Consider the following 57,530-nt stretch of genomic DNA (forward strand, 5'->3'; position numbering starts at 1 on the left):
CCCTGTGGGCCCACGGGGCGGCCGCGGGCCTACCGGTGGCTCACGGCCAGAGCAGGGTGCGCGACCAGTCCGGGGAGCTGACCGGGCCGGTGCGGGTGTAGCGCAGCCGGACGTGCCGGCGCTCGGAGTCGCCCTGCCAGAACTCCACCTCGTGCGCCCACAGGGTGTAGACCGCGTGGCCGGGCGGGACGACGTCCGGGTGCGCCTCCAGCCGGCGGCGGGCGACGGCCACCGCCTCGTCGTACTCGGTCAGCTCGGCCAGCGGCTCGCTCTGCCGTCCGACCAGCGAGGACGCCCGGGCGGCGGGCGAGCGGGTGGCGAACTCGGCGGCCGCGACCAGGTCGGCCGCCCGCTCGACGGTGCCGCGCACCCGCACCTGGCGGCCCAGCTGCGGCCAGTAGACGGTCAGCGCGGCGGCCGGGTGGTCGGCGAGCTGACGGCCCTTCGGACTGTCGGCGGCGGCGGAGAAGTTCCAGCCGGTGCCGGCCGCGTCGACATCGCGCAGCACCAGCACCCGGGCGTCCGGCATGCCGTCCGCGTCGACGGTGGAGAGGGTGAACGCCTGCGGGTCCAGCACCCCGGCGTCCAGCGCGGTCGCGAGCCAGTCCACGAACAGCGGGCCCGGCGCGGCGGGCGCGGCGTCCTGGTCGAAGGACGGCAGCGGACGGGCCATCGGCGGGCGGCCGAGCAGCAGCTCGGGGACGGACCTGGGCTCGGGCCTGGGCTCGGGCCGGCGCTCGCGGGGCGGCTCGACGGTCGGCTCCGGGCGCGCTCCCGCCTCCGGCTCCGGTGCAGGCCTGGCCTCGTCCGGGCCCGTCAGGCCCTCCTCGTCCGCCGCCATCGCGCGCCCTTCCTTCCGAGTGCCGCGGTCGCCACCCCCCGCCGGGCCGTCCCATTCGGGCCCTGGCACGAGATGCGCTGTCGGAGCGCAACCGTACCGCCGTGGACCGACGGCCCCGGGCGCGGGCCCGTCGGTGGACGGATCACGGCCGGTCCGCGGGAGGGCGCCCGGACGCACTCGTGGGCGGTGCCGATGGCGGCACCGCCCACGAGGCCGGTCTGACGGTGACCCTTTCCGCCGGCCGGTCATGCGCTGTTCCCTCGGTGATGCGCGGTTCCCTCTGGTTGTCGCGGCTGGTGCGGTTGCCGCTGTCGTCGCGGCTGGTGCGGTTGTCGCGTCCGGTGCTGTTGCCGCCGTTGCCGCCGTTGTCGCGGCCGGCGCGGTCGTCGCCGTGCGGTCCGAGTCCGGGCGCGGGTGCTCAGCTCACCCGCGGCCCCCACCTCCGGCGCCCCCGCCCTCGGTGGTTCTCGGTGGTACTCCACGGCACTCGACGGAACCCGACGGCACTCGGTGCGGCCGTCCGGCCGCTCGGTCAGGGGAAGACCGGGGCGAAGATGACGTTGACGTTCTTGTTGCCCTGACCGGCCAGCACGGCGCCGGCGTTGTCCTTCACCGCGAGGGTGTTGCTCTGGTTCGAGGCACCGGAGCCGGTGGCCGTCTGCTGGGTGGAGACGTAGTTGCCGTCGACCCCGCCGAACACGTTGCCGGTGCCCACGTTGGACACCACGCCGGCGTTGGAGCCGGCCGCGGCACCCGCGCCGTTGTCGGCGACGGCGGCACCGGCGCCCACCAGCAGCAGACCGGCCGCGAGCGGGCCGGCGAGCAGGAGTCCGGCCACCCGACGGGTGTGGATGCGAGCCATGAGAGCCTCCAGAAATCTGTTAATCGTGCAATGGTCGATCATGAGGTGCGGGGTTCGCCGGCCAGACGAACACCTGCGGGCTGCGACGCCGGGAGACAGACTTCCGCAACAAATCGACAAAGCACTAGCTCACCCCGCAGTTTTCGCCCGTTCGCGTGATATCCACCGAGGCCGCGCATAACGGGTCGGAATCCGGAAAGCGCGCCGACGCACCACCCATGAGCTGGGACTTCACCCGGATGGACGACGGTTCGCGGACAACGGGGAGCGGCGCGTCGACACCCTTGCGGACTACTGGTCGCACCACCCCGGCGCAGGCGAACCGTGAATGCGCCCCAGAAAAGTTCGACCACCCTTCCATGTCGACTTTTCCAGCCATTCGCAGACCATCGGAAAGTCACACTGAAATGGGGCGCAGAAGCGAGCGGAAACCGTGTCGAGAGGGCTCGGAGAAAATCAGACCATCTTGCCCGGGTTCAGGATGCCCAAGGGGTCGAAGACCCCCTTCAGCTGCCGCTGCAGCTCCAGCGCCACCGGGCCCAGCTCACGGGCCAGCCAGTCCCGCTTGAGCAGCCCCACGCCGTGCTCGCCGGTGATCGTGCCGCCCAGCTCCAGGCCGAGCGCCATGATGTCGTCGAAGGACCGCTGGGCGCGTACCGCCTGGTCCTCGTCCTCGGCGTCGAAGATCACGATCGGGTGGGTGTTGCCGTCCCCGGCATGACTCACCACCCCGATGGTCAGCCCGTGCCGCTCGGCGATCGCCGCGACCCCGTTCAGCATCTCCGCCAGCCGGGAACGCGGCACCGCCACGTCGTCGATCATGGTGGTGCCCAGCCGGTCCAGCGCGGGCAACGCCAACCGCCGTGCGGCCAGCAGCAGATCGGACTCCGCTTGGTCCTCGGCCGGCACCACCTCGGTCGCCCCGGCCGCCCGGCACAACTCCGCCACCCGCGCCAACTCGCCCACCCGGTCCGGCCCGTCGAACGCCACCAGCAGCAGCGCCTGGGTGGACTCCGGCTGCCCCATCTGCCCCAGCTCGTTCACGGCCCGCACCGAGACCGCGTCCATCAGCTCCATCAGCGACGGGGTCAGACCGCGCGCCATCACCTCGCACACCGCCGCCCCCGCCGCGTCCGCGCTCGGGAACTCCGCCGCCAGGGCCAACTGCGGAGCCGGCGCGGGCCGCAACGCCAGTACGGCCCGGACCACCACCCCGAGCGTCCCCTCCGAACCGACGAACAGCCGGGTCAGGTCGTACCCGGCCACGCCCTTGGCCGTCCGGCGGCCGGTCGACAACAGCCGCCCGTCCGCCAGCACCACGTCCAGGCCGAGCACGTACTCGCTGGTGACCCCGTACTTCACGCAGCACAGCCCGCCCGCGCCGGTGCCGATGTTGCCGCCGATCGTGCAGGACTCCCAACTGGACGGGTCCGGCGGGTACGACAGGCCCAACTGCTCCACCGCGCGCGAGAGTTCGGCGTTCACCACACCGGGCTCGACGACCGCGATCCGGTTCACCGGATCGATCTCCAGGATCCGGTTCAGCTTCACCAGCGACAGCACGACGCACCCGTCCACCGCGTTCGCCGCCCCCGACAACCCGGTCCGGGCACCCTGCGGCACCACGGGCACCCGCAGCTCGGTCGCCACCCGCATCACGTGTTGCACCTGCTCGACCGTCTCCGGGAACACCACCACGGCAGGCACCCCGGCCGCACAGAACCCCGCCATGTCGCGGCTGTACGCGGCCGTCACATCGGGGTCCACCACCACGGCCCCGGCCGGCAGGCCCTGCGCCAGTCGATCCGTCAGATCACCCATCGCCGCCTCCGCTCACCGCCGACCAGCTCCACCACCGCACTCTGCCCGCGTGCCGGATGTGGGGCAAGTGGGCCCCGGGGGCGGGACGGGCGGTGGGGCCGGGCCGCCAGGGCGGGGGTGGGTGAGGCGGGAGGGGCGGTGGGCCCGCGTGCCGGATGTGGGGCAAGTGGGCCCCGGGGGCGGGACGGGCGGTGGGGCCGGGCCGCCAGAGCGGGGGTGGGTGAGACGGGAGGGGCGGTGGGCCCGCGTGCCGGATGTGGGGCAAGTGGGCCCCGGGGGCGGGACGGGCGGTGGGGCCGGGCCGCCAGAGCGGGGGTGGGTGAGACGGGAGGGGCGGTGGGCTGCCGGGCCCGTGCGCCGACTGCGGGGGTCAGGCTCGGCGGAGGGTCGGGGTCGCGAGGGCGGTGAGGCCGGCGGCGGCGGTGGCGAGGGCGCAGAGGAGGGTGGGCAGGGCGGCGCCGGCCGTGTCCGCGAGCAGGCCCAGCAGGGCGTTCGAGAGCACCAGCGCGAGGCTCTGCACGAGCGTCAACAGCGCCTGTACGCGCGAGAGGTGGGAGGAGGGCGTGCCGGTCAGCACCAGCGGTCCGAGGTGGCACGCGAAGAGGCCCGAACCGATGCCCGCCACCACGCTGCCGGCCACCGCCGTCACCGGCCCCGCGGCGAGCGCCAGCACCGCCGTCCCCGCCGACGCCGTGCAGAGCCCGGCCGCCGCCCCCGCGCCGGCCCTGGGCAGTGCGCCCCGCCAGGCGACCAGGCCGGCCACCGCGAGCACCCCGGCCGCCTGGCCGCCGCTCACCAGCCCGGCCGTGCCCGCCGTCCAGCCGTGCGCCCGGGCGAGCAGCGGGCCGAGCAGCGACACCACCGGGAGCAGGGCCCCGGCGGCCGCGCCGGTGAGCAGCAGCGCGGCCCGCAGCAGCGGGTCGCCGAGGGCGAGCCGGACGCCGGACGCCGCCTCGCGCAGCAGGCCGGCCGGCCCGGCGGACGGCGCGACGACCGGCCCGGCGGACGGCGCGCCCCCGCCGGGCCGGACCCGCAGCAGGACCAGCAGGACGACCCCGAAGCTCGCCGCGTCCGCCGCCGCCGCGCCGGACAGCCCGCCGGCGGCGACCAGCAGGCCGCCCAGCGGCGCCCCGAGCAGGACGGCGCCCTGCCCGCCGGCCTGGCGCAGGGCGAGCGCCCGGGGCAGCCGGTCGGCGGGCACCAGCCGGCTGGGCATCGAGCCGCTCGCCGGGAGGTAGAAGGCGTCGACGGTCCCGATCACGGCCGCCGCCGCGACCAGCAGCCACAGCGGCGGTGTGCCCGGGCCGCCGGCCGCGAGCGCCAGGGCGACGGTCGCGGCCAGCATCACCGCGTCCCCGGCGAGCATCACCCGGCGGGCCCCGAACCGGTCCGCGACCGCGCCGCCCAGCAGGACCAGCACCGTCCGCGGCACGGTGATCGCGGTCAGGACGAGCCCGGCCGCCCCGCCGCCGTGCGCGGAGGCGGCCCAGCCGAGGGCGAAGTACAGCGCGGCGTCGCCCAGCAGTCCGGCCTGGGTGCCGGCCAGCCAGAGCAGGTACGGCCGGGGCAGCGGCGCCCGCGCGGCACCCGCGGCGGTGTCGGAGCGGGCGCCGGTGGCGGCGTCGGAGGTGGCGGCGTCGGAGGTGGCGGTGGTCATGCCGGGCGACGCTAGGGCCCTCGACCTGGTCGAGGGCAAGCGCGCCCCGAGGGGCAGCCCTACCGGCGGACGACCGGCTCCTGGAGTTCGGTGACCCACCCGGCCTCGTCCTCCGGGCACTCCAGGTACAGCTCCCGGGCGTAGCCGGCCGAGCGGTAGCCGTTCTCCTCGATGAAGCGGGCCAGGTGCTGGACGGTCCCCAGCACTCCGTTCATCGGGCCGCGGTGCACGATCGTCGCCGCCTCCTCGATCGGCGGGAGGTCGACCACCTCGAAGTCGTGCGCGCCGGGCCGCACCGACGGTCCGACCGGGACGGCGACCAGGATCAGCACCGAGCCGTCTCCCTCCGGCCCGTCCTCGTACCGGGCGACGGACGGGCCGGTCCCCTCGACCCCGGCCTCGGCGAGCCGCCGGCACAGTTCGGTGAACAGCGGGCCGATCACCGGGGTGATGTCCTCGGGCGCGTAACTGGCGGCCACACCGGTCAGTTGGGCCGCCCGGACGGACGGCACCGGCTTCACCACGACATCGTGTGCGGACATGGTCCCCTCACTCTCGATCGTCCGGAGCCTCGCCTCCACCCGGGCCAGCCGCAGCTCGTCCGCCGCGATCGCCTCGGCGAGCTGGGCCCGTCGCAGCCGCAGCATGCCGCGCAGTTCGGCCGGGTCCACCTCGTCGTCGAGGACGGCCCGTACCTGTTGCAGCGTGAAGCCGAGCTCCTTGAGCGCGATCACCCGGTTGAGCCGGGCGAGTTGGGCCGCCTCGTAGGAGCGGTAGCCGCTGACCGGGTCCACCCGGGCGGGCCGCAGCAGGCCGATCGCGTCGTAGTGCCGCAGCATCCGTACCGACACCCGGCCGTGGCTGGCGAAGTCTCCGATGTTCAACATGGTGCCTCCACTCCACCGCCTCCCACGGTGTCAGGGTCAACCCCGGCCGCCGGACCGCCCCGCAAAAACACCGAGGGCGGGTGCCGAGTGGTCTCGGCACCCGCCCTGAGCAGGTGGTTCTCCTACCGGCGGAGAGCGTGGGATTCGAACCCACGGTGACGGGTCACGCCACGACAGTTTTCAAGACTGTTCCCTTAGGCCGCTCGGGCAGCTCTCCAGGCGGAGGTCAGCCTAACGGGTCCGGCGGGGTTCGGTGCACACCGTTTCGCGGTGCCGCCGGTCGGTGGGCGGGGTCACGGCTGGTCGCCCTCGCGCTGGCCGAGGGTGACCTTGGTGGTGAGCTGCTGGCCACCGCGGGTGTACTCGACGTCGACGGTCTCGCCGGGCTTGTGCGTCCAGATCCGGCTGACCAGGGCGGGGCCGTTGTCGATCGGCACGCCGCCGAGCTTGGTGATGACGTCGCCGGGCTTGAGGCCGGCCTTGTCGGCCGCGCCGCCGGGGGTGACGGCCGGCTGGCCCTGGACGTCGCGGGTCTGGATCTGCGCGCCGTCGCCCTTGTAGTCGTCGTTGCGCAGCACGTCGAGCTTGGCGTAGACCGGCTTGCCGGTCTTGATCAGGGTGTCCGCGACCCACCGGGCCTGGTTGATCGGGATGGCGAAGCCCAGGCCGATGCTGCCGGCCCGGCCGTTGGCGGAGGCGTTGGACTGGATCGCCGAGTTGATGCCGACCACCGCGCCGCCGGAGTCGAGCAGCGGGCCGCCGGAGTTGCCGGGGTTGATCGAGGCGTCGGTCTGCAGGGCGTTCATGTAGGAGGCCTGCGAGCCGGTCTCGTCGCCGGAGGCGACCGGGCGGTCCTTGGCGCTGATGATGCCGCTGGTGACGGTCGACTCCAGGCCGTAGGGCGCGCCGATCGCGACGGTGGCGTCGCCGACGTTGACCTTGTCGGAGTCGGCCAGCGGCAGCGGGGTCAGCTTGCCCTTCGGCGGGTTGTCGATCTTGACCACGGCGACGTCGTAGCCCTCGGCGTGGCCGAGCACCGAGGCGTTGTACGAGGTGCCGTCGGCGAACTTGACGGTCAGTTTGCCGCCGTTGAGGGTCGGCGCGACCACGTGGTTGTTGGTGAGGATGTGGCCCTCGGTGTCGAAGACGAAGCCGGTGCCGGTGCCCGACTCGCCGTTGCCCTGCGCCTTGATGGTGACGACGCTGGGCAGCGCCTTCTGCGCGATGGCGGCGATCGAACCGGGGGAGGGCTCGTTCTTCTGGGTGTCGCTGGCCTGGACGGTGGTGCTGCGGTGGTCGTCGGCGGAGCTCCTGCTGTCGCCGCGGTCGGCGACGCTCACGCCGACCGCGCCGCCGGCGATCCCGGCGACCAGCGCGACGGCCGCGATCAGGGCGAGCAGTGCGCCGCGCTTCTTGCGCGGGCCGCCGCCGTGCGGGCCGCCGGAGTGGTCGGCCGGGTAGCCGAGCGGGCCCGCGGGGCCGCCGGGGAAGCCCGCTCCGGAGCCGGCGTCGTGGTTCGGGCCCCAGCCGCCGAGCGGCTGGCCGGCGCCGAACGGGTGGTGGGCGTGCGCGGCGGGCACGCCGGGGGTGATCGGGGTGCCGGGGGCGGGCGTGGCGGCGCCGTACGGGTCGTGCGCGCCCGCGGCGGGGACGCCGTGGGTCGGGGTGGCGTACGGGTTGCCGGCCGGCGGCAGCGCCGGGGCCGCGGGCGCGGCCGGGGCGGGCGGCAGGACCGGCGGCGGCGCGTCGATGTACCCGGTGACCGGGTCGACGGCGGGCTCCCCGGTGACGGGCGCCACGGGCGCGACCGGAGCGGCGTCCGCGGCGGGCGCCTGGGGCGCGGCCGCCGGGGCCTCCGGCGCGGTGACCTTGGTGAAGGCGACGGTGGGCTTGTGGCCGCCCTCGGGCGCCGCACCCTCCGGCGCCGTACCCTCCGCCGCGACGCCGGCGGCGGGCGCCGGCTCGGGCGCGGGCACCCGGCTGAACGCCATGGTCGGCTGGTGCCCGCCGTCCGCCGGAGCGGCGTCGACGGGGGCGGCCTCGACCGCGCCCGCCTCAGCGGCGCCGGCCTCGACCGCGCCGGCCTCGACCGCACCGGCCTCCGGCTCGGGGACCCGGCGGAAGGCCATGGTCGGCTTGTGCCCGCCCTGAGCGGGGCCCTCGGAGACGGACTCGGCCGCCCCCTGGCCTGCGGGCTGCTCCCCCTGCGGCCCGGTGGGCCCAACCTCGCGCTCGGTGCTCACGGACGACCTCCATAGCTGGCAGAACCAAGGACCATAGTTTTTCGCATTGTCGATTCGATTGCCGTAAGGACCCCTCTGAAGAACTCATAAGAATCCTTAGCCGGCACCGACACCCGGGGGTTCCCCTCCCCCGTCGGGCGTCCCGCGATGCGGACCGCACACGCCCTGGCCTTGGGTGTTCGCCCCTGTGCCGGTTAGCCTGTCGCTCCAAACTGACACGCGGGAGCTTGGACCGACCAGGCTGAGAGTGCGCATGTCGACCGTACGCCACACGAGCGAGGCGAACGGCCGAGGGGGCGCTGACCGCCGGAACCTGTCCGGGTAATGCCGGCGTAGGGAGTATCGGCCATGCCGCCTGCTTCGTCATCCTCTTCTTCGGGCGCCCCCGCGTCCAAGGGTTTCCCCGCCACCGAGGGCCCCGCCGCCACCGCGGACCCCGCCGGGTCAGCGGCCGCCGGAACCGCCGTCCTGGACCCCGCCGAGCGCCCCGAGCGGGCCGAGGCGCCGCTGGTCCTGGACACCGAGCCGCCGCGCACGCTGCGCTTCCGGGACCACTTCGCGCTCTGGATGAACCTGGGCGTCAGCCTGATCGGCTTCTCCACCGCCGCCACCGTGCTGGGCGCCCCCGGCAGCGAGCTCTCGCTGGCCGCCGCGGTGACCGCGATCGTGGTCGGTACGGCGGTCGGCACCGCGATGCTCGGCGTGGCCGCGCTGATCGGCGCCCGGACCGGCGCCCCCGCGATGGCCAGCCTGCGCGGGCTGTTCGGCACCCGGCTGTCGTACCTGCCGACGGTGCTGAACATCGTGCAGTGCGTCGGCTGGGGCGTGTTCGAGCTGCTGACGATCTCGGCGGGCGCCCAGACCGTCGCCCACACCACCGGCTACCGCTGGCTGTTCGTGCTGCTCGCGGGTGCGCTGACCACCGCGCTGACCATCTGGCCGCTGGGCTCGATCGCGGTGCTGCGCCGCTTCGTGGCCGGGGCGGTCGCCGTCGCGATGGTGTACCTCACCGTCCAGCTGGGCCGCCAGGGCGTGCCGGACCCGGGGGCCGGCAACTGGCACGGCTTCCTGGGCGCGACCGACGCGATGATCGCGGTGTCGATCTCCTTCGTGCCGCTGGCCGCCGACTACACCCGGCACTCGCGCACCCCGCGCTCGGCGTTCTGGGGCAGCTTCTCCGGCTACACGATCGCCCAGGTCTGGTGCTACGTGCTCGGCCTGATGGCGCTGCTGCAGTCCGGCGGCGACCCGAACAAGATCTTCGACTCCTTCCTCGGCGTCTGGGCCGGCTGGCTGTTCCTGCTGGTGCTGGTGGTGCGCGAGACCGACCAGTCCTTCGCCAACGTGTACTCGACCGCGATGTCGGTGCAGAACCTGCTGCCGAAGGTGGACCGCCGGGTGCTGAGCGGCGCGATCGGCCTGCTGACCACCGTGCTGGCGCTGCAGATCGACGAGTTCACCGACAGCTACTACAGCTTCCTCGGCCTGATCGGCTCGGTGTTCGTGCCGCTGCTGGCGGTGCTGGCCGTGGACTTCTTCCTCGGCGCCGGGCGCCGTGGCTGGGACCTCTCCGAGGACGCGCCGTCCCGCTGGACGATGCTGCTGCCGTGGGTGCTGGGCTTCGCCGTCTACCAGTTCATCGCGCCGACCAAGGTGGCCGGCTGGTGGACGGACTTCTGGACCTCCGCCCAGGAGACCCTGCACTTCACCCCGCAGGAGTGGACCTCGGCCTCGCTGTTCGCCTTCCTGGTGCCGGCCCTGGCCACCTGGGCGCTCACCCCGCTCACCCGCCGCACCGCCCGCTGACGGCACCGGACGGCCGTCCGCCGACACCGGACGGCCGCCCGGAGGGCCGCAGACGGCGCCGCAGGTTGGGACCGTCGTCGCCCCCGCTTCACCTGCGCCGCCTATCGTTGGCCCCGTGACCAGCCCAGACCTGTCCTCGGCGGTGGCGCGCACCGCGCCGCCCGTCCAGGTGATCGCCCACCGCGGTTCCTCCCACGCCCTGCCCGAACACACCCTCGCGGCCTACCGGCGCGCGCTCGACGAGGGCGCCGACGCGGTGGAGTGCGACGTCCGGGTGACCGCCGACGGCCACCTGGTCTGCGTGCACGACCGGCGGATCGGCCGGGTCTCCAACGGCCGCGGCACCGTCTCGGCGATGACGCTCGCCGAGCTGGAGGCGTACGACTTCGGCGCCTGGAAGACCGGCCGCCCCAGCACCGACCCGGAGCTGCGCGGCGTGCTGCGGCTGGAGCGCCTGCTGGAGCTGGTGGTGGACTGCGGCCGCCCGGTGGACCTGGCGATCGAGACCAAGCACCCGGTGCGCTTCCGCGGCCTGGTGGAGTCCGAGCTGCTCCGGATGCTGGAGCGCTTCAAGATCGGCGCGGCCCGGCAGGGCGACCGCCCGTCCGCCCGGATCATGAGCTTCTCCTCGATCGCGCTGAACCGGGTGGCCGCCGCCGCGCCGGAGTACCGGCGGGTGTTCCTGTTCGAGCGGACGCTGCCGCTGCTCGGCAAGCTGCGCGAGGGCGCGCCGCTGCCGGGCGGGGCGCGGATCGCCGGGCCGGGCATCGACCTGGTGCGGGCCCGTCCGCAGCTGGTGACCCGGCTGCGCGAGCTGGGTCACGAGGTGCACGTGTGGACCGTGGACGAACCGGCCGACGTCGAGCTCTGCCTGGAACTCGGCGTTTCCGCGATCATCACCAACCGGCCCGCCGAGGTCCTGGCACAGCTCGGACGGTGATCCGCCGACGCACCGGCGGCCGGGCCGGTGCGGACCGGCCGCCCTGGTCGGCGGTCAAACCTTCCGCGCTCGATATTGCCGGAATTCCTCTTCCCCCGGGCGACGGAGGGTGAGCACGGAATGACCTCGTGTCGACCTTCCGTAGCCACGCTCGAAATGGGCTCGCGGGATCGTCCGGTGTTCGTTTCCGACGCATTACCAAGGGGCATCTCTCCCTCGGCATACGCTGAAGGAGGTCCGGGGGTGGCGTTGATGGTGGCGCGTGAAGTGCCGACTTCATCGACCATGGCAGTGCCGCACGGCCCAGCGAGTGTCGGGGTCGCACGGCGCCGACTGCGTCGAGATCTGGGTGACCGGCAGATACCCGAACCGGTCATCGACGATGCTGTACTGATCCTGTCCGAACTGTTGAGCAACGCCTGTCGGTACGCCCGTCCGCTCGGCCCGCTGCCGGCGCTCGGCCGCAGTGCCCGGGCCGAGGTGCTCGGTCAGGTGCTGGTCGGCGTCCCGTCCGGGGCGCAGCCCGCGCCGGAGGGCCGGGAGCACGGCGAGGACACCGGGCCGCCGGACGACGGCGTGCTGGTCCGCTGGCAGATGCACGCCGACGGCGTGCTCACCCTGGAGGTCACCGACGGCGGAGCGACCACCCGGCCGCTGCCCGCCAGTCCCTCGCTGACCTCGGGCGGTGGCCGCGGCCTGAGCATCGTCGACCAGCTGGCCAGCGACTGGGGCGTGCGCGACGCGCCCGGCGAGGTGACGGTCTGGGCGGCGCTGCCCGCCCGCGCCCGCCACGCCCGGCGCACCGGGGGCGACGCCCGCAGCGCGTAGGACGACACCCGCGGCGCCCAGGACGGCGTCCGCAACGCGCAGGACGGCGTCCGCAACGCGCAGGACGGCGTCCGCAACGCCCAGGACGGCGGCGGCGGCGCCCAGGACGGCGGCGGCGGCGCTGCCCCCGGCGCGCGACACCCGCCCCGGCGCGTCGGCGCGCGCCGGGGGAAGCGCGGGTGCCTCGAGAACGTCAGTAGGCTTCCCGGGACACAGGACCACCGTTCCCGGGAGAGCCGCACCATGGGCAAGAAGGCCGCCAAGAAGGCGCCGCAGCGTCAGTCCACCACCGCCGTCACGGGCGAGATCCCCGTGGTCGGGGCCCGCGAGGACTGCCCCTGCGGCTCGGGCCGCCGCTACAAGGCCTGCCACGGCCGCGAGGCCTCGCACGCGGTGCAGGAGCTGGTGCACCGCCCGTTCGAGGGCCTGCCGGGCGAGGCCGACTGGGTCGCGCTGCGCGAGCTGGTGCCGGCCGCCACGGTGCCGCTGACGCTGGCCGCCGGCGTGGTCGAGGGTGCCGAGGGCGAGGTCCCGTCGGTGACGCTGGCCACCGTGCTGCCGCTGGCCTGGCCGGCCCTGCGCCGCCAGGACGGCTCGATCCTGCTCGGCCTGCAGACCCAGTCCTCCTCCGGCGACCTCAGCCGCGACCTCGCGGACGCCCTGGAGCTGGCCCTGGCCACCGAGCCGGGCACCCCGGTGCCGGCCCGCCGGACCGTCCCGGGCGGGCGCCGCCTGCAGGACCTGCTGGACACCACCGCCGCGTTCACGCCGGACGTGCACACCGGCTTCGAGTTCTGGCTGGAGGACGCCGAGACCGCCACCGGCGAGGTCGCCGCCTCCCTGGAGCGCGCCAACGCCTCGGCCATCCCGACCGAGAAGCTGGGCAGCGTCGACGCCGCCTACTGGTGCGGCACCCCGGACAAGAACCACCTGCGCTGGGTGATGACCGTGCCCGAGGAGCAGCTGCTGGACGCGCTGGCCCGGCTGAACGCCGCCGGCGAGGCCTCGCTCGGCGCGGACACCCGCCTGGTCGGCTCGTTCCGCGCGCACGGCCTGACCGTCCCGGTGTGGGACCTGCCGCTCTCGATGACCGCCGCCGACTGCGAGAAGCCGGCCGCCGAGTTCGGCGAGCGGCTCGCCGCGGTGCTCGCCGAGCCGGCCCCGCTGACCGCCGAGGAGCGGCGCGCCCGCGCGAACCTGGTGAACCGTCAGGTCACCTTGAACTAAAGCGCGCAGGATCCACGTGATACGCGTCACATTGTCGCGGTGAACGCGCAATTTCCGGGCGTGGAGGGCGTCTTGGAAATTGGCGCGGGCGCGGATCCTTGTTACTGTCTAAAGAGTCCGGCCGCTGGTGCATCCCCCGTCGCCAGCGGCCGGATCTTTTCTTTTTCCGGAGCGCCCCGGTGGTAGCCGTCCCGCGGGCCCCGGGAAGACCACTCGCTCCCAGGGCCCGCAGCCGCCCTCAGTACGCCGAGCGGCCGCTGTCCAGCCGGACCGTCGCCTCCACCAACTCGCCCAGCAGCGGCCCCACCTGCGGCAGCCAGACCCCGCCGCCCGCACCCGGTCGCGGCGCGAGCACCCAGCGCACCCGGCCGGCCGACCCGCCGGGCGGCAGCGGCAGGAAGCCGCCCGGCCCGTGGTAGCGCAACGAGCCAGGGACCCAAGGGAGTTGGGCGAGCATCTCGCCGAGCGCGTCCAGCGAGTAGGGCGCCACCAGCAGCGCGTAGCGGCCGGGCATCGCCAGCACCGGGCCGAGCGGCAGCCGCAGCGCGCCGAGGTAGACCAGCGCCCGCGCCCCGGCCGCCGCGGGCAGGCTGACCGCCGAGACGGTGGAACCGGTGGCGGCCAGCACCGTCGCGTCCGGGCTCTGCCGCTCCCACCACCAGCGCACCATCCGGGCGTCCGTGGTGGCGGCCAGCAGCGAGGGGTCGTGCGGGTGCGCGCCGGGGACGCTGCAGTCCCGGTCGCCGCAGGAGCAGCGTCCGCCGCGCAGCACGGCGCTCGGCACCACGGGCCAGCGGTGGTCGACGGCGGCCCCCAGGGCCGCGGCCAGTCGGGCGGCACGCTCTTCGGACCGGTCCTTCGGGTTCTCACGCATGGCGCTCGTTCCTTTCCCTGACCGCTCGGTTCGCTCCACTCCGTCGGCGTCCGCCGGGACGATCCGCGCGGGTCCGCCGCGGCACGGCCCCGGAACGAACGGGGCGGGCGGCAAGGCGGACGGCGCGGCTACGGCGTGGAGCACGGTGCGGAGCACGACATGAGAAGGGCCGCGCAGTGGAACAGCCCTTGGAACGAGAATCCCGTATGCGACCGGATGGACGCCGCCCGGGCGCGCTTGGTTCCACCGTACGAGTGAGAGACGTCAGGCCGACCCGGCTCGCGGGCGGCAGGGGCATACGATCCGGACGGCCGCCCGGTCCGTCCCCACGGTTCTGCCCGCTCGCGGCTCGCTCCATGCCTCCCGGCCCTACCGGCGCGCGCACCGACCACGCACGCCCCCCGACCGGGTCGGGAGGGCCGTGGAACCGACCAGCGCGTCGTCCTGGATCTGGACATGCCCCGAATGGCCTGTGTAGAAGTGGTGGCATTGCTGTCGATCAATGACGAGTAGTAGCGAATCGAGGCGAAACACGCCCTTTGGCCGTGCTCGCTCCACATCGGCCGTACCTGGGGGTTCCGCATGGCACAGAGCACCGCGTCAGGAGTGGCGGCATGACCGAGTCCCACCAGTCGACGGCTCTCCCGTCGACGACGACCGCCGAGCCGGGCGAACCCGGCTGCGCAGGCGGGCTCACCGTCCTCGACCCGCCGGGGCTCACCGGCCCCGCCGACACCCCGACCGGCCCGGCGGACGACCTCACGGCCCCCTCCACCGCCGTGCAGGACCGTTTGGCCGGACGCCTGTCCGATATCACCAGCCTGCACGAGCACACCGAACGGCTCGCCCGGGCCCGCGGCCTCGACGCCACCCTCGACGCCGTCCTCGCCTCCGGCGCCGCCCTGCTCGGCGCCCGCCGCGGCGTCCTGGTCACCCGGCTGCCCGGCGGCGGCCCCGGCCAGCCGGTCGGCCTCGGCCTCGACCGCTCCAGCCTCGGCGCCCTGGAGACCGTCCCCACCGAGCAGAGCCTGCTCGCCCGGCTGCTCCGCGAACGCGACCGGCCCCGGCAACTGCACTCCCCCGACCTCGCCACCGACCCCGCCATCGGCGCCCGGCTGCGCGAACTCGCCGTCCACCTCGGCCTCGGCGGCGCCTTCGGCCTCCCCCTCGCCACCCCCGAGGAGGGCCCGCTCGCCGCCGCCGTCTGGTTCTACGACGAGCCCGCCGAACCCGCCGAATGCCGGCGCGAACTCGCCCGCCACTACAGCGAGATCGCCGCCCCCCTGCTCGCCAAGCAGCTGGAGGCGGACCGGACCCGGCGCACCACCGAGGCGCTGCGCCGCGGCCTGCTGCCCGACCGCCTCCCCCAGACCCCCGGCGTCCGGCTGGCCGCCCGGCTCGTCCCCGCCGGCCTCGACCGCTCCAGCGGCAGCGACTGGTACGACGCCATCCCGCTGCCCGACGGCACCGTCGGCATCACCGTCGGCTCCGTCTCCGGCGACGGCCCCGGCGCCGGCCCCGGCTCCGCCCCCGGCGCGGCCGCCGCGATGGGCCGGATCCGGGCCGCCCTGCGGGCCTACGCGGTACTGGAGGGCGAGGACCCGGTCTCCGTCCTCGGCGACCTGGAACTGCTGCTCAAGACCACCGAGCCGACCCGCAGCGCCACCGCCGTCTACGCCTGGCTCGAACCCGAGGAGCGCCGGGTCACCCTCGCCGGAGCCGGACACTGCCCGCCCGTCCTGGTCGGCCGCAACGGCGCCGAGTTCGTGGAGACCTCGCTCTCCGCCCCGCTCGGCATGCTCGCCTGCTGGGAAGCGCCCGGGGTCGAGTTCACCGCCGGACGCGGCGACACCCTGCTGCTCTACACCGAAGGCCTCGCCCGCCGCTGCGGCCCCACCCTGCACGCCGGACAGGCCAACCTCCGCCGGGCCGCCGCCGACGCCCCCCGCGACGTGCGGATCGACCCCGACCGGCTCTGCGCCCACCTGCTGGCCGTCTGCCCCGCCCCCGAGACCGCGGCGACCGCCACCGACGACCTGATGCTGCTCGCGGCCCGCTTCGAGTAGGCATACGAACCCCGCACCGGCGGGCGGCACGGCGTCCGTACCATGGGACGCACGGCCGCCCGCGCGTTGTCGCGATCCGACACTCCCCCGAGGGGCGGCGGTACCACCCCCAAGGAGGCGTTGAACGTGACCGAGGACCGCACCCCCGCGGTGGCCGAGAACCCCGAGGCCGAGGGCGGCGAGGAGCCGCAGAAGTTCAAGGGCCGCAAGAACGGTCTCTACGGCGAGATCTCCGACGAGCTGGCCGCCTCGATGAAGACCGGCTGGGCCGACACCGAGCTGCACGGCCTCGTCCCCGTCGCCCAGGCCCCCTACGCGGCCGAGCGCCGCGCCCGGCTGTCCGCCGCCTACCCCGGCGAGCGCCTCGTCGTCCCGGCCGGCAACCTGCGGGTGCGCGCCAACGACACCGACTACGCCTTCCGCGCCTCCAGCGAGTACGTGCACCTCACCGGCGACCAGACCGAGGACGCCGTCCTCGTCGCCGAGCCGACCGGCGACGCCGGCCACGAGTTCACCCTCTACCTGCTGCCCCGCTCCGACCGCGAGAACGGCGAGTTCTGGCTGGACGGCCACGGCGAGCTGTGGGTCGGCCGCCGGCACAGCCTGAGCGAGCAGGAGCAGCTGCTCGGCCTGCCCGCCCGCGACGTCCGCAAGGCCGCCGAGGAACTGGCCGCCGCGGCCGCCGACACCGCCGTGCCCACCCGCATCGTCCGCGGCTACGACGCCGGCCTGGAAGCCGCCCTCGCCGAGGTCCTCGACGCCGACCAGGACGCCGGGCTCAAGGAGTTCCTGAGCGGCCTGCGACTGGTCAAGGACGAGTGGGAGATCGGCGAACTGCGCGCCGCCTGCGACGCCACCGTCAAGGGCTTCACCGACGTGGTCCGCGAGCTCGGCCAGGCCGTCGCCACCTCGGAGCGCTGGATCGAGGGCACCTTCTGGCGCCGCGCCCGGGTCGAGGGCAACGACGTCGGCTACGGCACCATCGCCGCCGCCGGCCCGCACGCCACCACCCTCCACTGGGTCCGCAACGACGGCGACGTGCGCCCCGGCGAACTGCTGCTGCTCGACGCCGGCGTCGAGACCCACACCCTCTACACCGCCGACGTCACCCGCAGCCTGCCGATCGACGGCCGCTTCACCGACCTGCAGCGCAAGATCTACGACGCGGTGTACGACGCCCAGGAGGCCGGCATCGCCGCGGTCAAGCCCGGCGCCCGATTCCGCGACTTCCACGAGGCCTCCCAGCGGGTGCTCGCCGAGCGCCTGCTCGCCTGGGGCCTGCTGGACGCCTCCGCGTACGACGTCGAGAAGGTCCTGGAACTCGGCCTGCAGCGCCGCTGGACCCTGCACGGCACCGGCCACATGCTCGGCCTGGACGTCCACGACTGCGCCCACTCGCGCCGCGAGGAGCACGTCGACGCCCTGCTCGTCCCCGGCATGGTGCTCACCGTCGAGCCCGGCCTGTACTTCCAGCAGGACGACCTGACCGTGCCGGAGGAGTACCGCGGCATCGGCGTCCGCATCGAGGACGACATCCTGGTCACCGCCGACGGCAACGAGAACCTCTCGGCCGGCCTGCCCCGCCGCTCCGAGGACGTCGAGGCCTGGATGGCCTCCCTGGCCTGAGCCGCACCCGCACCACGGTGAAGGGCCCGGCCCCCCGGCGACGGGAGGCCGGGCCTCGCGCGTAGGGGGCTACTTCGCAACCACCTGGAGCTGGTAACCGGTGGTGGCGAGATCCGTGGAGTTCCCCGTGGTGCCGTTCGGCACCGCCAGCTTCACGGACAGCGGCAGGGTGCCCGGGCCGTCCACGGCGTTGAGGATCAGCCGGTAGTTCACCGTGGCGCTCTGCCCGGGATCCAGGTCGACCGGCACACCGGCCTCCAGAGGCGCGGAAACTCCGGCGAAGCGCAGAGACATCGACCTCCAGGCTCCGCCCTCCTGGATCTCCAGGGTTCCCCCCATCGGTCCGTCCGTCGGCGTTCCCGGGTAACTGCCCAGGGAGACCAGCGCCTTGGCCCCGGCGATCTTCGCAGTGCCGGTGTTCTTGAAGGTGACCGAGAAGGGAACCGCGGTCTCGTTGTTCGGCACCTGCAGGCCGTTCTTGAGACCGGTCACGGAAACGGTGGCGTCGGTCGACGCGGGCGCCTTGTGACCACTCACGTCCAGACTGTTGAGGATCGACTGCAGGCCGGCCTGGTAGTCGTCCTTGATGCCGTTCGCCACCACGTACACCTGGTCCGGAGCCAACCCCCACATCTGGGCCGTGAAGGTGTCGCCGGGCTTGCAGGTGACCTTCCACTGGGTCTTGTCCGCTGTCTTCCCGGCCAGGGACGGCCTGGTCCGTACGGGCGCGCCGACCGACGAGTAGCCGTCGGCCGGGAAGTACGGCCGGCCCCAGATCGGGCAGTTCGGCTGGTGGCCCCAACCGGACTCCGAGGCCAGGTCGTTCATCGTGGGCCAGGCGCCGCCCTCCAGCTCGTCCGGGCCGTTGTAGACCGCCACCAGGACGCCGTACGGCTCACACTTGCTCTGTGACCAGCCCTGCTGCGACTCCGTCGGCGCGCCCGGGCTCAGGACGCAGACCTGGCTCGACGAGGCCGGCACCGCCTTCCAGCCCGCCGGGATCCTGAACTTGACGCCACGGAAGGTGTACGGGGTCGACGGGGCCGCCGGGGGTGTGGTGTTGGTGGTGGTCGCGACGGAGGAGGGGGTGGAGTCGGCGAGGGGGAGTTCGGGTTCGGGGTCGGCCGTCGGGCTGCCGGTGCCGGTGTCGGTGGGGGTGGCCGACGGGGTGGGGGTGGCGGTCGGTTCGGCGGTCGGGCTCGGGGAGGTCGTCAGGGTGGCGGCCGGGGGCGGGACCTGGTCGTGGGCGACCGGTTCGCCGTGGAAGGTGAGCACGCCGAGCGCCATCGCGGCGGCCAGGCCGAGCGGTACGGCGACGGTGTACACGGGGCGCAGGCGGCGGATCCGGCTCTTCGGTGGCGCGGCCGGGCGCAGGGAGTGCGCCGTGACCTGGGCGGCGCGCGCGCCCATCGCCTCGCGGAGCAGCCGTTCCGTGGGGGTTTCGGCCGGCTCGTCGCCGTCGCCGCCGCTTCGGCGGGGGAGCTTGTCGGTCATCGAACCTTCTCCAGGTGCTTTTCCAAGGCGTCCAGGGCGCGACTGGCCGTGGACTTCACGGCACCCCGGGAGAGTCCCAGGGTCTCGGCTATCTGCGCTTCCGACATGTCGGACCAGTAGCGCAGCACCAGCACCTCTCGCTGGCGGGGGGTCAGTTCCTGCAGGGCGACCAGCACCCGGCGGTGCTCGTCGTTGAGGACCGCGTGGTCCTCGGCGGACGGGGCGTCGGCCTCGTGCGGCGGCACGTACTCGCGGGCGGTCCTGCGGCGGCGCAGCATCGAGCGGGCCCCGTTGACGACGGAGGTCCGCAGGTAGCCGAGCGCGTTGTCGAGGTCGTCCAGTTCCTCGCCGTGGCGCTGGTAGAGCTGGGTGAAGGCGTCCTGGACGACGTCCTCGGCCAGGTCCTGGTGGTCGACCAGCAGGACGGCCATCCGGACCAGACCGAGCCGGTGGGCGTGGTACAGGTCGGTCAGGGTGGGCCGGTCCTCGGCGGGCTTGCGGCCGCCGCGCAGCAGCCGGAACCCGGACCGGCGCTGCTTCGCCTCCTGCTCGGTGACGGCGGCGGCGAGCGGCTCGCCCGCCTCCTGCGCGCCGAACAGGGCGGCGACCACCCCGCGGACGGTGAATCCGCGCGCGCCTGCCGGCGCGACGGTCGGCCCGATGGCCATGGACATGTGCGCTTCCGCTTTCCCCCGGGACGGTGACGGCGTTCGCCGGACCGTCAGGTCCACCTGATCAAGATCGTGATCGGGAGGGATCCTCCCAGCCGCCCTCGGCCCGGTTCCCTCCGCCCCCGTACCAATGGACGTGTGGCGGGGACGGAGGTTGCAGGTGGGTTCGGGGAAAGTTCCGGGGTGGCCGGGACGGCTACACTCACCGGCATTCCGCCACCCGTGAGCAGGGGGTTTCGCATGGCCGAGCAGAACGTCGAGGGCCCGGTCGGCACCGGTACGGCGACCGCGCCGCGGCCGCGACCGGTGGCCGTCGCCATCGGTCGCCGGCCGGAGCCCGTGCACGATGTCGCGGTGTACGCCTTCGAGGGCATGGCACCGTTCGAACTCGGCGTCGTGGTCGAGGTGTTCGGGCTGGCCCGGCCCGAGCTGGCCGGGCTGCTGGCCACGCCCTGGTACGGGCTGAAGGTGTGCGCCGACCGGCCGGGCACGGCGCTGGACGCGGTGGGCGGCTTCAGTCTGACGGCCCGGCACGGACTGGACGAGCTGGCGGCGGCCGACACCGTGGTGGTCCCCGGGGTGCCGAACGCGTTCGGCGGCGTGGTGTCGCCCGGGCTGGTGCGGGCGCTGCGCACCGCGCACGAGCGCGGCGCCCGGATCGTGTCGATCTGCTCGGGCGCCTTCGCGCTGGCCGCGGCCGGGCTGCTGGACGGCCGGGACGCGACCACCCACTGGCGGTACGCCGAGCTGCTCCAGCGGCGCCACCCGGCGGTCCGGGTCAACCCGGACGTGCTGTACGTGGACAACGGGGACGTGCTCACCAGCGCGGGCAGCGCGGCCGGGATCGACCTCTGCCTGCACCTGGTCCGCCGGGACCACGGCGCCAAGGTGGCCAACGCCGTGGCCCGCCGGTTCGTGGTGGCGCCGCACCGGGACGGCGGGCAGGCCCAGTTCATCGAGGCGGCGGTCCGCCCGGTCGAGGAGGAGGACGACGGGATCGCCCGCAGCATGCAGTGGGCGTTGGACCACCTGTCCGTCCCGCTGACCGTCCCGGTGCTGGCCCGGGCCGCCCGGATGTCGGACCGCTCCTACCTGCGGCACTTCACCGCCCGCAACGGGACCAGCCCGATGCGCTGGGTGATCACCCAGCGCATCGCCGCCAGCCTGCCGCTGCTGGAGTCGCCGGACGGGACGGTGGAGGAGATCGCCGCGGCGGTCGGCTTCGAGAGTTCCGCGACCTTCCGCCACCACTTCGGCCGGGTGATGCGCACCTCCCCGACCGCCTACCGGCGCTCCTTCGGGCGCGGGGTGGCGTGACTCGCTACGCCTGCTCCCGCCTGCTCCCGCCTACTCAGGCCTGCTCAGCCCTGCTCAGCCCTGCTCCCGCCGGTCGGCGTTGGCGACGATGGCGTCGTGCAGCCACTGCGCCAGGCCGGGGGCGAGGTCTTCGTAGGTACCGGTCCAGCGCGGGTCGGAGACGTACAGGCCGGCCAGTCCGCGGTGGATGGTGAAGGTGCAGTCGTAGAAGTTCCGGCAGATGTGCTGCCGGTGCTCCTCGGCGAGGCCGGTGGCCACCGCGCCGTCGGCGGGCTCGCCGGCGGTGAGCGCCTCGACCAGGCGGGTGTTGAGCTCGGTCATCTCGGTCTGGATCCGCTGCCAGTCGGCCTTGGAGTAGCCGCCGGTGCGGCGCTGGGACTCGGCCCAGGCCTCGGTGTCGCCCCAGCGCTGCTCGGCCTCCTGCTCCCAGTCCTCCTGGTAGCCCTCGCCGAAGATCTCGAACTTCTCCTCCGGGGTCAGCTGAATGCCCATTCTCCTTGCCTCCATGGCGTGTTCGACGGCTGTGGCGAGGTCCTGGAGGTGCCTGATCCGGTCGGTCAGCAGTCGGTGCTGCCGCCGGAGGTGCTCGCTCGGGCTGACCGAGTGGTCGTCCAGGATCGCCGCGATCTCCTCCAGGGGGAATCCGAGTTCTCGGTAGAAGAGGATCTGCTGCAGCCGGTCGAGGTCGGCGTCCACGTACCGGCGGTAGCCGGACCGGGTACGGCCGGCGGGGGACAGCAGGCCGATCTCGTCGTAGTGGTGCAGGGTGCGGACGGTCACCTTGGCGATCTTCGCCACGGCGCCGACCGAGTAGCCCTCACTGGTCATCGGGGTTCCTCCCTGGTGCTGACCACCACCCTCGGCTCTCACGTCGCGTGAGGGTCAAGCCGTCGTGCCGGACGGCGGCCGGAACGGTGCAGCCGCCCCTCGGGCGGCCCACCGCTCAGGCGTCGGCGCCGACCAGCACCCGCTCGCGCCGCCGGGCCGCCCGGCGCCCGCCCTCGCCCGGCCCGCCGGAGCGCGGCCGCCGGGGCTGCTGGGTGGGCCAGAAGAGCACGTACGCGGCGGAGACCACCACGAAGGCGAGCCGGACGAAGCCGCGGGCCGAGTCGGACGGGAGGAGCAGCGTGCCGCCGTACAGCGCGGCCAGCGCGATCCAGCTCCACCACGGTACGAGCCGCTTCTGCCCGACCGCGTCCCAGAGCAGGGTGCCGAGCAGGATCGAGGCCGTGTAGTACGTGTAGACGCTCGGGTCGAGCAGGATCCGGGCGTCCGCGCCGAGCAGCACCACGGCCGGCCAGCGGCCGCGCCAGACGGCGATGCTGCCGAGGCCGAGGCCGAGCGCGAACTGGGTCGGACGGTCCCACCAGGGGGTCGCCGGGTCGGTCACCCCGAACCAGCGCAGCGCGGAGGCCGGCTGGTTGGGGATGGTGAACTTGGCGGCCGCCATGGTGTCCAGGTTGCCCAGGTAGAACGGCAGCCAGGCGACCGCCACCAGGACGGCGAACCAGAGCGCGGTGCGCAGCCAGTCGCGTCGGGGCAGTGCCAGGACCAGCGGGGCGAAGGCGATCGCCCAGGGCTTGGAGTCCACCGCCAGGGCCAGGAACACCGCGACCTGGGTGGGCTTGCCGCGGGCCAGGGCGTGCGCGGCGAGGGTGGTGAAGAACAGCGCGAGGACGTCGTCCAGGTGCGCGAAGCGGACCGACACCTCGACCCACATCGGGATGAAGGCCAGTCCGGCGATCAGCAGGCGCTGCTGGAGCCGGCGGTGGTTGGTGCCGGTGCCCAGGTAGTAGAGGGCCGCGGTGCGGCCGACCACGACCAGCATCACCAGGCCGAGCGCGGCGCTCGCCGCCTCGGCGACCAGCTGGCCGGTGTGCGGCGAGAACGGGGCGGTGAGTCTGGCCGCGGCCAGGCTGACCGGGCCGATCTGCAGCTCCGGGTGGTGGGCGTAGAGCGACAGGCCACCGTCGGACTGACCGCTGAAGAGCAGCTGCTCGCCCTGGCGCAGGTAATGCCAGGAGAAGCCGCCGCTCGGCTCGACCAGGAAGAACCAGAGCACCGTCCACGCGGCCAGCAGGACGTGGTGCCTGCGGAACGGCAGTCCCGCGATGCGCCCGGTCGCCGCCTCGTAATCGGTGGTGGTCCGTGCCGTGCGTACTTCCCGCACCTGTCCTCTCCCCGCCGGTTCCGCCCCCCTCCGGCCGGACATCCTATGTGACGGAGGAGTACCGCCCGTGCCGCCCGCGTGGCCGTCCGGTGGACGGTGCGGGCGGCCCGGGGGTACCCGGGAACCGCTTCCCCCAGGTCAGCTGTGCTGGCCGGACTTGCGGCGGCGCAGCACCACGAGGGTGCCGACACCGGCCACCAGGACGGCGCCGCCGACGGCCGCGATCGCGGTGGTGTCGTCACCGCCACCGGTCTGGGCCAGGGACTTGTCCGCGTTGTCGGCGGCGGTCTTGGCCTTGCTGACGCCGCCCGGGGTGATCTTCGGCGGGGTCACGGTCGGGGGCTGCACCGGGAAGTCGATCGGCTGCGGGGCGTCGCTGCTGCTGTCGCCGGCGGGCGGCGTGGACGGCGAGGCCGGGCCGGTGGTCGGCGCGGCCGTCGTCGGCGCGGTCGACGGGGTCGTCGGCTGGGTGGTCGGCGTCGTCGGCGCGGTCGACGGCGTGGTCGGCGCGGTGGTCGGCGTCGTCGGCTGGGTGGTGGGCGTCGTCGGCGCGGTCGTCGGCGAGCTGCTCCCGGTCGGGCTCGGCTTGCCGGTCTTGGTCGGGGTGGGGGTCGGAGTGGGCTTGCCGCCGCCCGCCTTGATGGTGAAGCCCGCGCCCTTGATGCCGTCACAGCTGAAGTGGCCGTGGTCGTCCTGGTCGTTGGCGTCGGCGGAGTAGACCACCGGGACGACACCGGCCTTGCCCAGCGGGGCGTCCTTGGTGAAGGAGGCGCGGATCTTGATGTCGACGCGCTTGCCCTGGGCGATGAAGAGCAGCGCGCCGTCACCGGCGTTGCCGTCGGTCACGTCGCCGAGGAACAGCAGCACGGCGCTGTCGTCGCCGTCGCCGCCACCGGGGGCGACCACGGCGGTCTTCCAAGTGCCGCCGCCGGGCAGGCCGGCCGGCAGCTGGAACTCGACCTTGAGGTCCTTCGACTGCAGCGAGCCGGCCTTGTTCTTGAACTTCAGCAGCGGGTAGGCGACGAAGTCGGTCTTCGTCGAGTTGTCGATCCGGTAGGTGAACTCGCGGGCGTCACCACCGGCGAAGAAGGTGCCGGGAACCCCGTGCACCGAGAGGTCGATGGCCTGGTGGCCCGCCTTCTCGGCCGGCGCGGCGGCGGACGGGGATCCGGTGGTGCCGACGGCCACGGCGCCCTGGGCGCCGGCCAGCACGAGCGAGGACGCGAGCGCGGCGGCACCGGCGAGGGCGAGAGTGCGACGTATGGACAAGGGAGACCTCACGGACGTTTCCGGGCGAGGCCCGGGCGCGGGAGGGTGGCCGCGGACGCCCCGCCCCCCGCGAAGCTGAAAGTGCGACGGAGAGTACCGAACGATCCGGCCGCTCCGGAAGGCGGGTGGCGCACTGTGCCCAAGACTTGGCGAAGGGCCGTCCGGTTCGTCCAACTCCGTCCATCGGTAAGGCTTTTGCGCTTTGCCAAATGATGACCACAGAGTGACGGGTACACGTCCGGACGACCGTACCGCACGCGCCGCTGGCGGCGGTGCCCGGGCACCGCCGCCGGCGGGGGCTCAGCCGGCGAAGAAGGACTTGGCCGCGACCAGCGCCCGCTCGTCGCGCAGCACGTCCCCCGGGCGGGTGCCGTTGCCGAGCAGCGCGCCGCCCCAGCGCATCCCCATGTACTCGGCGGTCAGCCGGAGCGTGCCGATCAGCGGCTCGGCCGTGGACTCGGCGCCGCTCAGGGCGGTGACGCTCCACAGCGTGGCGCCGCCCATCCGGGCCCGGAAGTCCAGCCCGGGCACCCGCAGCCAGGCCGACCAGTGGTCGAGGTAGAGCTTGGCACTGGTCGGCAGGGTGTACCAGTACAGCGGCGCGACGAAGACCAGGTCGGTGGCGGCCAGGGTGGCGTCCAGCAGGGTCCGCTCGTGGCCGACCGGCTCGGGGGTGCGGCCGTCGCCGACGTGCCGCCGGTCCCGGTGCGGCGGCAGCGGGTGCTCTTCGAGCCGCAGCCAGCGCTGCTCGGCCCCATCCGGCAGGCTCGCCTCGGCGGCCAGCCGCGCCAGCCGGGCGGAGTTGCCGCCGGTGCGCGCGCTGGCGTCGAGGAACAGGAAACGGCGCGGCGCCTCGGCGCCGGACGGCTGGTCGGTCATCGGAAACTCCCCCGGGTCACGTGGTGCGGACGGAGGTACGAGCCTCCGCGGCGCACCGGTTATTCCGGGGGCGTCGGTTCCGGGCCCGTCAGCTCCGCGCCCGGGCCCGCAGCCGCAGGCCGGTCGGTTCCGGGCCCGCAGCCGCAGGCCGGCCGCCGGTCAGTCCGGCAGTCCGGCCCGGCGGCGGGCGACGGCGGCGACCGCCGCCCAGTCCTTGTCCCCGTCGCCGTGCGCCAGCGCGTCCAGGAAGGCGTCCCGCAGGATGCTGCCGAACGGCAGCGGCACGTGGCGGGCCGCCCCCGCGTCCAGGGCGAGGCCGACGTCCTTGAGCCCGAGCGGCAGCCGGAAGCCGGCCGGCTCGTAGCGGCGCTCGGCCACCATCGCGCCGTAGCCCGAGTAGACCGGCCCGGGGAAGAGCGTGCCGGTGAGCATCTCGATCAGGTCGGTCGGCCGGACCCCGTTGGCCTCGGCCAGGCTGCACGCCTCGGCCATCGACTCGATCGCGCAGGCCAGCAGGAAGTTGGTGCTGATCTTGGCGGTGTTGGCCTGCCGGGGGCTCTCGCCGAAGTGCCAGGTGCGCTGCCCCATGGCGGCGAACAGCGGCTCCGCCCTGGCCAGCAGGTCGGCGCCGCCCGCGGCCAGGATGTTCAGCCGGCCCTCCGCCGCGACCGGCGGCCGGCCGAGGACGGGCGCGGCGACGTAGCCGATGCCGTGCTCGGCGTGCAGCGCCTCGGCCCGCTCGGCGATCGCGAGCGAGACGGTGGCCATGTTGACGTGCAGGCTCGCCGCCGCGCCGGTCAGCAGGGCGGGGTCGAGCAGCAGCCGCTCGACCGCGTCGTCGTTGGCGAGCATCGAGACCACCGTGTCGGCGGCGAACACCTCGGCGAGCGAGCCGGCCGCCTCCGCGCCCTCGGCCACCAGCGCGGCCACCGGCTCGGGCGAGCGGTTCCAGACCCGTACGGCGTGACCGGCCCGCAGCAGGCTGCCGGCCATGCCCCGTCCCATCGCGCCCAGTCCCACGAAGCCGACCGTCGTCCCGGTCATCCGCCCACTCCCGTCGCCGTCGTCGATCACTGCGGCCGACTGTACGTCAGGAGGCGAACCGCCCGGGGCCCGTGGGCAGCTCGGGGCCCGTGGGCAGCTCGGGCTCAGGCGCAGGCGCGGGCGGGCATCCGGCCACGGTTGGCGGCGGCGCCGCGCTCCAGCTCGGCGACCACCCGGCCGCGCAGCAGCTCGTACTGCGCCTGCAGCCGGCCCGGACGGGCCGGGCGGGCGACCGGGCGGCCGGGGCCGACCAGTTCGTCCGGCCCGAACTGCTCGCGGGTGAGGTCGATCTCGAAGCCGGTGGCGAAGCGGTTCCACCAGTGCAGGTCCGTACGGACCCCGTCGACGTACACCTCGCCCATCATCAACTCGCCGCCGAGCAGGTCGTGCACCACCATCGCCGTCACCCCGCACTGGCCGCGGGCGGGATTGTCGGGACGCCAATGGGCCAGATCCTCGGGCGCACAGGTGTCGACACCCCAGGAGGAGCGGATCGCACGTTCGATGTCGTTGAGGGTCCACGCCGTCATACCGGAGAGCCTGCCACGCGGCACTGACAGCGGCAGCGGCTTTTCGAAGGGTCACCCCGTGTTCTGCGGTGACCCTCCCGGCGTTCACCCGATCGAGTCAAACGCACCCGGCCGGTCGAACGGCCCCGGCCGGCCGGGGGCACCCGTCACCCCGCCGACGGGACGGCGGGGCGGCGAGGCAGGGGCGTCACTTCGCCAGGGCGGCGACGCCGGCCTGCGCGAACTGCTCGTCCAGGTCGCCGCTGGGCGCGCCCGCGACACCGATCGCCGCGACCGGAGCGCCCTTGGACTGCACCGGGGCGCCGCCGGCCAGGAACAGCGTGCCCGGGATGTCCTTCAGGTTCGGGGCCTGGGCGAGCCGCTTGGCCAGCTCCGAGGTCGGCGCGTTCCAGGACACCGCGGTGAAAGCCTTGCGCTCGGCCGACTCCGGGGCCTGCGGGCCGGCGCCGTCGCCCTTCAGCAGCACCCGGGTGACGCCGTCGCGGTCGACGACCGCGACCGAGACGTGCTGGCCGGCCTTGGTCGCCGCGTCCAGGGCGGCCTGGGCGGCGCGGGTGGCGGCGTCGATGGTCAGGCCGGTGCTCTGGGCGAGGTTCTTGTTCTGGGTGTCGACCTTCACCGCGGCCGGGGCGGCCGGGGTGTCGGTGGTCTCGGCGCTGGCCGAGACGGCGCCCACGGTGGCGGCGGCGATCGCGGCGGCGGCGACGGTGCCGGTCAGCACCCGGGTGCGCACGGAGGTCTTCTTCATGGTCAAGCTCCTCGACGGGTCTGCGGGGTGGTGCGGGGTTTCGGGGGCCGCCGGGCCGGGGGGCGTCCGGCGGCACGTTCCGATCCTCCGTCCGGGGACCCGCCCGCCACATCGACGGTCCGGCGCGAGCGTTTGGGCATGATGGAGGACGGCGGCGTCAACCGATCGGCTGATGCGGGACCGGGCCGGACGGGTCACCATCGAGGAATCGGCGCAGGTCGGCGCGGGTCCACCGCTCGCATCCGGGCCCACCCCGTCCGCAGGCCCGCCGCTCGCCCGCGGACCCGGCACCCGGGTGCGCCCGCGCCGCCCGCGCACCGCCCGTCCGACCAGGAGCCACCCGTGCCACAGTCCCGCCCCGCAGGCCCCGACCTCGGCCGCGACGCCGGGGACCCGGACGCCGGCCGGCTGGCGGTGCTGCTGGACTCCGCCTTCGTGGTGCTGCTCGCCGCCTCGCTCAACCGCTACCTCACCCACCACTCCGGCAACTCCCAGGCCCCCTGGGTGATCGGGCTGAGCGCCGCCCTGGCCCTCGCCCAGCCGGCCGGCTCCTGGCTCGACCACCACCGGCCGACCGCCTCGGGCCGGCGCCGCCGCTGGCCCCTGGCCCTGGTGGTGGTGCTCTGGGTGGTGCTGGTGCTGCTCGCGCCGAGCTTCGCCTGGTGCGCCGTCCCGCTGATCTACACCGCGCTGCGGGCGCTGCCCGCGAAGGCGGCGATCCCACTGGTGGGCGCCCTGACCCTGCTGGTGGTGATCGCCGAGATCCGGCTGCCCGGCGGGGCGGACGCCACGCTCGTCCTGCTGCCGCCCGCGGTGGCGGCGCTCGCCACCGGCGTCTTCCTCTTCATGGCCCGGCAGGCCGCCCGGCAGCGCGCGCTGATCGCCGACCTGGTCCGCACCCGGCGCGAACTCGCCGCCACCGAACGGCGGGAGGGCACCCTGGCCGAGCGCGCCCGGCTGGCGATGGAGATCCACGACACCCTGGCGCAGGGCCTGTCCAGCCAGCAGATGCTGCTGCAGGCCGCCGAGCGCACCTGGGACACCGCCCCGACGACCGCCCGCGCCCACGTCCGCACCGCCGCCGAGGTGGCCGCCCGCAACCTCGCCGAGGCCCGGCGCTTCGTCCACGACCTCGCACCGGCCGAACTCGCCGACGGCCGGACGCTCGACCAGGCGCTGCGGGCGCTGGCCGGGCGGGAGTCCGCCGAGAGCGGGCTGCCGGTCCGCTTCCACCTGGACGGCACGCCCGTCCCGCTGCCCACCGCCACGCAGTCCGCCCTGCTGCGGATCGCCCAGGGCGCGCTGGCCAACGTCCGCGAGCACGCCGGGGCGTCGGCCGCGGCGATCACGCTGTCCTTCCTCGGCGACCAGGCGGTGCTGGACATCGCGGACGACGGGCTGGGCTTCGACCCGGCGGCCGCGGGCACCGGCGGCGGGCGCGGGTACGGGCTGCCCGCGATGCGCGCCCGGCTGCGGCAGCTGGGTGGCACCCTGACCGTGGAGAGCACGCCCGGCGAGGGCACCGTCGTCTCGGCCGCGATCCCCCTGGAGCACCGATGAGCGAGCGGTACCCGTGAACGAGCGGTACCCGCGGACCCGCAGCACCGATGAGCGAGCGGTACCCGTGAACGAGCGGTACCCGCGAACCCGCAGCACCGATGAGCCCGCAGCACCGATGAGCCCGCAGCCCCGATGAACGTGGAGCACCGATGAACGCGACCCCCGTCCGACTGCTGGTCTGCGACGACCACGCGGTGGTCCGGGCCGGACTGCTGGCGCTGCTCGCCAGCGCGGGCGACATCGAGGTGGTCGGCGAGGCCAGCACCGGGGAGGAGGCCGTCGCGCTGGCCGCCCGACTGACCCCCCAGGTGGTGCTGATGGACCTTCAACTCGGGGACGGCATCGACGGCGTGGAGGCCACCCGGCGGATCACCGCCGAGCCGGGCGGGCCGCACGTCCTGGTGCTCACCACGTACGACACCGACGCCGACATCACCCGGGCGATCGCCGCCGGCGCCACCGGCTACCTGCTGAAGGCCGAGCGGCCGGAGGAGCTGTTCGCCGCCGTGCACGCGGCCGCGCAGGGCCGGACGGTGCTCTCGCCGCCGGTGGCCTCCCGGGTGATGGCGCAGATGCGGGCGCCCTCGCCGCAGCTCACCGAGCGCGAGCAGGACATCCTCGAACAGCTGGCGCAGGGCCTGGGCAACCGCGAGATCGCGCGGGCGCTGTTCATCAGCGAGGCCACGGTGAAGACCCATCTCGGGCGGATCTACGACAAGTTGGGCGTGGACACCCGGTCGGGCGCGGTGGCGGTGGCGAAGGAACGCCGGCTGCTGCGCTGAGCCGGCCGCGACGCGCCTCCCCGCCCGTGCCCGTCCGCCGACGGACGGCTGCGCTGGGCGTTCGCGCGGTGTCGCTGCGTGCTGTCATGATGCTCGGAATGCCTGGTTCCAAGGCGGCGAGTGCCGGCTGCCCGGCCCGGCCGAAGGTGCGCGGACCGGGCCGCCGGAGGCCGCCGGGGGTCCACAACCGCCTGGTCCGGAGCGTTTCGAGCCGGTCCGGGCCGGCCATCACAATGTGGATGTTTCGTGGATTTCACTATTGACAAACCAACCACGCGGTTTGTTAGCGTGAGGTCAACGACGTCCCCGGGGGTGGGGGCTCGCCGGGGCCTGTGCGGACCGCTCTCGCCGGAGGGTGCTGCCAGGGGGGAACGGCGGGGCTGCCGGGGTGTCGGGGGGAGCGGCAACGCCGAGCCGCGCGACGAGGGTGGCGTGGAGCGAGTCCGGGGGGACTCGCTCCACGCCTCCCCCGACCCCTTCCGCCTTCCGCCTTCCGGGGTTCCACCCGGCACGCCGCCCGGACGGGCCTACGCCAACGCGCTCCAGTACGGGCAGCAGACGGACGGCAGCGGCGCCGGGGCCCGGACACCCGACCCCGCCGGCACCGGGCTCCGCTCCGAGCGGGCCACCCCGGGTGAGCTCGCGGTCAGCCCGGCCTCGCCCAACTCCCCGAAGCGCAGCGCCAGTCGGTAGCCGTCCCGGGTGATCGCGGCGACTCCCGGGCGCTCGCGGTCGGCGTTCAGCGCGGTGATCGTCCAGCCGCACCGCCGCCAGTGCCGTTCCACCACGCCCACCAGCGCCGCCCGCCGGGGCAGCGAGACGACGGTGAGGACGTCCCGTCCCAGGGTCACGTACCAGAGCACCGCCGCCCCCTTCCCCGGTGGCGACAGCCGCGCACCCGCCCGGGGCGCCGCCTCCTGCCAGGCCGGCGCGGGGTCGATGGCGTCCACGGTGTCCCGGAGCAGCGTCTCGCAGCGTTCGGCGGCGTCGAGTTGATCGATCGTCACTCCGGGGTCCAGCCCCGGCCACCGCGGGGCGGGCGCGACCGGCGCACCGTCGGGGCGGCCACCCGGGCAGCCGACGTTGAGTTCGGCACCACCTGACTGCACAGGGCCCTCCGTACTCCTCCCGGCGTTCAACCCGGGCTGGGATTCCATCACTGCTTGGACGGCGGACGGGTACGGACAGTTCCACCCTCCACCGTTTCCACCCCTCAAATTGCACTGCACGGTGCAGTTGAATCAGTGCTCTGCACTGTGTAGTTTACTTCTTGTGCCGCCGACGGGAACAGCCCGCCGGACCGGCCCACCACCGCCTTCGAGAGGACCCCGCCATGCCCACCATCACCGTCGGCACCGCCCGCATCCCCTACCGCGTCGTCGGCGACGGCCCCGACACCCTCGTCCTGGTCCACGGCACCGGCCCCGGCTCCGGCATGTGGGACGCCCTGCTGGACTCCTTCACCGACCGCTACACCGTGCTGCTGCCCGACCTCTCCGGCAGCGAGGCCGCCGAGGACGACGGCGCCCCGCTCACCCTGGAGACCCTCGCCACCCAGGTCAACGCCGTGATCGACGACGCCGGCCGCGGCCCCGCCGACGTCTTCGGCTTCTCGCTCGGCGCCGTCGTCGCCACCGCGGCCGCCGCCCAGCGCCCCGACCAGGTCCGCCGCCTGGTCGCCGCCGCCGGATGGATCAGCGCCGAACAGGACGAGTACCTACGGCTGTCCATGGCCACCTGGCTCTCGCTCGCCGAGCACCCGAGCGCCTTCGGCGGCTACGCCACCCTCACCGCCTTCAGCAGCGGCTTCCTGGACCACATCGGGCGCGCCGCCGTCGAGGCCAACACCGCCTACATGCAGCCAACTCCCGGCACCCTGCGGCACATCGCCCTCGACCTCAGCCTGGACCTGACCCCGCTGCTCCCCCGCGTCCAGGCCCCGGCCCTGGTGATCGGCTGCACCCAGGACGCCACCGTCCCGGTCCGGAACGCCCGGCGCCTGCACGCCGCCCTCCCCGGCAGCGTCTACGCCGAGTTCGACACCGGCCACATCGTGCTCGCCGAGGAGACCGCGGCCTTCACCAGGACCGTCCGGGAGTTCCTCGACGCCGCCTGAACGACGGGCCGCGGGCAGCCGACGGCGGGCCGAGGAGAGCCGGTGAGGGGCGATGACGGGCGGCGGAAGCGGAGGGCGGAAGCGGGGGTCGGAGCACACCGCCGCCCGGGTAACAAGTCCCTGTTCAAAACGGCCGATTACCGCGCATGGTGTTCGGAATGAAATTGACTGAACATCAACTTGCAAGGTGAGACTGCTTCGTCAGCCTGAATGGCAAGGAGTAGACCATGCGCATACTCTTCACCGGCCCCGCCGCGGCCGGCCACCTCTTCCCGATGGTGCCGACGGCCCAGGCGCTGCGCGCCGCCGGGCACGAGGTCCTGTTCGCCTGCGGGCAGCCGCTCGACCAGCTCCGCAGCGCGGGCTTCCCGATCGTCGAGATCGGCGACGGCCGGGGCCTGCGGGAGCTCTTCGAGGAGCGCCTCGAAGGCAAGATCGAGTACGTCGCCCCGAACAGGTCGCAGGACGAGATCTTCGACATGGCGGCCTCGATCTTCGCGCACGCCTCCCGTCCCTCCGTCGACGGACTGCTGGCGGCCGCCACCGACTGGGGCGCGGACCTGATCGTCCACGACTCCTTCCAGGCCGCCGGGCCGCTGGTGGCGACCCTGCTCAAGATCCCGTCGGTGATCAACAACTTCGGGGTCAGCGCCGGCCTCCCCATGGGCGACCTGATCGCCTCCCACTTCACCGATGTCTACGAGCGGCACGGCCTGAGCGGCCCGGCCCCCTCCACCGCGCTCAACGTCGGCCCGCTCGGCGGCGACCCGGACGGCCTGCCGATGCGCTACGTCCCCTACAACGGCGGCGGCATCGTCCCGACCGAGTTCCTCCGCCCCGCCGACCGCCCGCGGGCCGTCGTCACCCTGGGCACCGTCCTCGCCGAACTCGACGGCGTCCGGGCCGTCGTCCGCCTGGTCGAGGCGGCCGCCGAGGTCGACGCGGAGTTCCTGCTCGCCGTCGGCGGCGCCGACCTCGCCCCGCTCGGCACCCTGCCCGCCAACGTCCGCGGCCTGCCCTGGGTCCCGCTCAACGAACTGCTCGGCCGCGCCGACGTGTTGATCCACCACGGCGGCTCGGGCACCATGCTGACCGCCCTCCAGGCGGGCCTGCCCCAGCTGCTCCTGCCCCAGGGCGCGGACCACTTCATCAACTCCGACGCCATCACCGCGAGCGGCGCCGCCCTGAGCTCCGCCTCCGACGCCGTCGACACCCCGCTCCTCGACCGCCTGCTCACCGACCCCGGCCTCCGCGACGCCGCCCGGCGCCTCCGGTCGGAGAACGACGCCCTCCCCGCCCCGACCGCCCTCGTCCCCACCCTCGAAGCGCTCGTCACCCGCTGAACCCGCTGAACCCGCTGAGCTGCTGAAGGCGCGGCTGAACCCGCGGCCAGACCCGTACGGGACGGCCCGACCGCCGGGGGGCGGCCGGGCCTTCGCGCGCTTCCGAACCGTCCGTGCCGTTACGTGCTGTTACGTGCCGTCAGCGGAAGCCGCCCTCGGGCGGGAGCGCCCGGCCGGCCCCGGCCCGGATCGCCTCCACCAGTCCGGTCACCAGGCGTGCCCGCGGCACCATCGCGTCGACCAGCAGGTACTCGTGGTCGGCGTGGGCGCCGCCGCCGACCGCGCCCAGCCCGTCGAGCGTCGGTATGCCCAGGGCGGCGGTGAAGTTGCCGTCGCTGCCACCGCCGACCGCCGTGCCCGCGAGGTCCGGCCGCAGCCGGCGCGCCAGCCCGAACAGCTCCGCCGACGCCGACTCCGGCATCGGCGGCCGGCCCACCGCGCCCCGGACCGCGATCTCGGCCCCGTCGAGGTGCGGGCGCAGACGCGCGAACGCGGTCTCGATCCGCTCCTTCTCCTCGGCCGACTCGACCCGGACGTCGACCGTCACCGTCGCCTCCGCCGGCACCACGTTGTCGGTGGTCCCCGCCGAGGCCATGGTCGGCGTCACCGTCGTCCCGGCCTCCGGCCGGCTCAGCGCCGCGAGGTCCAGCACCTGGTGCGCCGCCTCGACCAGCGCGTTGACCCCCGCCTCGGGCTCCAGACCGGCGTGCGCCGCCCGCCCCCGGACCGACACCTCGAAGGTCCCGCAGCCCTTGCGGCCCGTCTTCAGCGCGCCGCCCTCACCCGCGCCCTCGAACACCAGCACCGCGCCACAGGCCCGGGCCCGCTCCTCGATCAGCGCCCGCGAGGAGCCCGAGCCGACCTCCTCGTCCGCGGTCACCAGGATCTCCACCCCGCCGGTGTCCTCCAGCGCCGCCAGCCCGTGCACGGCCTGCACCAGGCCGCCGAGCATGTCGAAGACGCCCGGTCCGGTCGCCCGGCCGTGCTCCACCAGGAACGGCCGCCGGGCGAGCGTGCCGAGCGGGAACACCGTGTCGTGGTGGCCGAGCACCAGCACCCGGGGCTCACCGCCGCCCGACCAGTGGACGTGCGGCCCCGCCTCGCTCTCCACCAGGACGGCCCGCCCGCCCAGCCGGCCCTCGATCACCGCGGCGACGGCCTCCGCGGACGCCCGCAGGGCGACCAGATCGCGGGACGGGGACTCGGTCTCGACGAGCCTGCGCAGGTCGTCGAGCATCGCGTCGACCTGCGGGGCGGAACTCCTGTGCAACGTCATCTCCCGGACTCACGGGGCGAGCCGCCCGCGGCCGGGCGAAGGACGCCCCCCATCGAACCCGATCGCCCCCGGACCGAATCCCCCGGGGGGGCGGCCCGCTCGTCTACCCGCCTACCCGTCGACCCGGTGGCCGGCCGCCCTGAGCGCGGCCACCGCGTCGGCGAGCCGCCCCGCGGGCACCAGCACCAGGTCCGCGTCGTACGTGGACGCCACGAACACCGGCACCCCGGCACCCGCCAGCGGCCCGAGGAGCCCGGCCAGCATCCCCGGCAGGTCGAGCACATGGGCGGTGTCACCGCCGTACAGCGCCTTCCACCGCTCGACGGACGCACCGTCCGTCCGCTCGTCCGCCTCCCGAACCACGGTCACCCCCTCGGGCGCCCGGACCAGCGCGATCCACCGCGCCGCCAGGGCCGCGGCCTCGTCGGCCGGCCGCTCGACACAGAACACTTCCGGGAGTACGCGCAGATGCTGCGTGGTGGTCGCTGTGGTCACCCGCCGATCGTAGGACCGCCGGCTCGACCGAGAACGCGCGCAGCCCTCAGGGCTCCGGAGGCAGGACAGCCGGGGCTTCATCCCTCCTCACGATACGTTGGCACTTCCGACTCCAAGATCGGAAAGGGTGGCCGCAGAGGCCTCGAAGCGGAAGGGCTGGGGTGGCAGAGGTGGTCGAGGACCTGAAGCACTGGGTTCGCGTACCGGTGGGGCCCGATGCGGCCCGATGGGCCACCCGCGGACGGTGTCGACGGGTCCTGCTGGTCGTCCACAACGTGACGGCGGCGACGCGGTTGCTCGATGTGCTTCCGCTGTTCCGCGATGATCTGCGCGTACAGGTACTGGCGACCTGCACCGGCTCGTCGCCGTTCCAGTCGGGCGTGGCGGAGCTGCTGGCTTCGACGGGCGTCCCGGTCCTGCCGTGGGACCAGGCCCTCACGGTTCCCGTGGACCTGGCGATATCGGCGAGCTTCGGCGGCCAACTCGACCGCATCAAAGGCAAGTTGACAGTCCTCTCGCATGGTGTCGGATACAATAAAAGGCTGGCGAAGCCGGAAGCCGGAAGCCGGAAGCCGGAAGCCGGAAGCCGGAAGCCGGAAGCCGTGTTCGGGCTCGGACCCGAGTGGATCCTCACCGCCGAAGGCGTCCCGATCGCGGACGCCATGGTCTTCTCCCACCCCGAGCAGATCGGCCGGCTCGCCGAGTCCTGCCCCGCGGCGGTGCCGACCGCCGTACTGGCCGGCGATCCCTGCTTCGACCGCATCCTGGCCGCCCGGCACCACCGCGACCGGTACCGGCGGGCCCTGGGGGTGCGTCCCGGGCAGCGCCTCGTCCTGCTGAACTCCACCTGGAATCCGACCTCGCTCTTCGGTGACTCCGGCCCCGAGGACGTCCTCCCGCTCCTGCTGCCCCGGCTGACGTCCGAGCTCCCCGCCGACGAGTACCGGGTGGCAGCCGTCCTCCACCCGAACGTCTGGCACGGCCACGGCCCCGGCCAGATCCGCCTCTGGCTGGACAGGGCCCGTCGGGCCGGCCTCGCCCTCGTCGACCCGCTCGAAGGCTGGCGCCAGGCCCTGATCGCCGCGGACGTCGTCCTGGGCGACTTCGGTTCCGTCAGCTACTACGCCGCCGCCTGCGGCACGCCCGTACTGCTGGGCGCCACCGATCCGGGGGCCCTCGGGGCGGAGTCACCCGTCGCGGCGTTCGTCCGATCGGCGCCCCGCCTCGATCCGTACGGCGCGCTGCCGCCCCAGCTGGACAAGCTGCTGGCCGAACACCTCCCCCTCGACGGGCCGGCCACGCTGACCAGCTCGGTCCCGGGACGGTCGGCGGCCCTGCTGCGCGGCCTCTTCTACCGGATGATCGGCATCACCGAGCCGGCCGCCCCTGCGGTGCTCGACCCGCTGCCGCTGCCGCCGTACGAACCGCCGCTCCGCACCGCGCCCCTGCGTGTCCTCACCCGCACCACCGCGGACGGCACCATCGCCGTCCTGCGCTTCGCCGAGCCCCGGTACGAACCCGACGACGCCGAGGGCGAGAGCCACCTCGCGGTGCACGAGGACACCCTCGATCCCGGTGTGCTGGAGTCGGCCGACGTCATCCTCCGGTACGGCGAGGCCGACGACCCCCGGTTCGGCTCGCCCCACGCGTGGGCGGCCGAGGTGCTCGACCGGTACCGTTCCGCCTCGCTCGCCGTCTACGTCACCGGCCCCCGCGAGTGCGAGGTGCTGCACCGCGACGGACTGCGGTGCCGGCTGACCTCCGACACCGCCGGGGACCCGGCCGTCCACGCCTCGGCGCTGCTCGCACGGCTGCACACCGGCCCCGCGAAGGCGCCGGCGCCCTCCACCCTGACCGTCAGGACCGGCACCCGCCTCGCGCGGGTCCGCGTCACGGTTGCCCGGGAAGGCACTGGGCGCGCAGCCCGGCCAGGTAGGTGAGGTGGACGGTGGCGTTCTCCCGGCTCAGCAGCGCGACGGCCTCGTCGATCAGGGGCAGCGCCCCGGTGTGGTCGGCCGCGTCGAGGTGGAGCTCCGCGAGATCCGTCAGCACCCGGGCGGTGTTGTAGCGCTCGCCGCTGTCGCGGAAGAACTCCCGTGCCGTGGCGAGCCGTTGCTCAGCGTCGTCGAACCGGCCGAGGCCTCGCAGCGCCCGCCCCCGGTGCCGGTGCAGCAGCGCACGGGCCCGCGGCACATCGGCGGCGCCGTCGTCGGCCGGACCGATCCCGTCCAGCAGCCCGTCCGCCTCCTCGAAGCACTCCAGGGCCGACCGGAAGCGCCACTGGCGCAGCCGCAGCAGGCCCAGCGACTCGACCGCCGTCGCCCGGCCGCGCGCGTGCCCGGCCCGGGCCTCGTCGTCCGCGGCCGTCAGCAGTTCGCGTTCGGCCTCCTCGTCCTGCCGCAACTCCATCAGGGCGAAGGCCAGTTGAGTGTGCATCCGGCCGGCCGTCCGGGTACCCGGGCAGTGCCGGGCGGCGGTACGGGCCCCGGCCCGCAGCGCGGGCAGCAGAGCGTCGTGGCAGCCGGCCTTGAGCTGCACCGCCCAGAGCGCCTCGACGGTCTGGCAGACCGTGTCGAACCGGCCGAACTCCTCGGCGGCGAGCACGGCTTCGACCAGGTTGCCCGCCTCGGCGACCAGCGCGGCGACGGCCGCGCCCTCGTCCTCGTACGGGCCCGGACCCAGCTCGGCGTACAGCGGGCCGAGGTGCCAACGTTCCTTCAGCGCCGCGTAGTCGGCGCGGACGGCGAACCGCAGGTACCAGTCCACCGCGCGGGTCACGGCCGCGGCGCACCCCGCCAGGCCGTCCTCGCGGGCCGCGGCCTCCTCCGCGTGCGCGCGCACCGCCGGCCGGTACCGGTAGCGGCCGTCCCCGGTGCCCTCCAGCAGCTGGAGCTCCGCCAGTTCGGCCAGCGTCCGCTCCGCCTCTTCCTCCGGGACCTCGGCCGTCGCCGCCACCACGGCCGCGGTCAGCGAGGACCACGGTCGCAGCGCCCCGAGCCGGTAGATCCTCGCCGCCTCCACGCCGAGACGCCGGTAGGCCTCCTCGGCGACGGCCCGCACCGGAGGCAGGGCATTCGCCGGACCGTCACCGCCGAGCGACCCCGTCGCCAGCTGCGGGGCCATCGCTCGCAGGGCGAACGGGGAGCCGGCGCACCGCTCCAGCACCGAGGGGAGCGCGGCACGGGCCGTGGCCATGGCCGGCCGCCCCGCCAGGTCGGCCAGCAGCCGCTTGGCGTCCCGGTCGGACAACGGGCCGACGGGGATGGTGACGGCGTCCAGGCCGGTGAGCGGACGACGGGCGACGATCAGGGTGAACACCCCGGGCGCCGCCGTGATCAGCGGTTTGACCTGGGCCGCCGACTGCGCGTGGTCGAGGACGACCAGCAGCCGCCGGTTGGCGAGCAGGGAGCGGAAGAGGTCGACCCGGTCCTCCGCGGCGGGCGGAACGTACTCCGCGGGTACGCCCAGGCGCAGCAGGAAGTGCCGCAGAACCGTCGCGGCCGTCGGAGCGGTGCTCGCCGAGCCGCCCCGGAGATCCGTGTACAGGGTCCCGTCCGGGAACCGGCCGGCCTCGCGGCCTCCCCAGTGGAAGGCGAGGGCACTGGTACCGATCCCCGCCGGACCGTGCAGAACGGCCACCTTCGGCAGACCGTCGGGCTTGCGGTCCGCCTCCCGGTCCAGCAGCGTCAGCGGGCCCTTCCGGTCGGTGAAGAAGCGGGCCGAAGCCGGCAGCAGCCGCGGCACCCCGTGCGCCGCCGCCCCGCCGGCGCCCTTCCCGCTCATCACGGCGGCGAGCGCCCTCGCCTGCTCGGGGCTGCGCATCGCCTCCGCCACGAGCAGCCCCGCCACCGACTCCCGCTCGGCCTGCCCGACCGGCGCCGGCACCTCCCGCCCCACCGCCCGGGCCACCAGCCCGCCCACCGTCTCCCAGGCCCGCTTCCCCGCCTCGTTGGCCATCCCCGCGCCGGCCGCGCCCAGGAAAGCCGTCACCATCGACAACGACAACGGATCCACCGCACCCACCCCCGGTCCTCCGTGGGGCAGATGTCCGCCAATGCCCCAGCCTGTTGCATCCGGCCCAACGGTAGCCTGCCGCGGCAAGCCGTCGAAGGGCCTCGAGCGCCACCGGAAACGGAGAACACCACCCCTGACACGGGCCTGAATTCGCCGGCCGGAATGCCCGGACTCGCCGCCGCACCGACGGCCTTCCGGCACGGTGGGGGTGGATCGGTCCGGAGAACGCGAAAGCCCCAGGTCGTTGACCTGGGGCTTTACCACTGGAGCGGGCGACGAGAATCGAACTCGCGCTCTAAGCTTGGGAAGCTCATGTTCTACCATTAAACTACGCCCGCTTGACGAGCCGTCAGAGACCGCTCGATCCAGTGTCACTGTACCCCATTCGAGACGGTGGTTGCACAAGGGGTTCGGGTGCGCGGCGGTGCGGGGTGGGGGCGGGTGCGGAGGCGTACTGTGTGGGCCGCGTACGAGTGCTCCGGCGGGTGGGGTCGGGGCGGCGAGCCACCTGAGGAATGTCCGGAACATCCCCTAATGTGACGCTGTCCCGGGGCTCGGCCGCCGGGGCGTCTGAGTACGGGTGAGTACTGGGTTAGGGATGGGAAGGGGATCGATGGAGCAGCGCGCCGTCGTTCGTTGTGCCGAGGGGCACCTGTTCAGCACCACCACGTTCCCGATGCAGAACCTCGGTCCGGGCCGGCTCGGCCCCGGGCGGTTGATCCGCTGTCCGCAGTGCGGACGGCTGCGGAGCTCGGTGCTGGCCGACGTCGGGGAGCTGTCGGAGCCGCAACTGGAGCGGGCGATGCGGCTGGAGGCCGCGGAGTTCCTGGCCTGACGGCGGGCGGACGGGTAGCCGGGCCCCGGGCGGATTCGTCCGGGGCCCTTTCATGCACGTAACCTCGAAGCGTGCTGCTCTCTGACAAGGACATCCGGACCGAAATCGACCTGGGCCGGGTCTCCATCGACCCGTTCGACCCGGCGATGGTCCAGCCGTCGAGTATCGACGTGCGCCTCGACCGCTTCTTCCGCGTGTTCGAGAACCACAAGTACCCCCACATCGACCCCTCCGAGGAGCAGCCGGACCTGACCCGGCTGGTCGAGCCGGAGGGCGACGACGCGTTCATCCTGCACCCGGGTGAGTTCGTGCTGGCCTCGACGTACGAGGTCATCACGCTGCCCGAGGACGTGGCCTCCCGGCTGGAGGGCAAGTCGAGCCTGGGCCGGCTGGGCCTGCTCACCCACTCCACGGCCGGCTTCATCGACCCCGGCTTCAGCGGCCACGTGACGCTGGAGCTGTCGAACGTCGCGACGCTGCCGATCAAGCTGTACCCGGGCATGAAGATCGGGCAGCTCTGCCTGTTCCGTCTCTCCTCGCCGTCGGAGCACCCGTACGGCTCGGAGCGCTACGGCTCGCGCTACCAGGGCCAGCGCGGCCCGACGCCGTCCCGTTCGTACCTGAACTTCCACCGCAGCCAGGTCTGAGCCGCGGGACCCGCGGAGCCGCACGCAGCCGGGCGGCCGTCCCCCCACCGACGGGGGGCGGCCGCCCGCGGCGTTCTCAGGCCCGCTTCGGGCTGGTGACGGCGACCAGCTCGGTGCCGTCCTCGGACAGCCGCAGCTCGGTGCGCAGCTCGGCCAGCTCGCCGAGGTGGTGCAGGTGGGTGCCGCCGCAGAAGATCTGCGCGCCGCCCTCGGGCAGCTCGCAGTGCCACTGGCGGCGGGCGGTGAGCTCGGGGCCGGGCACCTCGATGCGGACCGGGGCGTCGGCGGCGACCCAGGCGGCGAGCCGGGCGTTGACGTCCTCGGTGAGGGCGGGCAGGGCGTCGGCCAGGGCAGGGAACTCCTCGGTGGCGTCCGCAGTGAAGCCCTTCTTCTTGAGCGACTTGCCGAGCCGGTAGGTGTCGGTGCTGGCCTCGGTGTCCATCACCGAGCTCGCCATCGCGAGGCTGTCGAAGTCCGGGTTGCCGAAGGCGTCCGAGCGGCCCGGGTCCTTGCGCCAGCGCGGGGCGAGCGCGGCGTTGAGGGCGAGGGCGAGCAGGTGGCAGCCGCTGTGCGAGGCGCTGAGGGCGCCCCGGCGGGTGGCGTCCACGGCGAGCTCCGCGGTGCGGCCGACGATGGCGCCGGGGTCGGTGTCGAGGACGTGCAGGACCAGCCAGGACCACTCCTCGTCGCCGCGCCGGACCGGGATGTCGGCGCCGACCAGCAGTGCGTCGTCGGCCGGGCCGACGGCGCCGGTCAGGCAGTCCACCACGGCCAGCTCGGTGCCGTCGACGGTGAGGGTGCCGTGGTCGGCGGGCTGGTCGGGCCAGGTGTGGTCGAGCGGGTGGAACGGGGTCGCCCCGGTCACGACGGCGTACCGGCCGTCGGCCAGCGGGTGCACCGCGAGCACCGGGGACTCGCCGGTCACCGCCCCGGCCGGGAAGCTGACGTGGGTGGTGGGGAGGGTCATGCCTGGCTCCGGTGGACGTGGGACGACGAGGGTGGACGGGCCGCGGCGCTCGGCCGCCGCCCGTCCACCATTCTGCCCTCCGCCGGTTAGCCCAGTGTCGGCAGCTTGATCAGCACCAGCAGGGCGAGCAGCTGCAGCGCCGAGGCGGCGGCGGCCTTGCCCCAGGGCAGGTCGTGCAGCCGCCGGACCATGCTGGTCAGCAGGAACGCGCAGAGCCCCCAGGTGGCCCAGCCGACGACCTGGACGACGAGGCTGCCGGAGGGCAGCACCAGGTCGAGCAGCAGCCGGGGGGCGTCGGTCAGCCAGCCGATCAGCGCGGCCAGGCCGACGGTGGACTTCCACGGGCCGTCGCCGCCCAGCTGGCGGGCCAGCCCGTAGGTGACCGCGCCGAACAGCGCGCCGGCCACGGTGAAGCCGATGGCGGCGGCGACGATGCCGGTCAGCGCCACGGTGAAGGTGGAGTTGACGATGTCGTCGTGGGTCAGCCCGATGCCGAGCACCGCGAGCGCGCCGTACAGCAGCGAGACGGTGACGGCGGGCAGCCAGACCTGGTGGTCGCGGGTGCGGTCGAACATCGCGGTCGGGCTGCGGAAGAGGCCGACGAACAGCTCGCGCCACTGCGGCCGGGCGCCGGCCACGTGCGGGGAGGACTGGCCGCCCGCCCGGTAGACGGCGACGTTGTCCTGGCCGTACGGCGGCTGCTGCTGCTCGTAGGGCTGTTGCTCGTACGGCTGCTCGTACGGCGGCTGCCGGCCGTAGCCGTCCGGCGGGTACTGCCCGTACTGGCCCTGGTCCGGGTACTGCCCCTGGTCCGGGTACTGGCCCTGGTCGTAGTACCCCTGCCCGCCGCCGCCCGCGTACGGGTCGCCCGTCGGGAAGGCGCGGGTGCTGCCCGGCCGGTCGGCCGCGTACGGGTCGTACCCGTCGCCGGCCGGTCCCCCCGGCGCGCCGGCGGCTCCCGGGTGCGGGGCCGTGAAGTACTCCGGCCCGTCCGTCTGCCCGTGCCCCCCGGGCACCCCCGCCGGCGGCGGCGGAGGGGGCGACCATCCGCCGTGCGGACGGTCGGCGCCCTGACCGCTGTCGTATCGATTACCAGCCACGGTCCGAAGGTACCCGTCCGGCCCAACCCGCGTCGGCCCCGGACGAAGCCGGGGCCGGTTTGCAGCCAGCCTGAGACGAACGGGGCCGAAAGCCGCCCCGGAGCGACACGGAGCGGGTGCTCCGTGGTCCGCCGACTCCGCCGGGGCCTCCGACTCCGCCGGGCGCTACCGCTGAGCGGTGACCGACGGCCCGTGCACGGCCGCCGCCGCGCTGGTGCCGGCCGGGCAGCCGCCCGGGCCGGCCGAGGTGCGGACGGCGCCGACCGGCAGCAGCGTGCCGCAGGCGATCCGGATGCCGTTCGGCAGCTCGTTGTCGGACTCCACGATCGCGCCGTCGCCGATCACCGCGCCGTCCAGCGCCGAGCGGTCGCCGATGCTGGCGTAGGCGCCGACGATCGAGTCCTTGACCAGGCTGTCCGGGCCGATGACCGCGCCGGGCAGGATCACGCTGGCCTCGACGATCGCGCCGGCCTCGACGACCGCGTCCGCGGAGACCACGGTGCCGCCGCTGAGCACCGCGCCCGGGTGGACGGTGGCGCCGGGCAGCAGCAGGGCGTCGCCGGTCGGGCCGGGGACGGCCGGGGAGTCGACCTTGCCGAGCACCAGGTCGGCCGAGCCGCGGACGAAGGCGGCCGGGGTGCCGAGGTCCAGCCAGTACGAGGTGTCCACCACGCCGCGCAGCAGGGCCCCGGTGGCCAGCAGCTCGGGGAAGGTCTCGCGCTCGACGGACACCTCGCGGCCGGCCGGGATGCGGTCGATCACGGAGCGGGTGAAGACGTAGCAGCCGGCGTTGATCTGGTCGGTGACGATCTGCTCCGGGGTCTCCGGCTTCTCCAGGAACTCCAGCACCCGCCCGTTCCCGTCGGTCGGGACGAGGCCGAAGGCGCGCGGGTCCTCGACCCGGGTGAGGTGCAGGGTGACGTCGGCCCCGGCGGCCACGTGGCCGTCGCGCAGGGCGGCGATGTCGACACCGGAGAGGATGTCGCCGTTGAAGACCAGGACCGGCTCGTCCGGGCCGCAGGTCAGGCCGGAGGCGGCGTTGCGGATGGCCCCGCCGGTGCCCAGCGGCTCGCGCTCGGTCAGGTAGACCAGCTCGATGCCGTACGGGGTGCCGTCCTGGAAGTGGTCCTCGAACACCTCGGCCAGGTAGGAGGTGGCCAGCACGACGCGGGTGACGCCGGCGGCGGCCGCACGGGCCAGCTGGTGCGCGATGAACGGGACGCCTGCCACCGGCAGCATCGGCTTGGGGGTGTGGGTGGTCAGCGGACGCAGTCGCGTGCCCTTACCACCGACCAGCATGATCGCCTCGGTCATGGTCTGCGCTGTTCCCCTTGTGGTCTCTGCGGCCCGGCCCGGCGGGCCGTTGCCTCCGTCGGTGTTCTGGACCCGTCCGTCCGGCGCGGGTCGGCGCCCGTCCGGTTTTCCGTCCGGAACGGGCCGACCGGCTCGGAGCCGGTCCGGCGCCTACTGTATTTCCTTCCAACCGAATGCCCGTCCGGCCCCTGTGCGACGGATGTCACTCCGGGTTCTCCCCCGGTACCGCCGCGAGCCGCCGGGGCCGCCCAAAAGCCCGGCCCGGCGGGCGCGTTGGCGGCGTCCACCGGGCCGGGCAGTTGTAGCAGAACTGTCGAACAGCGGGGCTGCCGGGCAGCGGACGGTCAGGCGTCCACCGTCGCGGGCTGCTCCTCGGCCTCGGCCGGCGGGACGGCCTTGACGGAGTCCAGCAGCAGCTGGGCCACGTCGACCACCTTCAGGTGCTCCTTGGCCGCGCCCTCGTTCTTCTTGCCGTTGACCGAGTCGGAGAGCATCACCAGGCAGAACGGGCAGGCGGTGGAGACGATGTCCGGGTTGAGGGACAGCGCCTCGTCCACGCGCTCGGTGTTGATCCGCTTGCCGATGCGCTCCTCCATCCACATCCGGGCGCCGCCGGCGCCGCAGCAGAAGCCGCGCTCCTTGTGGCGGTGCATCTCCTGCTGGCGCAGACCGGGGACCTTGTCCATGATCTCGCGCGGCGGGCTGTACACCTTGTTGTGGCGGCCCAGGTAGCAGGGGTCGTGGTAGGTGATCAGGCCCTCGACCGGGTTGACCGGGACGAGCTTGCCCTCGTCGATCAGGTGCTGCAGCAGCTGGGTGTGGTGGATCACCTCGAAGTGCCCGCCGAGCTGCGGGTACTCGTTGGCGATGGTGTTGAAGCAGTGCGGGCAGGTGGCCACGATCCGCTTGGTCGGGGCGTCCTCCAGCGCGGCGTTCAGCGTCTCGACGTTCTGCGCGCCGAGCATCTGGAACAGGAACTCGTTGCCCAGGCGGCGCGGGGAGTCACCGGTGCAGGTCTCCTCCTTGCCGAGGATCGCGAACTTCACGCCCGCGGTGTGCAGCAGCTCGGCGAAGGCCTTGGTGGTCTTCTTGGCGCGGTCCTCCAGGGCGCCGGCGCAGCCGACCCAGTAGAGGTACTCGACCTCGGCGGGGTCGATGTCCTCGCCGATCACCGGCACCTCGATGCCGGTCTCCTTCTTGAGCTCCTTGACCCAGTCCAGGCGCGCCTTGGTGGCCATGCCCCACGGGTTGCCCTTGTTCTCCAGGTTCTTGAGCATCGTCCCGGCCTCGGTCGGGAAGTTGCTCTCGATCATCACCTGGTAGCGGCGCATGTCGACGATGTGGTCGATGTGCTCGATGTCCACCGGGCACTGCTCGACGCAGGCGCCGCAGGTGGTGCAGGACCACAGCACGTCCGGGTCGATGACGCCGTTCTCTTCCGCGGTGCCGATCAGCGGGCGCTCGGCCTCGGCCAGCGCGGCCGCCGGGACGTCCTTGAGCTGCTCGGGGGTCGCCTGCTCCTCGCCCTCCATGTCCTTGCCGCCGCCGGCCAGCAGGTACGGCGCCTTGCCGTAGGCGTGCTCGCGCAGGCTCATGATCAGCAGCTTCGGCGAGAGCGGCTTGCCGGTGTTCCAGGCGGGGCACTGCGACTGGCAGCGGCCGCACTCGGTGCAGGTGGAGAAGTCGAGGATGCCCTTCCAGGAGAAGTGCTCGACCTGGGAGACGCCGAAGACGGCGTCGTCGGCCGGGTCCTCGAAGTCGATCGGCTGACCGTCGCTGGTCATCGGACGGAGGGCGCCGAGCGCGGTGCCGCCGTCCTCCTCGCGCTTGAAGTAGATGTTGAAGAAGCCGAGGAACCGGTGCCAGGCCACACCCATCGACGGGTTGAGGCCGATGGTGGTCGCCCACGCGAACGAGATGCAGATCTTCAGCATCGCGAACAGGTAGATCAGGTTCTCCAGCGTGCCGTGCGACAGGCCGCTGAGCGCGGTGACGAGCGGGTACGAGACCAGGTGCTCGGGACCGTACGAGTCGACGCCCTTGAGGGCGCCCTCCAGCGCGCGCAGCATCGTGATGCAGAGGCCGATGCCGAGGATCGTGTACTCGACGTAGAAGGCCTGCCAGGCGATCGAGCCGGCGAAGCGGGACTTGCGGCCGGACCGCGACGGCAGGCTCATCAGCCGGATCACGATCAGGACCAGGATGCCCAGCGTGGTCAGGGTGCCGAGCAGCTCGACGAAGAGCTGCCAGATCATCCAGTGGCCGATGACCGGCAGGTCGAAGTCGGCGTCGAAGAGCTGGCCGAAGGCGTTGACGATGGTCAGTACCAGGCTGAAGAAGCCGACGGCGACGAACCAGTGGGCGATGCCCACGATCCCCCAGCGGTTCATCCTGGTGTGACCGAAGAATTCGGTCGCGAGGGTCTTCGCCCGCTGGGCGGGCTGCCCGAAGCGGGTGGAGTCCGCCGCTCCGGTGCGCACCACCTTGTAGATGTACAGCGCCGCACGGGCGGCGAGCGCGGTGCCGATCACAAATGTGACCAGCGAGATGACGATCGCTGCTAGCTGCATCGGCTCTCCGTCTCCTGCGGCTTTGCGGTTGAGCAGTCTCTGCGGTCCTACGGTTGTCGACCTGAGTGTACTGGTCGGTAACTTGCCGGGCCGACGGCCCGGACATTACCGGTCGGCAACAGTTCTCCAGAAGATTCCCAAGCTATGGCGGCAGTCACGTGACCGCACGCGCGCCACGGCGCCCGCCGCTCCACTGCCGCCCCACCGGCACCCCACCACCGTCCCGCCCACGCCCCATCGGTCGATTCCGCTCAGCAAAGTTGAGCGACCGGCACTCATAGCTGTTGACGCTGCCCGTCGAGTCGTGCATCCTTGAGCCTGTAAAGCTCAACTCTTCCGTGGAGGTACCTACGATGGCACGCGCGGTCGGCATCGACCTCGGCACGACGAACTCGGTCGTCAGCGTTCTGGAGGGTGGCGAGCCCACCGTCATCACGAACGCCGAGGGCGCTCGGACCACGCCGTCCGTCGTCGCCTTCGCCAAGAACGGCGAGGTCCTGGTCGGCGAGGTGGCCAAGCGTCAGGCGGTCACCAACGTCGACCGCACCATCCGCTCGGTGAAGCGCCACATGGGCACCGGGTGGAAGATCAACATCGACGGCAAGGACTTCAACCCCCAGCAGATCTCGGCCTTCGTGCTGCAGAAGCTGAAGCGGGACGCCGAGGCGTACCTGGGCGAGACCGTCACCGACGCCGTCATCACCGTCCCGGCGTACTTCAACGACTCCGAGCGCCAGGCCACCAAGGAGGCCGGTGAGATCGCGGGCCTCAACGTCCTGCGCATCGTCAACGAGCCCACCGCGGCCGCCCTGGCGTACGGCCTCGACAAGGACGACCAGACCATCCTGGTCTTCGACCTCGGCGGCGGCACCTTCGACGTCTCCCTGCTGGAGATCGGCGACGGGGTCGTCGAGGTGAAGGCCACCAACGGTGACAACCACCTCGGTGGTGACGACTGGGACCAGCGCGTCGTCGACCACCTGGTCAAGGTCTTCCAGTCCGGCCACGGCGTCGACCTGTCCAAGGACAAGATGGCCCTGCAGCGTCTGCGCGAGGCCGCCGAGAAGGCCAAGATCGAGCTGTCCTCGTCCTCCGAGACCTCGATCAACCTGCCGTACATCACGGCCTCCGCCGAGGGCCCGCTGCACCTGGACGAGAAGCTCACCCGGGCCCAGTTCCAGCAGCTGACCGCGGACCTGCTGGAGCGCTGCAAGGTCCCGTTCCACAACGTCATCAAGGACGCCGGCATCTCGCTCTCCGAGATCGACCACGTCGTCCTGGTCGGCGGCTCCACCCGCATGCCGGCCGTCGCCGAGCTCGTCAAGGAGCTGACCGGCGGCCAGGACGCCAACAAGGGCGTCAACCCGGACGAGGTCGTCGCCATCGGCGCCGCGCTCCAGGCCGGTGTCCTCAAGGGCGAGGTCAAGGACGTCCTGCTGCTCGACGTCACCCCGCTGTCCCTCGGCATCGAGACCAAGGGCGGCATCATGACCAAGCTGATCGAGCGCAACACCACGATCCCGACCAAGCGCTCCGAGATCTTCACCACGGCCGAGGACAACCAGCCGTCCGTGCAGATCCAGGTCTACCAGGGCGAGCGCGAGATCGCCGCGTACAACAAGAAGCTCGGCATGTTCGAGCTGACCGGCCTCCCGCCGGCGCCGCGCGGCCTGCCCCAGATCGAGGTCACCTTCGACATCGACGCCAACGGCATCATGCACGTCGGCGCGAAGGACCTCGGCACCGGCAAGGAGCAGAAGATGACCGTCACCGGCGGCTCCTCGCTGCCGAAGGACGAGGTCGACCGCATGCGCCGCGAGGCCGAGCAGTACGCCGAGGACGACCACAAGCGCCGCGAGGCCGTCGAGACCCGCAACTCCGCCGAGCAGCTCGTCTACTCGACCGAGAAGTTCATCGCCGACAACGCGGAGAAGCTCCCGGCCGACGTCAAGACCGAGGTCGAGACCGCCATCGGCGAGCTCAAGGAGGCCCTGAAGGGCGAGGACATCGCGAAGATCCGCGAAGCCTCGGAGAAGGTCTCCACCACCGCCCAGAAGCTCGGCCAGGCGCTGTACGCCAACGCCGACGCCGCCGGTGCCGCCCCCGCCGGTGAGTCCGCCCAGGCCAAGGACGACGACGTCGTCGACGCCGAGATCGTGGACGACGAGAAGCCCAAGGGTGGTGCGTCGGCATGACGGACAAGCCGCAGGGCGGCAAGCCCGGCGACGACTCCGCCGCCGAGGAGGCCGTGATCAAGGCCGCCGAGGAGGCAGCGGCGGCCGGTGCCGGCGAGGGCTCCCCCGAGGAGCTCGCCACCGCCAAGCGCGAGCTGGCCGAGCGCACCGCGGACCTGCAGCGCCTGCAGGCCGAGTACCAGAACTACCGCAAGCGGGTCGAGCGCGACCGGCTGACCGTCCGCGAGATCGCGGTCTCCAACATCCTGGAGTCCCTGATCCCGGTCCTGGACGACATCGGCCGCGCCCGCGAGCACGGCGAGGTCACGGGCGGCTTCAAGTCCGTCGCCGAGTCGCTGGAGACGGTCGTCGCCAAGCTGGGCCTCCAGCAGTTCGGCAAGGAGGGCGAGCCCTTCGACCCGACCATGCACGAGGCGCTGATGCACAGCTACTCCTCGGACGTCACCGAGGACACCTGCGTGCAGATCCTCCAGCCCGGCTACCGCATCGGCGAGCGGATCATCCGCCCGGCGATGGTCGCCGTCGCGGAGCCCCAGCCGGGCACCCAGACGGCCTCCGCCCCGGACGCCGACGCCAAGTCCGGCGACGCGGACACGTCCGACGGTGGCTCGGACAGCTGACCACCTGTGACAGCTGACAACCAGTGCGCTGCGGAGTCGTACGCCGGCCAGTACGGCGGCCGGCTCCGCAGCGCGTTGTCGACGGCCGTGCGTTTTCCTGCTGTTGACAGCACAGTGACGATGGACATCGGGAGGTGGCGGAGGCCGTGAGCGAGCGCAGCGAGCGAACCATCAGGGGGCGCGTGTACCGCTCAGCGGCTGCCGAGCGCAGCGAGGTGGACGCATGAGCGGCAAGGACTATGTCGAGAAGGACTACTACAAAGTCCTCGGCGTGCCCAAGGACGCCACCGCCACCGAGATCAAGAAGACGTACCGCAAGCTCGCGCGCGAGTTCCACCCGGACGCCAACAAGGGTGACGCCAAGGCCGAGGAGCGCTTCAAGGACATCTCCGAGGCGTACGACGTCCTCTCCGACGAGAAGCGCCGCAAGGAGTACGACGAGGCCCGCAGCCTCTTCGCCAACGGCGGCTTCCGGGCCGGCGGCGGCCCCGGCGGCACCGGCAGCTACAGCTTCGACTTCGGCGACCTCTTCAGCGGCAACCAGGGCGGCGGCACCGGCGGCGGCGGGATCGGCGACGTCTTCGGCGGCCTCTTCAACCGCGGCGGCACCCGGCAGGCCCAGCCCCGGCGCGGCGCCGACGTCGAGACCGAGGTGACGCTCTCCTTCGAGGAGGCCGTCGACGGCGCGACCGTCCCGCTCCGGATGACCAGCCAGGCCCCCTGCCGCACCTGCAACGGCACCGGCGCCAGGTCCGGCACCACGCCGCGGGTCTGCCCCACCTGCGTCGGCGCCGGCACCGTCAGCCGCGGCCAGGGCGCCTTCGCGCTCTCCGAGCCGTGCAAGGACTGCCGCGGCCGGGGCATGATCGTCGACGACCCGTGCACCGACTGCCACGGCAGCGGCCGGGCCAGCTCCGCCCGCACCATGCAGGTCCGCATCCCGGCCGGCGTCCAGGCCGACCAGCGCATCCGCCTCAAGGGCAAGGGCGCCCAGGGCGAACGCGGCGGACAGCCCGGCGACCTCTACGTCACCGTGCACGTCGACCCGCACCCCGTCTTCGGCCGCAAGGGCGACAACCTCACCGTCACCGTCCCCGTCGCCTTCCCCGAAGCGGCCCTCGGCGCCACCATCGAGGTACCCACCCTCGGCGGCCCCGCCGTGAAGCTCAAGCTGCCCCCGGGCAGCGCCAACGGCCTCACCATGCGCGCCCGCGGCAAGGGCGCCACCCGCAAGGACGGCACCCGCGGCGACCTCCTCGTCACCGTCGAGGTCGTGGTGCCCCAGCACGTCACCGGCGACGCGCTGAACGCCCTGGAGCAGTACCGCGAGGCCACCGCCTCCGACGATCCGCGCGCGGCCCTCTTCCGGGCGGCGAAGGGAGCGTGACGACCAGATGTCCCCGATGAATCCGATGAATCCGGTCAACCCCGACGGGTCGATCGGCCCCGGCGTCGGCGAGGGCCTCCCCGGCGACGGCACCCGCCGCACCCGCCGGGTCCCCTCGGCCGCACCGCCGTACGTCCTCACCGAGGACACCCCGGTGTACGTCATCTCGGTGGCCGCCGAACTGTCCGGACTGCACCCGCAGACCCTCCGCCAGTACGACCGCCTCGGCCTGGTCTGCCCCGACCGCACCGCCGGCCGCGGCCGCCGCTACTCCGCCCGCGACATCCAGCAGCTGCGCGAGGTCCAGCGGCTCTCCCAGGACGAGGGCATCAACCTGGCGGGCATCAAGCGGATCATCGAGCTGGAGAACCAGGTCACCGCCCTCCAGTCCCGGGTCACCGAACTCGTCGACTCCCTGGAAGGCGCCGCCACCGCCCTCCAGCAGCGCGAGGCCGCCGTCCACGCCTCCTACCGCCGCGACCTCGTCCCGTACCAGCCCCCCACGCCCCAGTCCAGCGCCCTCGTCGTCTGGCGCCCCAAGCGCTGACCCGCCCGCCCGGACCCCGCCGCCGGCCCCCTCCTGTTCGGGGGGTGCCGGCGGCTCGGCCTTGGTGAGAGGGTGCGGTCATCAATCCCTCTTCGGAGGGCGCACCGGATCTGGCATGCTGAAACGCGATTCAGCGTCAGCGCTGACGGGACGCAGGTATCACGGTAACGGCAAGGAGTCGCGGATGAGTGAACGAGAGCAGCCCCTTGCCGCCGGCTTGACCGTGCTCTCGACAGAAGCACGGGAGCTATTTCTCACCGTTCTCCGAGGAGACGGCAGGCTGCCATCGGGCACCAATACCGATCAGAATGATTCTGCGCGCGACGAGCTGGCGAGGATTGGCCTTCTCGTTCCCGACAGCGATGATCCGACTGTTTTCGTAGCCGCCGACCCCACACAGCTCTCGGCCAGCCTCAGCCATTCGTGGCAGCGTCAGGCCTTGGAGCTCCTGTCACGAGCCGTCTCCCTGCCCTCCGAACTGCAGGAACTCGCTCGGGAATTCCATTCCCCGAAGCAACGCGGCGGATCGATCGAGTATGTGCAGGGCAAGGCTCTTATCCGTCAGCGGCTGGAGCAGTTCAGAGAATCCGGGCTCGAGGAAGCCCTGGCGCTCCAACCCGGCGGCCCGCGCCAGCCGGACCTTCTCGCCGGGATGATCGAGCACGATCTGGAAACGCTCCGCAGTGGTACGGAGATGCGGACGATCTACCACGCCAGCACGCGCTACCACCAGCCGACCAGGGATTACGTGGCCACACTCGCCCGGGCAGGTGGCCAGTACAGAACCCTTGACGAACCCTATACGCGGCTCATAGTGATGGATCGGCGGGTAGCCGTGATCCCGATCGCCGATGACATGAGCCTCGCGGCCTTCATCTACGACCCCGCGGTCGTCGACTATCTCGCCGAAGAGGTCTTCGAACGGTGCTGGAGCCGAGCGCTGGAATTCGAGGGCGACCGCACCGTGCCGCAGCAGGTGGTGTCCCGTCTGCGTCAGACGATCATCGACCAGATGCTCGAAGGCACCAGCCACCGGGTCATCGCGCGGCGTTTGGGAATCAGCGAGCGGACGCTGGCAAGACACATAGCCGAAATGCGCGATGACTACAAAGTCGACTCGCTATTCCAACTCGGATATGTCCTCGGCCGGAAGATGCAGGAATCGCCGACTGACTGAGAGCCCCGATTCAGGGGGTCGGCGAATCCTTCACGAGTCCTGACAAGCGGCCAGACACTCAAACGATCGTGTTCACTGCCAGGAGATGTCGTCCAGGGCGCTCGCGGTGGCCTCGACGGCAATCGCGTTGTGCGAGTCGGCAACATGGGCAAGAGAGCCGGCACCGAGCACAGCGGCGGCGACGGCCAACGAAAGCACAACCTTGCGGACAAACCGGCGCATGTCAGTCATGCCCCCACTCTCTCTCCGGAGAATCGCCACTAGAAGCGTCGAACAGGATAACGGCTCACATAGTGCCGCGCGAGGGGGGAGGCTGTCACCCCCGGTGCACGGGTGTGCGTCATCTCCCTGCCAGGCATCCAGATGACACAGGCCAACCCTGGACGCGGCGCTGCCCCGCGATGGACGATCAGTTCGCTCCCAATGGTCCGGCAAGACGCCACACCTTGCCAATGTACCGTCAAATGCTAAGTCGTTCATCAGCGGGATCACCACGCAGAGCAGCCCACATCCAACGCATCGCCGACGCTCACTCTCCCGGTCGGCCTTTCCCCGGAGTCGACATGACCGAGCCCTACCTGCGTCACCACGACAGCCAGGCCCCTGAGGGTCGGCGTGCACGTGTGTTCCTGGCCGCGCCGCTGATGCGGCTGACCGGCCCGGCCGACAGTGTGGTGACGCTCGCCAGCCGGACGCGGCTGACGACGCTCCGCACGACCCTGCTCCGCAGCGGTGCCGCTGTGTACAGCGCGCACCACAGCGACGCCTGGACCATCTCCGGCCGCGCTCCGGAGCCCCGCGTCCCCTCCGACTTCCGCGCCCTGCAGTCCGCGGACCTCGTGTTCGCCTACGTGGGAGCGCCGCTCTCGGCCGGTGTCAGCCTGGAGCTCGGGTGGGCGTCGGCCCTGCGGAAGCCGATCGTCCTCCTCGTCGACGAGGCCATCACCCACAACCCGCTGATCGCCACCATCGAGCAGGTCGCCCCCGTCCTGCCGCTGGTCTTCGACGACACCTGGTCGCAGGAGGCCCTCAACCACACGGTGGAGACCGCGCTCGACTGGGCCGGCATGGCGCTCTCCCTGCGCGAGGGCTTCTGGACCGCCCCCGGCGAGCAGTTCAACGTCCCCCGGCAGCAGCCCCCGGTCCCCGGCTACTGGCCGACCGGCGCCGCCACCGGCTGAGCACCGCTCAGCCACCGGGCTCCCCCGCCCGCCGGGCCGGCCGGACTCGGCCAGGCACGTCGCAGGATCCACCACCACGGCGGCGACCCCGCTCTCAGGGGTCGCCGGGATCAGAGCGACAGTGCGACCGACGACCAGGCCGTGGTTGAACGGGGTCTCCGGACAGCGGATCCGTGAGCCCCCGTTCCGGCCCTCCACCACGGCGACATCGGGCAGATCGAAGTCAGGCATCGCGGGCGCCCCTCATCTGCCAGCCGAGCTGGAACAGCGTCTCCGCGTCGTACTGCTCACGCAGCCGGGCGATGTGACCGGCCACGGTGCGCTCGCTGAGGCCGAGGCGGGTGGCGATCGCCCGCTGAGTCAGCCCCCGGGCGAGGAGGCGACCCACGTGTTCGTGGGCGGCGGGCTCGATCAGACCGGCCGCCATCGCGACCCAGTCCACGACCTGAGCTTGCTGCCAGTGCTGCTCGAAGACCCCGACCAGGTAGGCCACCATCGCGGAATCCTGGACGACAGCGGCGACCCCGTTGTCGGGGGCCGCCGAAATCAGGGCAACGGTGCGATCGAAGATGAGGACCCGGCTGAACGGGACGTCCAGGATCCGGATCCGCGAGCCCAGCCTCGTGGTCTCCGCCGCGTACTCGACCTGGTCCCGGTCCAGTCGGGCCTGCGGCTGGTAGATCGTCCGCACCGAGCCACCGCGTTCGATGTACCGCCGTGTCTGGGCCAGGCCGTCCTGCCGCTGCGTCGGCGGGTGGAACCTTCCCGGCAGGGCCGTCAAGGCTTCGTGCGGGTGGTCCTTGACGAGTTGGGCGAGCAGGTGACGGATCTCCACCATGCCCTCAACCCGCTGGACGCCCCCCGCCGGCTCCCGCCGGCGTCGTTCCGCCTCATAGGCCTGGCTGAGGTCCTCCAACAGGTCCGGGACCAGCGCCGCCCGGGCAAGCAGGCGGGTGCCCTCGTCGCGCAGGTCGGCGCCCAGACGATCGCTCACGGTTCGGGGATTCACTGCGCTGTACACACCGTCGGCTCCATGGAGCACCAGAAGCCCGAGGTCAATGAGCTGCTCGACTACCGGCTCGTCCTCGGGACGGATGTCACCGACGTGAAGGCGGCCGCCCTCCTTGAGGATCTCCCGGTAGAACTCCCTGGCGGCGGCGTCGAGCAGGTCGGGCTCAGGCATCGCGGGCTCCCCTCATCTGCCAGCCGAGCTGGAACAGCGTCTCCGCGTCGTACTGCTCACGCAGCCGGGCGATGTGGCCGGCCACCGTCCGCTCACTGAGGCCCAGACGGGTGGCGATGGCGCGCTGGGTGAGGCCGCGGGGGAGGAGGCGGGCCACCTGTTCGTGGGCCGTCGGGCTGGCGGAACTGTCGGCCAGGGCTGTCCAGTTGACGCCTTCGGCCTGCTGCCAGAGCTGTTCGAAGGTGTCGACGACGAAGGCCACCGTCGCCGGGTCGTCGACCACGGCGGCGCTGGTGTAGTCGTGGGCGGCGGGGATGACCGCGACGGTGCGGTCGAAGACCAGGAAGCGCTTGAACGCTGGTCCAGGATGCGGATCTGGCAGCCGAAGCGGGCGGCTTCGGCGCCGTACGCGACGGCCAGGTCGTGGGTGCGGGCGGCGCGTTCGAAGAGGGAGCGGACGGCTCCGCCGCGCTCGATGTAGCGGCGGGTGCGGGCGAGGGAGTCGGCGAGCAGGTCGGCGGGGCGGGCGGCGCCGGGTTGGGCGGTGAGGCTCTCGTTGGGGTAGGCGTGGGTCAGCTGTTCGAGTTCGTGGCGGATCTCGGCCTTTCCGGTGACGGTCCGGGTGCCGGTCCGGCGGGCTTCGCGGCGGGGCACGGTGTCGTAGGCCTGGGAGAGTTCGCGGAGCAGTTCGGGGACCTGGTCGGCTTCGGCCAGGAGGCGGGTGCCGGTCTTGCGCAGGTCGGTGCCGATCCGTTCGGCGACCGGGCGCGGGTCGACGGCGCTGTACGAGGCGTCGACCAACCCCGGCACCAGCAGCCCGAGTTCGACCAGCTTCCGGAGTGCCGGGCCGTCGTCCACCCCGACGTCCGCGGCGCGCACGCGGCCGCCTTCGCGGAGGACGGCGAGGTAGAGCGCTCGGGCGGCCGGGTCCGGGAGGGCGGCGGTGAGCAGGGTGGGGGCGGGTTCAGCGGTCATCGCGGGCGCCTCGCATCAGCCAGCCGAGCTGGAAGAGGGTCTGGGCGCCGTGGCGGTCGCGCAGGCGGGAGATGTGGGCGGCGACGGTGCGTTCGCTGAGGCCGAGGCGGGTGGCGACGGCGCGTTGGGTGAGGCCGCGGGCGAGGAGGCGGCCGACCCGGTCGGGGACGGTGCGGGTGGGGCCCTGGCCGAGGACCGCGGCTTCGGCGGTGTCGGCGCGGGCCCAGTCGCGTTCGAAGGTGCCGACGAGGAAGGTGATGGTGGCGGGGTCGCTGATGAAGGCGGCGGTGCTGTTGTCGTCGTTGGCGGAGATCACGGCGACGGTGCGGTCGAAGACGATGAGCCGCTGGAAGGGTTCGTCGAGGACGCGGATGAGGGAGCCGTGCCGAGTGACTTCCTCGGCGTAGGCGAGGGCGGGCGGTTCGGCGAGGGCGACCGGCTGGTAGATGGTGCGCAGCGAGCAGCCGCGCCGGAGGAGCTGGACGTCCTGGCGGAGGGCGACCTGCAGGGTGTCGGCGGGGCGTTGGCCGGGCTGGGCGGTGAGGACTTCGGAGCGGCAGTCGGAGACCAGTTGGGAGATCCGCTGGCGGATGTGGACGTGTCCCTCGACGTGGACGGCGCCGCCGGCCCGGCCGGAGGGGCGGGGCATCGCGTCGTAGGCGCGGGTGAGGCCGTCCAGGGTGCCCGGGAGGCTCTCGGCGCGGACGAGCAGCCGGGTGGCCTCGCTGCGGAGTTCGGCGCCGAGCCGGTCGCTGACGGAGCGCGGGCTGACGGCGGTGTAGCAGCGGTCCACCGGGTTGACCATCAGCAGGCCGATGTCGATGAGCTGCTGGAGGGCGCCGCGGTCGGTGTCGACGACGCTCGCGCAGGGGATCCGGCCGCCCTCGGCGATGATCGTCAGGTACAGCTGCCGGGCGGCCTCGTCGGGTTCCTCGCCCACGGGCCCTGGCTGGTGCGGAGCGACCGCCGGTTCCGCCGTCACGTCGCACTCTCCCTGCCGGACGCATCTCCCCTGGTGTTGCCCGCGTTTCCCGGCGGACGAGCCGCGGGTACCGGTTGCCGGGCGGGCTCACGGTACCGGGTGCCGGTACGGGGTGATCATGCGGTCGGCGGTCACGGTACCGGTTCGGACGGCGGACCCCCGGGCCCGGGTGCCGTCGCACACCGGGACGTCCGGGGGCCGCCGTCTCTGCACGCCAATGCCAGGGCGCTTCCGTCGAGGCGGAGCAGCAACGCCTCGACGGATCCGGTTCCGGGGGCCATCACCACACATGGTCCCCGGCCGGTGCTCTTCTCCCCCCGTTCCACCGGCGCGGGAATGGTGCGCCGGCGGTCAGTCCGAAGAGCAAGTCGCCACCATCGGGCTGCGGTTGCCCGGACGACTTGGCGTGTCTCCACCCTCACAGCGTGACGGCCGGTGAACAAGTGCCGCCCGAGTGCATGTTC

Annotated in this window: 47 protein-coding genes, 2 tRNA genes and 1 pseudogene; 20 read left to right on the forward strand and 30 right to left on the reverse strand. The window is 73.3% G+C overall.

Annotated features, from left to right (window positions below):
• Nucleotides 1–40: 40 nt before the first annotated feature.
• From IE332_RS01295 to IE332_RS01325, 7 genes are all read right to left on the reverse strand, one after another.
• A complete protein-coding gene (locus tag IE332_RS01295) occupies nt 41–841 on the reverse strand; it encodes a pyridoxine/pyridoxamine 5'-phosphate oxidase (RefSeq protein WP_229928204.1) in 801 nt (266 codons plus the stop codon).
• Between the two features lie 532 nt (nt 842–1,373).
• Entirely contained in the window at nt 1,374–1,703 is a 330-nt protein-coding gene (locus IE332_RS01300; protein ID WP_189913162.1) for a hypothetical protein, read from the reverse strand.
• Nucleotides 1,704–2,159: 456 nt separating this feature from the next.
• Complete coding sequence (locus IE332_RS01305) at nt 2,160–3,524, reverse strand: FAD-binding oxidoreductase (RefSeq protein ID WP_189913163.1); 1,365 nt, start codon at nt 3,522–3,524, stop codon at nt 2,160–2,162.
• 370 nt (nt 3,525–3,894) lie between these two features.
• Nucleotides 3,895–5,181, reverse strand: a complete 1,287-nt coding sequence (locus tag IE332_RS01310; RefSeq protein WP_189913164.1) for an MFS transporter — start codon at nt 5,179–5,181, stop codon at nt 3,895–3,897.
• A 59-nt stretch (nt 5,182–5,240) separates the two neighbouring features.
• Nucleotides 5,241–6,068 carry a MerR family transcriptional regulator gene (locus tag IE332_RS01315; RefSeq protein WP_189913165.1) on the reverse strand — a complete coding sequence of 276 codons (828 nt, stop codon included), beginning with the start codon at nt 6,066–6,068 and terminating at the stop codon, nt 5,241–5,243.
• A gap of 129 nt (nt 6,069–6,197) precedes the next feature.
• A tRNA-Ser gene (locus IE332_RS01320) sits at nt 6,198–6,285 on the reverse strand.
• Nucleotides 6,286–6,361: 76 nt separating this feature from the next.
• Nucleotides 6,362–8,311, reverse strand: coding sequence for a S1C family serine protease (locus IE332_RS01325; RefSeq protein WP_229928205.1), 1,950 nt, complete (start codon nt 8,309–8,311; stop codon nt 6,362–6,364).
• Between the two features lie 348 nt (nt 8,312–8,659).
• On the opposite strand from IE332_RS01325, the gene IE332_RS01330 reads away from it, so the two are divergent.
• The 4 genes from IE332_RS01330 (at nt 8,660) to IE332_RS01345 (ending at nt 13,112) form a co-directional block, all read left to right on the forward strand.
• Nucleotides 8,660–10,117, forward strand: a complete 1,458-nt coding sequence (locus IE332_RS01330; RefSeq protein ID WP_189913166.1) for a purine-cytosine permease family protein — start codon at nt 8,660–8,662, stop codon at nt 10,115–10,117.
• A gap of 115 nt (nt 10,118–10,232) precedes the next feature.
• The gene (locus tag IE332_RS01335; RefSeq protein WP_189913167.1) at nt 10,233–11,057 is read left to right on the forward strand and encodes a glycerophosphodiester phosphodiesterase; all 825 of its coding nucleotides are present in this window, start codon (nt 10,233–10,235) and stop codon (nt 11,055–11,057) included.
• Nucleotides 11,058–11,465: 408 nt separating this feature from the next.
• Entirely contained in the window at nt 11,466–11,885 is a 420-nt protein-coding gene (locus IE332_RS01340; RefSeq protein ID WP_308437509.1) for an ATP-binding protein, read from the forward strand.
• Between the two features lie 243 nt (nt 11,886–12,128).
• On the forward strand, nt 12,129–13,112 hold the full coding sequence (locus IE332_RS01345) for a DUF5926 family protein (protein WP_189913169.1): 984 nt from the start codon (nt 12,129–12,131) through the stop codon (nt 13,110–13,112).
• Nucleotides 13,113–13,350: 238 nt separating this feature from the next.
• Here the strand turns inward: IE332_RS01345 and IE332_RS01350 are convergent, their stop codons facing one another.
• Complete coding sequence (locus IE332_RS01350) at nt 13,351–13,986, reverse strand: bifunctional DNA primase/polymerase (protein WP_189913170.1); 636 nt, start codon at nt 13,984–13,986, stop codon at nt 13,351–13,353.
• Nucleotides 13,987–14,600: 614 nt separating this feature from the next.
• On the opposite strand from IE332_RS01350, the gene IE332_RS01355 reads away from it, so the two are divergent.
• Nucleotides 14,601–16,052, forward strand: coding sequence for a PP2C family protein-serine/threonine phosphatase (locus IE332_RS01355; RefSeq protein WP_189913171.1), 1,452 nt, complete (start codon nt 14,601–14,603; stop codon nt 16,050–16,052).
• Between the two features lie 126 nt (nt 16,053–16,178).
• Nucleotides 16,179–17,678 carry an aminopeptidase P family protein gene (locus tag IE332_RS01360; protein WP_373313661.1) on the forward strand — a complete coding sequence of 500 codons (1,500 nt, stop codon included), beginning with the start codon at nt 16,179–16,181 and terminating at the stop codon, nt 17,676–17,678.
• A gap of 69 nt (nt 17,679–17,747) precedes the next feature.
• On the opposite strand, the gene IE332_RS01365 is transcribed toward IE332_RS01360, so the two are convergent.
• Together IE332_RS01365 and IE332_RS01370 are read right to left on the reverse strand one after the other, a co-directional pair.
• Nucleotides 17,748–19,172 carry a hypothetical protein gene (locus IE332_RS01365; RefSeq protein WP_189913173.1) on the reverse strand — a complete coding sequence of 475 codons (1,425 nt, stop codon included), beginning with the start codon at nt 19,170–19,172 and terminating at the stop codon, nt 17,748–17,750.
• Nucleotides 19,169–19,846, reverse strand: coding sequence for an RNA polymerase sigma factor (locus IE332_RS01370; protein WP_229928207.1), 678 nt, complete (start codon nt 19,844–19,846; stop codon nt 19,169–19,171). Before IE332_RS01370 ends, IE332_RS01365 begins: the two co-directional genes overlap by 4 nt.
• A gap of 336 nt (nt 19,847–20,182) precedes the next feature.
• Between IE332_RS01370 and IE332_RS01375 the strand changes: the two genes are divergently transcribed.
• On the forward strand, nt 20,183–21,160 hold the full coding sequence (locus IE332_RS01375; protein WP_444542932.1) for a helix-turn-helix domain-containing protein: 978 nt from the start codon (nt 20,183–20,185) through the stop codon (nt 21,158–21,160).
• A 54-nt stretch (nt 21,161–21,214) separates the two neighbouring features.
• Here the strand turns inward: IE332_RS01375 and IE332_RS01380 are convergent, their stop codons facing one another.
• The 7 genes from IE332_RS01380 to IE332_RS01410 all read right to left on the reverse strand — a co-directional run bounded on the left by IE332_RS01380 (nt 21,215) and on the right by IE332_RS01410 (nt 27,800).
• Nucleotides 21,215–21,988: a MerR family transcriptional regulator gene (locus tag IE332_RS01380; RefSeq protein ID WP_189913175.1), complete on the reverse strand. Its 774-nt coding sequence runs from the start codon at nt 21,986–21,988 to the stop codon at nt 21,215–21,217.
• Between the two features lie 115 nt (nt 21,989–22,103).
• A complete protein-coding gene (locus IE332_RS01385; RefSeq protein WP_373313662.1) occupies nt 22,104–23,330 on the reverse strand; it encodes a hypothetical protein in 1,227 nt (408 codons plus the stop codon).
• A gap of 138 nt (nt 23,331–23,468) precedes the next feature.
• Nucleotides 23,469–24,599, reverse strand: a complete 1,131-nt coding sequence (locus IE332_RS01390; RefSeq protein ID WP_189913176.1) for an LPXTG cell wall anchor domain-containing protein — start codon at nt 24,597–24,599, stop codon at nt 23,469–23,471.
• 300 nt (nt 24,600–24,899) lie between these two features.
• Nucleotides 24,900–25,478: an NAD(P)H-dependent oxidoreductase gene (locus IE332_RS01395; RefSeq protein ID WP_189913177.1), complete on the reverse strand. Its 579-nt coding sequence runs from the start codon at nt 25,476–25,478 to the stop codon at nt 24,900–24,902.
• Nucleotides 25,479–25,637: 159 nt separating this feature from the next.
• Nucleotides 25,638–26,552, reverse strand: coding sequence for an NAD(P)-dependent oxidoreductase (locus tag IE332_RS01400; protein WP_229928208.1), 915 nt, complete (start codon nt 26,550–26,552; stop codon nt 25,638–25,640).
• 74 nt (nt 26,553–26,626) lie between these two features.
• The gene (locus IE332_RS01405; RefSeq protein WP_189913178.1) at nt 26,627–27,052 is read right to left on the reverse strand and encodes a YunG family protein; all 426 of its coding nucleotides are present in this window, start codon (nt 27,050–27,052) and stop codon (nt 26,627–26,629) included.
• Nucleotides 27,053–27,239: 187 nt separating this feature from the next.
• A complete protein-coding gene (locus IE332_RS01410) occupies nt 27,240–27,800 on the reverse strand; it encodes a GlcG/HbpS family heme-binding protein (RefSeq protein WP_189913179.1) in 561 nt (186 codons plus the stop codon).
• A gap of 342 nt (nt 27,801–28,142) precedes the next feature.
• Between IE332_RS01410 and IE332_RS01415 the strand changes: the two genes are divergently transcribed.
• Together IE332_RS01415 and IE332_RS01420 are read left to right on the forward strand one after the other, a co-directional pair.
• Nucleotides 28,143–29,360 carry a sensor histidine kinase gene (locus IE332_RS01415; RefSeq protein WP_229928209.1) on the forward strand — a complete coding sequence of 406 codons (1,218 nt, stop codon included), beginning with the start codon at nt 28,143–28,145 and terminating at the stop codon, nt 29,358–29,360.
• 149 nt (nt 29,361–29,509) lie between these two features.
• The gene (locus IE332_RS01420) at nt 29,510–30,142 is read left to right on the forward strand and encodes a response regulator (RefSeq protein ID WP_189913180.1); all 633 of its coding nucleotides are present in this window, start codon (nt 29,510–29,512) and stop codon (nt 30,140–30,142) included.
• Between the two features lie 527 nt (nt 30,143–30,669).
• On the opposite strand, the gene IE332_RS01425 is transcribed toward IE332_RS01420, so the two are convergent.
• On the reverse strand, nt 30,670–31,149 hold the full coding sequence (locus IE332_RS01425) for a hypothetical protein (protein ID WP_189913181.1): 480 nt from the start codon (nt 31,147–31,149) through the stop codon (nt 30,670–30,672).
• 326 nt (nt 31,150–31,475) lie between these two features.
• Between IE332_RS01425 and IE332_RS01430 the strand changes: the two genes are divergently transcribed.
• Together IE332_RS01430 and IE332_RS01435 are read left to right on the forward strand one after the other, a co-directional pair.
• Nucleotides 31,476–32,258 carry an alpha/beta fold hydrolase gene (locus tag IE332_RS01430; protein ID WP_189913182.1) on the forward strand — a complete coding sequence of 261 codons (783 nt, stop codon included), beginning with the start codon at nt 31,476–31,478 and terminating at the stop codon, nt 32,256–32,258.
• Nucleotides 32,259–32,485: 227 nt separating this feature from the next.
• Entirely contained in the window at nt 32,486–33,601 is a 1,116-nt protein-coding gene (locus IE332_RS01435; protein WP_189913183.1) for a nucleotide disphospho-sugar-binding domain-containing protein, read from the forward strand.
• A gap of 139 nt (nt 33,602–33,740) precedes the next feature.
• Here IE332_RS01435 and IE332_RS01440 read toward each other — a convergent pair whose 3' ends face one another.
• Nucleotides 33,741–34,877, reverse strand: coding sequence for a M20 family metallopeptidase (locus IE332_RS01440; RefSeq protein ID WP_189913184.1), 1,137 nt, complete (start codon nt 34,875–34,877; stop codon nt 33,741–33,743).
• A gap of 111 nt (nt 34,878–34,988) precedes the next feature.
• Nucleotides 34,989–35,372: an ACT domain-containing protein gene (locus IE332_RS01445; protein ID WP_229928210.1), complete on the reverse strand. Its 384-nt coding sequence runs from the start codon at nt 35,370–35,372 to the stop codon at nt 34,989–34,991.
• 602 nt (nt 35,373–35,974) lie between these two features.
• Between IE332_RS01445 and IE332_RS01450 the strand changes: the two genes are divergently transcribed.
• Nucleotides 35,975–37,312 carry a CDP-glycerol glycerophosphotransferase family protein gene (locus tag IE332_RS01450; RefSeq protein WP_308437511.1) on the forward strand — a complete coding sequence of 446 codons (1,338 nt, stop codon included), beginning with the start codon at nt 35,975–35,977 and terminating at the stop codon, nt 37,310–37,312.
• Here IE332_RS01450 and IE332_RS41730 read toward each other — a convergent pair.
• Together IE332_RS41730 and IE332_RS01460 are read right to left on the reverse strand one after the other, a co-directional pair.
• Nucleotides 37,263–39,395, reverse strand: coding sequence for a tetratricopeptide repeat protein (locus tag IE332_RS41730; protein ID WP_189913186.1), 2,133 nt, complete (start codon nt 39,393–39,395; stop codon nt 37,263–37,265). The two genes, IE332_RS01450 and IE332_RS41730, sit on opposite strands and share 50 nt — an antisense overlap.
• Before the next feature lie 255 nt (nt 39,396–39,650).
• A tRNA-Gly gene (locus IE332_RS01460) sits at nt 39,651–39,724 on the reverse strand.
• Between the two features lie 275 nt (nt 39,725–39,999).
• Between IE332_RS01460 and IE332_RS01465 the strand changes: the two genes are divergently transcribed.
• Nucleotides 40,000–40,221 (forward strand): hypothetical protein, encoded by a 222-nt coding sequence (locus tag IE332_RS01465; RefSeq protein WP_189913187.1) that lies wholly within the window; start codon nt 40,000–40,002, stop codon nt 40,219–40,221.
• 71 nt (nt 40,222–40,292) lie between these two features.
• A complete protein-coding gene (gene dcd / locus IE332_RS01470) occupies nt 40,293–40,868 on the forward strand; it encodes a dCTP deaminase (protein WP_189913188.1) in 576 nt (191 codons plus the stop codon).
• Nucleotides 40,869–40,944: 76 nt separating this feature from the next.
• On the opposite strand, the gene IE332_RS01475 is transcribed toward dcd, so the two are convergent.
• The 4 genes and pseudogenes from IE332_RS01475 to IE332_RS01490 all read right to left on the reverse strand — a co-directional run bounded on the left by IE332_RS01475 (nt 40,945) and on the right by IE332_RS01490 (nt 46,819).
• Nucleotides 40,945–41,835, reverse strand: coding sequence for an alanyl-tRNA editing protein (locus IE332_RS01475; protein WP_189913189.1), 891 nt, complete (start codon nt 41,833–41,835; stop codon nt 40,945–40,947).
• Between the two features lie 86 nt (nt 41,836–41,921).
• Nucleotides 41,922–42,935 carry a Yip1 family protein gene (locus IE332_RS01480; RefSeq protein ID WP_189913190.1) on the reverse strand — a complete coding sequence of 338 codons (1,014 nt, stop codon included), beginning with the start codon at nt 42,933–42,935 and terminating at the stop codon, nt 41,922–41,924.
• A gap of 240 nt (nt 42,936–43,175) precedes the next feature.
• Nucleotides 43,176–44,249, reverse strand: a pseudogene (gene manB, locus IE332_RS01485) (mannose-1-phosphate guanylyltransferase); the annotation flags it as partial.
• A gap of 344 nt (nt 44,250–44,593) precedes the next feature.
• A complete protein-coding gene (locus IE332_RS01490) occupies nt 44,594–46,819 on the reverse strand; it encodes a (Fe-S)-binding protein (protein ID WP_189913192.1) in 2,226 nt (741 codons plus the stop codon).
• Nucleotides 46,820–47,172: 353 nt separating this feature from the next.
• Between IE332_RS01490 and dnaK the strand changes: the two genes are divergently transcribed.
• From dnaK to IE332_RS01515, 5 genes are all read left to right on the forward strand, one after another.
• Nucleotides 47,173–49,014 carry a molecular chaperone DnaK gene (gene dnaK, locus IE332_RS01495; protein WP_189913193.1) on the forward strand — a complete coding sequence of 614 codons (1,842 nt, stop codon included), beginning with the start codon at nt 47,173–47,175 and terminating at the stop codon, nt 49,012–49,014.
• Nucleotides 49,011–49,634 (forward strand): nucleotide exchange factor GrpE, encoded by a 624-nt coding sequence (grpE, locus tag IE332_RS01500; protein WP_189913194.1) that lies wholly within the window; start codon nt 49,011–49,013, stop codon nt 49,632–49,634. The genes dnaK and grpE overlap by 4 nt, the downstream gene beginning before the upstream one ends.
• 223 nt (nt 49,635–49,857) lie before the next feature.
• Nucleotides 49,858–51,021: a molecular chaperone DnaJ gene (gene dnaJ / locus IE332_RS01505; RefSeq protein WP_189913195.1), complete on the forward strand. Its 1,164-nt coding sequence runs from the start codon at nt 49,858–49,860 to the stop codon at nt 51,019–51,021.
• Between the two features lie 16 nt (nt 51,022–51,037).
• On the forward strand, nt 51,038–51,568 hold the full coding sequence (locus tag IE332_RS01510) for a heat shock protein transcriptional repressor HspR (RefSeq protein ID WP_373313663.1): 531 nt from the start codon (nt 51,038–51,040) through the stop codon (nt 51,566–51,568).
• 184 nt (nt 51,569–51,752) lie between these two features.
• Entirely contained in the window at nt 51,753–52,745 is a 993-nt protein-coding gene (locus tag IE332_RS01515; protein WP_189913197.1) for a helix-turn-helix domain-containing protein, read from the forward strand.
• 72 nt (nt 52,746–52,817) lie between these two features.
• Here the strand turns inward: IE332_RS01515 and IE332_RS01520 are convergent, their stop codons facing one another.
• Complete coding sequence (locus IE332_RS01520) at nt 52,818–52,976, reverse strand: hypothetical protein (protein WP_189913198.1); 159 nt, start codon at nt 52,974–52,976, stop codon at nt 52,818–52,820.
• 332 nt (nt 52,977–53,308) lie between these two features.
• On the opposite strand from IE332_RS01520, the gene IE332_RS01525 reads away from it, so the two are divergent.
• Entirely contained in the window at nt 53,309–53,926 is a 618-nt protein-coding gene (locus tag IE332_RS01525) for a TIR domain-containing protein (protein ID WP_051709310.1), read from the forward strand.
• 223 nt (nt 53,927–54,149) lie between these two features.
• Here IE332_RS01525 and IE332_RS01530 read toward each other — a convergent pair whose 3' ends face one another.
• The 3 genes from IE332_RS01530 to IE332_RS01540 form a co-directional block, all read right to left on the reverse strand.
• Entirely contained in the window at nt 54,150–55,109 is a 960-nt protein-coding gene (locus IE332_RS01530) for a helix-turn-helix domain-containing protein (protein WP_189913199.1), read from the reverse strand.
• Nucleotides 55,102–55,392 carry a helix-turn-helix domain-containing protein gene (locus IE332_RS01535; protein ID WP_189913200.1) on the reverse strand — a complete coding sequence of 97 codons (291 nt, stop codon included), beginning with the start codon at nt 55,390–55,392 and terminating at the stop codon, nt 55,102–55,104. Before IE332_RS01535 ends, IE332_RS01530 begins: the two co-directional genes overlap by 8 nt.
• Nucleotides 55,393–56,073: 681 nt before the next feature.
• The gene (locus tag IE332_RS01540; protein ID WP_189913201.1) at nt 56,074–57,024 is read right to left on the reverse strand and encodes a LuxR C-terminal-related transcriptional regulator; all 951 of its coding nucleotides are present in this window, start codon (nt 57,022–57,024) and stop codon (nt 56,074–56,076) included.
• Nucleotides 57,025–57,530 lie beyond the last annotated feature (506 nt).

It is taken from the genome of Kitasatospora xanthocidica, from assembly GCF_014656195.1.
GTDB classification, from domain to species: domain Bacteria; phylum Actinomycetota; class Actinomycetes; order Streptomycetales; family Streptomycetaceae; genus Kitasatospora; species Kitasatospora xanthocidica.

Excerpts from the sequence above, each read along its gene's own strand:
- IE332_RS01350 (WP_189913170.1), bottom strand. The coding sequence starts at position 13,986 with ATGCGTGAGAACCCGAAGGACCGGTCCGAAGAGCGTGCCGCCCGACTG.
- IE332_RS01395 (WP_189913177.1), bottom strand. The coding sequence starts at position 25,478 with ATGACCGACCAGCCGTCCGGCGCCGAGGCGCCGCGCCGTTTCCTGTTC.
- IE332_RS01520 (WP_189913198.1), bottom strand. The coding sequence starts at position 52,976 with ATGACTGACATGCGCCGGTTTGTCCGCAAGGTTGTGCTTTCGTTGGCC.
- IE332_RS01345 (WP_189913169.1), top strand. The coding sequence starts at position 12,129 with ATGGGCAAGAAGGCCGCCAAGAAGGCGCCGCAGCGTCAGTCCACCACC.
- IE332_RS01410 (WP_189913179.1), bottom strand. The coding sequence starts at position 27,800 with ATGAAGAAGACCTCCGTGCGCACCCGGGTGCTGACCGGCACCGTCGCC.
- IE332_RS01330 (WP_189913166.1), top strand. The coding sequence starts at position 8,660 with ATGCCGCCTGCTTCGTCATCCTCTTCTTCGGGCGCCCCCGCGTCCAAG.
- IE332_RS01370 (WP_229928207.1), bottom strand. The coding sequence starts at position 19,846 with ATGTCCATGGCCATCGGGCCGACCGTCGCGCCGGCAGGCGCGCGCGGA.
- IE332_RS01315 (WP_189913165.1), bottom strand. The coding sequence starts at position 6,068 with ATGTTGAACATCGGAGACTTCGCCAGCCACGGCCGGGTGTCGGTACGG.
- IE332_RS01515 (WP_189913197.1), top strand. The coding sequence starts at position 51,753 with ATGAGTGAACGAGAGCAGCCCCTTGCCGCCGGCTTGACCGTGCTCTCG.
- IE332_RS01380 (WP_189913175.1), bottom strand. The coding sequence starts at position 21,988 with ATGACCAGTGAGGGCTACTCGGTCGGCGCCGTGGCGAAGATCGCCAAG.
- IE332_RS01510 (WP_373313663.1), top strand. The coding sequence starts at position 51,038 with ATGAATCCGATGAATCCGGTCAACCCCGACGGGTCGATCGGCCCCGGC.
- dnaJ (WP_189913195.1), top strand. The coding sequence starts at position 49,858 with ATGAGCGGCAAGGACTATGTCGAGAAGGACTACTACAAAGTCCTCGGC.
- IE332_RS01365 (WP_189913173.1), bottom strand. The coding sequence starts at position 19,172 with ATGACCGACAAGCTCCCCCGCCGAAGCGGCGGCGACGGCGACGAGCCG.
- IE332_RS01475 (WP_189913189.1), bottom strand. The coding sequence starts at position 41,835 with ATGACCCTCCCCACCACCCACGTCAGCTTCCCGGCCGGGGCGGTGACC.
- IE332_RS01490 (WP_189913192.1), bottom strand. The coding sequence starts at position 46,819 with ATGCAGCTAGCAGCGATCGTCATCTCGCTGGTCACATTTGTGATCGGC.
- IE332_RS01525 (WP_051709310.1), top strand. The coding sequence starts at position 53,309 with ATGACCGAGCCCTACCTGCGTCACCACGACAGCCAGGCCCCTGAGGGT.
- IE332_RS01405 (WP_189913178.1), bottom strand. The coding sequence starts at position 27,052 with ATGACGGCGTGGACCCTCAACGACATCGAACGTGCGATCCGCTCCTCC.
- IE332_RS01435 (WP_189913183.1), top strand. The coding sequence starts at position 32,486 with ATGCGCATACTCTTCACCGGCCCCGCCGCGGCCGGCCACCTCTTCCCG.
- IE332_RS01420 (WP_189913180.1), top strand. The coding sequence starts at position 29,510 with ATGAACGCGACCCCCGTCCGACTGCTGGTCTGCGACGACCACGCGGTG.
- dnaK (WP_189913193.1), top strand. The coding sequence starts at position 47,173 with ATGGCACGCGCGGTCGGCATCGACCTCGGCACGACGAACTCGGTCGTC.
- grpE (WP_189913194.1), top strand. The coding sequence starts at position 49,011 with ATGACGGACAAGCCGCAGGGCGGCAAGCCCGGCGACGACTCCGCCGCC.
- IE332_RS01305 (WP_189913163.1), bottom strand. The coding sequence starts at position 3,524 with ATGGGTGATCTGACGGATCGACTGGCGCAGGGCCTGCCGGCCGGGGCC.
- IE332_RS01310 (WP_189913164.1), bottom strand. The coding sequence starts at position 5,181 with ATGACCACCGCCACCTCCGACGCCGCCACCTCCGACGCCGCCACCGGC.
- IE332_RS01300 (WP_189913162.1), bottom strand. The coding sequence starts at position 1,703 with ATGGCTCGCATCCACACCCGTCGGGTGGCCGGACTCCTGCTCGCCGGC.
- IE332_RS01430 (WP_189913182.1), top strand. The coding sequence starts at position 31,476 with ATGCCCACCATCACCGTCGGCACCGCCCGCATCCCCTACCGCGTCGTC.
- IE332_RS01355 (WP_189913171.1), top strand. The coding sequence starts at position 14,601 with ATGACCGAGTCCCACCAGTCGACGGCTCTCCCGTCGACGACGACCGCC.
- IE332_RS01530 (WP_189913199.1), bottom strand. The coding sequence starts at position 55,109 with ATGCCTGAGCCCGACCTGCTCGACGCCGCCGCCAGGGAGTTCTACCGG.
- IE332_RS01465 (WP_189913187.1), top strand. The coding sequence starts at position 40,000 with ATGGAGCAGCGCGCCGTCGTTCGTTGTGCCGAGGGGCACCTGTTCAGC.
- IE332_RS01440 (WP_189913184.1), bottom strand. The coding sequence starts at position 34,877 with ATGACGTTGCACAGGAGTTCCGCCCCGCAGGTCGACGCGATGCTCGAC.
- IE332_RS01295 (WP_229928204.1), bottom strand. The coding sequence starts at position 841 with ATGGCGGCGGACGAGGAGGGCCTGACGGGCCCGGACGAGGCCAGGCCT.